At 61.9% G+C, this 41,389-nt stretch carries 45 protein-coding genes and 1 tRNA gene; 11 read left to right on the forward strand and 35 right to left on the reverse strand.

What is annotated here, in order from left to right; genetic code table 11:
* Positions 1-467, forward strand: a 467-nt coding sequence (locus tag WA943_RS03405) for an ATP-binding cassette domain-containing protein (RefSeq protein WP_424468436.1), incomplete at its 5' end; no start/stop codon positions are given.
* 160 nt (positions 468-627) lie between these two features.
* On the opposite strand, the gene WA943_RS03410 is transcribed toward WA943_RS03405, so the two are convergent.
* The 3 genes from WA943_RS03410 to WA943_RS03420 all read right to left on the reverse strand — a co-directional run bounded on the left by WA943_RS03410 (position 628) and on the right by WA943_RS03420 (position 3,280).
* A complete protein-coding gene (locus tag WA943_RS03410) occupies positions 628-1,494 on the reverse strand; it encodes a C40 family peptidase (protein WP_424468437.1) in 867 nt (288 codons plus the stop codon).
* On the reverse strand, positions 1,491-1,841 hold the full coding sequence (locus tag WA943_RS03415) for a MarR family transcriptional regulator (protein ID WP_424468438.1): 351 nt from the start codon (positions 1,839-1,841) through the stop codon (positions 1,491-1,493). The genes WA943_RS03410 and WA943_RS03415 overlap by 4 nt, the downstream gene beginning before the upstream one ends.
* Positions 1,842-1,906: 65 nt before the next feature.
* Positions 1,907-3,280 carry a leucyl aminopeptidase family protein gene (locus WA943_RS03420; RefSeq protein WP_424468439.1) on the reverse strand — a complete coding sequence of 458 codons (1,374 nt, stop codon included), beginning with the start codon at positions 3,278-3,280 and terminating at the stop codon, positions 1,907-1,909.
* A gap of 94 nt (positions 3,281-3,374) precedes the next feature.
* Between WA943_RS03420 and WA943_RS03425 the strand changes: the two genes are divergently transcribed.
* The gene (locus WA943_RS03425) at positions 3,375-4,049 is read left to right on the forward strand and encodes a glutathione S-transferase family protein (protein ID WP_424468440.1); all 675 of its coding nucleotides are present in this window, start codon (positions 3,375-3,377) and stop codon (positions 4,047-4,049) included.
* On the opposite strand, the gene WA943_RS03430 is transcribed toward WA943_RS03425, so the two are convergent.
* Positions 4,046-5,203 carry a TAXI family TRAP transporter solute-binding subunit gene (locus WA943_RS03430; RefSeq protein WP_424468441.1) on the reverse strand — a complete coding sequence of 386 codons (1,158 nt, stop codon included), beginning with the start codon at positions 5,201-5,203 and terminating at the stop codon, positions 4,046-4,048. The genes WA943_RS03425 and WA943_RS03430 overlap by 4 nt on opposite strands.
* 143 nt (positions 5,204-5,346) lie before the next feature.
* Here WA943_RS03430 and WA943_RS03435 point away from each other — a divergent pair, with 143 nt between their 5' ends.
* Positions 5,347-6,264, forward strand: coding sequence for a tetratricopeptide repeat protein (locus tag WA943_RS03435; protein WP_424468442.1), 918 nt, complete (start codon positions 5,347-5,349; stop codon positions 6,262-6,264).
* Positions 6,265-6,346: 82 nt separating this feature from the next.
* Here WA943_RS03435 and WA943_RS03440 read toward each other — a convergent pair whose 3' ends face one another.
* The 9 genes from WA943_RS03440 to WA943_RS03480 all read right to left on the reverse strand — a co-directional run bounded on the left by WA943_RS03440 (position 6,347) and on the right by WA943_RS03480 (position 15,660).
* Positions 6,347-7,315 carry a type II secretion system F family protein gene (locus WA943_RS03440; RefSeq protein WP_424468443.1) on the reverse strand — a complete coding sequence of 323 codons (969 nt, stop codon included), beginning with the start codon at positions 7,313-7,315 and terminating at the stop codon, positions 6,347-6,349.
* A 7-nt stretch (positions 7,316-7,322) separates the two neighbouring features.
* Positions 7,323-8,303 (reverse strand): type II secretion system F family protein, encoded by a 981-nt coding sequence (locus WA943_RS03445; RefSeq protein ID WP_424468444.1) that lies wholly within the window; start codon positions 8,301-8,303, stop codon positions 7,323-7,325.
* A 14-nt stretch (positions 8,304-8,317) separates the two neighbouring features.
* Complete coding sequence (locus WA943_RS03450; RefSeq protein ID WP_424468445.1) at positions 8,318-9,772, reverse strand: CpaF family protein; 1,455 nt, start codon at positions 9,770-9,772, stop codon at positions 8,318-8,320.
* A 17-nt stretch (positions 9,773-9,789) separates the two neighbouring features.
* Positions 9,790-11,067, reverse strand: a complete 1,278-nt coding sequence (locus WA943_RS03455) for an AAA family ATPase (protein ID WP_424468446.1) — start codon at positions 11,065-11,067, stop codon at positions 9,790-9,792.
* On the reverse strand, positions 11,064-11,762 hold the full coding sequence (locus tag WA943_RS03460) for a CpaD family pilus assembly protein (protein ID WP_424468447.1): 699 nt from the start codon (positions 11,760-11,762) through the stop codon (positions 11,064-11,066). Before WA943_RS03460 ends, WA943_RS03455 begins: the two co-directional genes overlap by 4 nt.
* A gap of 17 nt (positions 11,763-11,779) precedes the next feature.
* The gene (locus tag WA943_RS03465) at positions 11,780-13,303 is read right to left on the reverse strand and encodes a type II and III secretion system protein family protein (RefSeq protein ID WP_424468448.1); all 1,524 of its coding nucleotides are present in this window, start codon (positions 13,301-13,303) and stop codon (positions 11,780-11,782) included.
* 16 nt (positions 13,304-13,319) lie between these two features.
* Positions 13,320-14,084 carry a Flp pilus assembly protein CpaB gene (gene cpaB / locus WA943_RS03470; RefSeq protein ID WP_424468449.1) on the reverse strand — a complete coding sequence of 255 codons (765 nt, stop codon included), beginning with the start codon at positions 14,082-14,084 and terminating at the stop codon, positions 13,320-13,322.
* A gap of 53 nt (positions 14,085-14,137) precedes the next feature.
* Positions 14,138-14,653, reverse strand: a complete 516-nt coding sequence (locus WA943_RS03475) for an A24 family peptidase (RefSeq protein WP_424468450.1) — start codon at positions 14,651-14,653, stop codon at positions 14,138-14,140.
* A 263-nt stretch (positions 14,654-14,916) separates the two neighbouring features.
* Complete coding sequence (locus tag WA943_RS03480) at positions 14,917-15,660, reverse strand: Crp/Fnr family transcriptional regulator (RefSeq protein WP_424468451.1); 744 nt, start codon at positions 15,658-15,660, stop codon at positions 14,917-14,919.
* A gap of 169 nt (positions 15,661-15,829) precedes the next feature.
* Here WA943_RS03480 and WA943_RS03485 point away from each other — a divergent pair, with 169 nt between their 5' ends.
* Positions 15,830-16,357 (forward strand): pilus assembly protein N-terminal domain-containing protein, encoded by a 528-nt coding sequence (locus tag WA943_RS03485; protein WP_424468452.1) that lies wholly within the window; start codon positions 15,830-15,832, stop codon positions 16,355-16,357.
* A 54-nt stretch (positions 16,358-16,411) separates the two neighbouring features.
* Here WA943_RS03485 and WA943_RS03490 read toward each other — a convergent pair whose 3' ends face one another.
* The gene (locus tag WA943_RS03490) at positions 16,412-17,686 is read right to left on the reverse strand and encodes a vWA domain-containing protein (RefSeq protein ID WP_424468453.1); all 1,275 of its coding nucleotides are present in this window, start codon (positions 17,684-17,686) and stop codon (positions 16,412-16,414) included.
* 190 nt (positions 17,687-17,876) lie between these two features.
* Here WA943_RS03490 and WA943_RS03495 point away from each other — a divergent pair, with 190 nt between their 5' ends.
* Positions 17,877-18,422, forward strand: coding sequence for a TadE/TadG family type IV pilus assembly protein (locus WA943_RS03495; protein WP_424468454.1), 546 nt, complete (start codon positions 17,877-17,879; stop codon positions 18,420-18,422).
* A gap of 17 nt (positions 18,423-18,439) precedes the next feature.
* Entirely contained in the window at positions 18,440-19,015 is a 576-nt protein-coding gene (locus WA943_RS03500) for a TadE/TadG family type IV pilus assembly protein (RefSeq protein ID WP_424468455.1), read from the forward strand.
* 269 nt (positions 19,016-19,284) lie between these two features.
* Here the strand turns inward: WA943_RS03500 and WA943_RS03505 are convergent.
* Positions 19,285-19,374, reverse strand: a tRNA-Ser gene (locus tag WA943_RS03505).
* Positions 19,375-19,570: 196 nt separating this feature from the next.
* Here WA943_RS03505 and WA943_RS03510 point away from each other — a divergent pair.
* Positions 19,571-19,861, forward strand: a complete 291-nt coding sequence (locus WA943_RS03510) for a hypothetical protein (RefSeq protein WP_424468456.1) — start codon at positions 19,571-19,573, stop codon at positions 19,859-19,861.
* A gap of 100 nt (positions 19,862-19,961) precedes the next feature.
* Here WA943_RS03510 and lepA read toward each other — a convergent pair whose 3' ends face one another.
* From lepA to rpmI, 7 genes are all read right to left on the reverse strand, one after another.
* Entirely contained in the window at positions 19,962-21,764 is a 1,803-nt protein-coding gene (gene lepA, locus WA943_RS03515) for a translation elongation factor 4 (protein WP_424468457.1), read from the reverse strand.
* 64 nt (positions 21,765-21,828) lie between these two features.
* Positions 21,829-22,653 (reverse strand): enoyl-CoA hydratase-related protein, encoded by an 825-nt coding sequence (locus WA943_RS03520; protein WP_424468458.1) that lies wholly within the window; start codon positions 22,651-22,653, stop codon positions 21,829-21,831.
* Between the two features lie 10 nt (positions 22,654-22,663).
* Positions 22,664-23,458, reverse strand: coding sequence for an alpha/beta fold hydrolase (locus WA943_RS03525; RefSeq protein WP_424468459.1), 795 nt, complete (start codon positions 23,456-23,458; stop codon positions 22,664-22,666).
* A 72-nt stretch (positions 23,459-23,530) separates the two neighbouring features.
* Positions 23,531-25,963: a phenylalanine--tRNA ligase subunit beta gene (gene pheT / locus WA943_RS03530; RefSeq protein WP_424468460.1), complete on the reverse strand. Its 2,433-nt coding sequence runs from the start codon at positions 25,961-25,963 to the stop codon at positions 23,531-23,533.
* Positions 25,960-27,051 (reverse strand): phenylalanine--tRNA ligase subunit alpha, encoded by a 1,092-nt coding sequence (pheS, locus tag WA943_RS03535; protein WP_424468461.1) that lies wholly within the window; start codon positions 27,049-27,051, stop codon positions 25,960-25,962. Before pheS ends, pheT begins: the two co-directional genes overlap by 4 nt.
* A gap of 187 nt (positions 27,052-27,238) precedes the next feature.
* Entirely contained in the window at positions 27,239-27,595 is a 357-nt protein-coding gene (gene rplT / locus WA943_RS03540) for a 50S ribosomal protein L20 (RefSeq protein ID WP_424468462.1), read from the reverse strand.
* Between the two features lie 47 nt (positions 27,596-27,642).
* The gene (gene rpmI, locus WA943_RS03545) at positions 27,643-27,843 is read right to left on the reverse strand and encodes a 50S ribosomal protein L35 (RefSeq protein WP_424468463.1); all 201 of its coding nucleotides are present in this window, start codon (positions 27,841-27,843) and stop codon (positions 27,643-27,645) included.
* A gap of 290 nt (positions 27,844-28,133) precedes the next feature.
* Here rpmI and WA943_RS03550 point away from each other — a divergent pair, with 290 nt between their 5' ends.
* Positions 28,134-29,618, forward strand: a complete 1,485-nt coding sequence (locus WA943_RS03550; protein ID WP_424468464.1) for an AMP nucleosidase — start codon at positions 28,134-28,136, stop codon at positions 29,616-29,618.
* A 9-nt stretch (positions 29,619-29,627) separates the two neighbouring features.
* Here the strand turns inward: WA943_RS03550 and WA943_RS03555 are convergent, their stop codons facing one another.
* From WA943_RS03555 to WA943_RS03575, 5 genes are all read right to left on the reverse strand, one after another.
* Complete coding sequence (locus WA943_RS03555) at positions 29,628-29,885, reverse strand: hypothetical protein (RefSeq protein ID WP_424468465.1); 258 nt, start codon at positions 29,883-29,885, stop codon at positions 29,628-29,630.
* An 81-nt stretch (positions 29,886-29,966) separates the two neighbouring features.
* Positions 29,967-30,236 carry a hypothetical protein gene (locus WA943_RS03560; RefSeq protein WP_424468466.1) on the reverse strand — a complete coding sequence of 90 codons (270 nt, stop codon included), beginning with the start codon at positions 30,234-30,236 and terminating at the stop codon, positions 29,967-29,969.
* Positions 30,237-30,393: 157 nt separating this feature from the next.
* Positions 30,394-30,738: an I78 family peptidase inhibitor gene (locus WA943_RS03565; RefSeq protein ID WP_424468467.1), complete on the reverse strand. Its 345-nt coding sequence runs from the start codon at positions 30,736-30,738 to the stop codon at positions 30,394-30,396.
* Positions 30,739-30,887: 149 nt separating this feature from the next.
* Positions 30,888-32,135 carry an LLM class flavin-dependent oxidoreductase gene (locus WA943_RS03570; protein WP_424468468.1) on the reverse strand — a complete coding sequence of 416 codons (1,248 nt, stop codon included), beginning with the start codon at positions 32,133-32,135 and terminating at the stop codon, positions 30,888-30,890.
* A 193-nt stretch (positions 32,136-32,328) separates the two neighbouring features.
* A complete protein-coding gene (locus tag WA943_RS03575) occupies positions 32,329-32,589 on the reverse strand; it encodes a hypothetical protein (RefSeq protein ID WP_424468469.1) in 261 nt (86 codons plus the stop codon).
* A gap of 219 nt (positions 32,590-32,808) precedes the next feature.
* Between WA943_RS03575 and WA943_RS03580 the strand changes: the two genes are divergently transcribed.
* A complete protein-coding gene (locus tag WA943_RS03580) occupies positions 32,809-33,774 on the forward strand; it encodes a glycerophosphodiester phosphodiesterase family protein (protein ID WP_424468470.1) in 966 nt (321 codons plus the stop codon).
* A gap of 84 nt (positions 33,775-33,858) precedes the next feature.
* Here WA943_RS03580 and infC read toward each other — a convergent pair whose 3' ends face one another.
* From infC to WA943_RS03595, 3 genes are all read right to left on the reverse strand, one after another.
* Positions 33,859-34,380 carry a translation initiation factor IF-3 gene (gene infC / locus WA943_RS03585; RefSeq protein ID WP_424468480.1) on the reverse strand — a complete coding sequence of 174 codons (522 nt, stop codon included), beginning with the start codon at positions 34,378-34,380 and terminating at the stop codon, positions 33,859-33,861.
* 177 nt (positions 34,381-34,557) lie between these two features.
* Positions 34,558-34,878: a hypothetical protein gene (locus tag WA943_RS03590; RefSeq protein WP_424468471.1), complete on the reverse strand. Its 321-nt coding sequence runs from the start codon at positions 34,876-34,878 to the stop codon at positions 34,558-34,560.
* The gene (locus WA943_RS03595) at positions 34,871-36,067 is read right to left on the reverse strand and encodes a glycosyltransferase (RefSeq protein WP_424468472.1); all 1,197 of its coding nucleotides are present in this window, start codon (positions 36,065-36,067) and stop codon (positions 34,871-34,873) included. The genes WA943_RS03590 and WA943_RS03595 overlap by 8 nt, the downstream gene beginning before the upstream one ends.
* A 73-nt stretch (positions 36,068-36,140) precedes the next feature.
* Here WA943_RS03595 and WA943_RS03600 point away from each other — a divergent pair, with 73 nt between their 5' ends.
* Positions 36,141-36,917, forward strand: a complete 777-nt coding sequence (locus tag WA943_RS03600) for an alpha/beta hydrolase (RefSeq protein ID WP_424468473.1) — start codon at positions 36,141-36,143, stop codon at positions 36,915-36,917.
* On the opposite strand, the gene WA943_RS03605 is transcribed toward WA943_RS03600, so the two are convergent.
* Together WA943_RS03605 and WA943_RS03610 are read right to left on the reverse strand one after the other, a co-directional pair.
* The gene (locus WA943_RS03605) at positions 36,914-37,309 is read right to left on the reverse strand and encodes a translational machinery protein (RefSeq protein ID WP_424468474.1); all 396 of its coding nucleotides are present in this window, start codon (positions 37,307-37,309) and stop codon (positions 36,914-36,916) included. The two genes, WA943_RS03600 and WA943_RS03605, sit on opposite strands and share 4 nt — an antisense overlap.
* Before the next feature lie 77 nt (positions 37,310-37,386).
* Complete coding sequence (locus WA943_RS03610) at positions 37,387-38,244, reverse strand: SDR family oxidoreductase (protein WP_424468475.1); 858 nt, start codon at positions 38,242-38,244, stop codon at positions 37,387-37,389.
* An 86-nt stretch (positions 38,245-38,330) separates the two neighbouring features.
* Here WA943_RS03610 and WA943_RS03615 point away from each other — a divergent pair, with 86 nt between their 5' ends.
* On the forward strand, positions 38,331-39,104 hold the full coding sequence (locus tag WA943_RS03615) for a tetratricopeptide repeat protein (RefSeq protein WP_424468476.1): 774 nt from the start codon (positions 38,331-38,333) through the stop codon (positions 39,102-39,104).
* A gap of 133 nt (positions 39,105-39,237) precedes the next feature.
* Here WA943_RS03615 and queG read toward each other — a convergent pair whose 3' ends face one another.
* From queG to WA943_RS03630, 3 genes are all read right to left on the reverse strand, one after another.
* On the reverse strand, positions 39,238-40,386 hold the full coding sequence (gene queG, locus WA943_RS03620) for a tRNA epoxyqueuosine(34) reductase QueG (RefSeq protein ID WP_424468477.1): 1,149 nt from the start codon (positions 40,384-40,386) through the stop codon (positions 39,238-39,240).
* A complete protein-coding gene (locus WA943_RS03625; protein WP_424468478.1) occupies positions 40,367-41,047 on the reverse strand; it encodes a glutathione S-transferase family protein in 681 nt (226 codons plus the stop codon). The genes queG and WA943_RS03625 overlap by 20 nt, the downstream gene beginning before the upstream one ends.
* A gap of 40 nt (positions 41,048-41,087) precedes the next feature.
* Positions 41,088-41,389: MerR family DNA-binding protein (locus WA943_RS03630; protein WP_424468479.1), on the reverse strand; the 302-nt coding region annotated here is incomplete at its 5' end.

Raw genomic sequence — 41,389 nt, forward strand, 5'->3', positions numbered from 1 at the left:
GGCTTATCGTTCAGAGGATGGCGCTGAGTGCGGTGGAGCGGCGCGAACTCGTCGCGCATGCGCTGGCCGAAGTCGGCCTAGACCCGGACGCGCAGGACCGCTATCCGCATGAATTTTCCGGCGGTCAGCGCCAGCGCATCGCCATTGCGCGCGCCATGGCGCTGAAGCCGCGCTTCGTGATGCTGGACGAGCCGACATCGGCGCTCGACATGTCGGTGCAGGCGCAGATCGTGGACCTTTTGCGCGATCTGCAACGGCGGCACAATCTCGCCTATCTCTTCATCAGCCATGATCTGCGCGTGGTGCGCGCGCTTGCCGACGACATCATCGTGATGCGCGGTGGCAAGGTGGTGGAAGGCGGCACGGCGGACGAAGTGTTCGATGCGCCGAAGAGCGATTATACGAAGGCGCTGCTTGCGGCGGCGTTTGATCTACGTGCGGCGCCGACCGGTGTGGTGAACGCTTGAGGCCGGCGCGCGGGGCCTCGCCCTTCGAGACGCCGCCTCGCGGCTCCTCAGGGTGAGGAGTAATTCAGAATTCTACCCCAAAATTTAATCTTGATATTTAACCCTCACCCTGAGGAGCGAACCGAAGGTTCGCGTCTCGAAGGGCGAAGCCCCATGCGGATCACCGCTTCGGCAAGCGCTTCACGCTGGTGACGAGGCCGCCTGTGCGGGCGATGCGGGCCATCGCAATGTCGAGGCGTTCCGCTTCGACGCGCATGTGATGGGCGTTGGCGTGGATCAGGTGTTCGCCATCGAGCATGATGCCGACATGGCCCTTCCAGAAGACGAGATCGCCGCGCTTCAGCGTCGTGAAGTCGATGGGTTCGGGCAGGCGCTCGCCCAATGTCGCTTCCTGCATGTCGGTATCGCGCAGCGATGAAATGCCCGCGCGTTCAAGCGCGGCCTGCACGAGGCCCGAGCAATCGAGACCGATGCTGTCGCGCCCGCCCCAGAGATAGGGCGTGCCCCGCAGTTCTTCCGCGACGGAAACGAAGTCGCGCACATGTGCTGCGACGGGCGCGAGATGGCTTGTGAAAACCCAGCCGCCGCGTTCGATCTCGCTGAAGTCGCCACGCGCGCCGATGACGCGCAGTTTCGCGTTCATGCCGAGCGGCGTTGCCGGGCGAGTTTTGAGATCGGGTTGCGGATAGATGAAGGTGCGCAGCGCCGCGACCGTATGCGTCGGCCGGTAAACGCGCGGCGTCAGCGCCTTCTCATCGACATAGCCGACATAATCGTCATAGGCAGACTGGCCCCAGGCCCAGCCGTCTTTCTCATCGTAGACGCGAAAGACTTCGCCGAAGAGAAGCTGCGTTTCCATGGGCGCCTCGGCGGCGGGCCGCCGCAGCAGCGGCGTTGTCGGTATTTTGACCTGACGATCCTCGCCATCGACGAAGCGCGCCGCCTTCACCTCGCCGCGCAGATGGGCGGCGGCGAGATCGTCACGATAAGGATTGAGGCGGCGATCCGGGCCGGACATTTTCGTCATGCATCGAGCCTCCCTGCCGTGTCGGCGACGAGATCGCCGAAGTCGCGCAAGAAGACGGAGCCTTTGACGGTGCGCTGCACGAGCACATTGCGGCGGTCCGCCTCGTCGCGCTTGCGTTTCAGCAGATCGAGCTGACCCAGCGTATCGAGGGCGCGGGTGATGGCGGGCTTCGACACGTTGAGCGAGGCGGCAAGGCCGCGCACGGTATGGGGCGGCGGCGTCAGATAGACGGAAAGAAGAATGGCGAGCTGGCGCGAGGAAAGATCCGGCCCTTCGCGGCGGACCGTTTCAAGCACAACATTCTGCCAAAGCGCCAGCGCCTGTACAGGCTTCAGCTCCAGAGCCATTTCAATCATCCCCCGGGCCAAATCCGTTCCGGCCCCGGATCAGTCTAACCTGCGCTACGGCGCGGTCAACCAAAGCGGCGTTTGAGGAGGTGGTAGAGGGCGCGGATCGCCTGCGCTTCGCCGCCGACCGGGCGACCGGGGCGCGGCTTTGCGGCCCAGCCGTAAATATCGAAATGCACCCAGGCTTTCGACTTGTCGATGAAGCGGCGCAGGAAAAGCGCTGCCGTGATCGATCCGGCAAATGCGCCGTCCGAGACGTGGTTCACATCGGCGATCTTGCTGTCGAGCCATGCGTCGTAAGGCTTCCAGAGCGGCATGCGCCAGAGCGGATCAGAGGCCGCCGTCGCAGAGGCAGCGATGTCAGCGGCGAGCGCGTCGTCGTCGGTATAGAAAGGCGGCAATTCGGGACCTAGCGCGGTTCGCGCAGCGCCTGTGAGCGTCGCCATGTCGATGACGAGATCGGGCGCTTCGCTATCGGCTTCCGTCAGCGCGTCGGCGAGGATCAACCGGCCTTCAGCATCCGTGTTGCCGATTTCGACCGATATACCCTTGCGGCTTTTCAACACGTCGCCGGGGCGGAAAGCATTGCCCGCAACGCTGTTTTCGACAGCCGGGATCAGCACGCGCAGGCGAATGTCGAGCTTTGCGCCCATGATGAGCGCGGCAAGCGCCAGCACATTGGCCGCGCCGCCCATGTCTTTCTTCATCAGCAGCATGGCGCTGGAGGGCTTCAAATCGAGGCCGCCCGTGTCGAAGCAAACGCCCTTGCCGACCAGCGTGACCTTGGGCGCATCTTCGCGGCCCCAGGTGAAGTCGATCAGACGGGGCGCGATTTCCGCCGCGCGCCCGACCGCATGGACCATGGGATAGTTTTCCGTCAGCAGATCGTCGCCGACAATGATCTTCGTGCGCGCGCCATGCGCGTTGGCGACAGTGAGCGCCGCATCGGCAAGGTCCGCCGGGCTCATATCATTGGTCGGCGTGTTGATCAGGTTGCGGACAAGGAAGATTGCCGAGGCGATGCGGCCAATCTCTTCGCCGTCAATGCCATCTGGCAATACGAGGCGCGGATATTCGCGCGGCTTGCCGCTATAGCGCGTGAAACTATAGGTGCCGAGCGCAAAACCGAGCGCGGCGTTTTCCGCCGCCTGGCCGAGATTCCCCGCCAAACGATAGGTGCGCACCGGAAGCGCGCCTACGAGCGCGCCCGTGGCGAAAGGATCGGAGCCGTCGCCGAGGCCGAGCACCGCGCCCGACAGGCCGCCCGAGCCATCGGGGATCAGCAGGACCTTGCCGCTTTCGGCCTTGAAGCCGGATGTTTCAACCCATGCCGCACCCGCGCCTGCATGTTCGGCGCACCAGACTTTGAGGTCTGCGGCACGAACGAGCCAGATCGGCGTTGCGGTAGCATCTTTGGTGGTCAGAAAAATATCGAGCATGGAGGCTCCAGGATTGACGTCGCGCTGACGCCGCGATGACATTATAGAGGGGAAACATGGCCCGCAACGGGTGCAGCGACAGTGGAGACCTTTCATGACAGCGCAGGATTTCGAACTCGTTATCGGCGACAAGAACTGGTCGAGCTGGAGCCTGCGCCCCTGGATTGCGATGAAAGTGGCGGGCATTCCGTTTCGCGAAGCGCATATCCGACTGCGGCAGGACGACACCAAGGCGCAGATATTGAAGCATTCGCCCTCGGGCCAGGTGCCTGCGCTGAAATGGCAGGGCGTGGTCGTCTCGGACTCGCTGGCAATTTGCGAGACGATGGCCGATCTTTTTCCCGAAAAAGGCCTCTGGCCGGATGAACCGCTTGCCCGCGCCATGGCGCGCAGCGCGGCGGCGGAAATGCATTCGGGCTTTGTCGATGTTCGCCGCGACATGCCGATGGACATCATCAACCGCTATCCCGGCGAAGGACATAGCGAGACGGCGCTGATCGCGGCGCGGCGCATCGTCGATTTGTGGCGCGGCGCGCGTGCGCGTTTCGGTGCCAAGGCGGCGCGCGATGACGGTTTTCTCTTCGGCCGCTTCAGCGTTGCCGACGCCATGTATGCCCCGGTCGTAACGCGGTTTCGCACCTATGGCGTCGATCTTTCGGCGCTTGGCGATGACGGGTCGGCGCAAGCCTATATGAAGGCGGTGCTGGCGCTTCCCGCATTTCTCGAATGGGAAGCGGGCGCAAAGGCGGAAATGGCGGAGCGCGCCTAGGGCTTAGCAAATGCTTCCAGCGCGATGTTTTCCTCGCGATAAAAACGCGCTGCGCCGGGATGCAGCGGGATCACCAGATTTTCGGCCGCACCTTCGACGAGCAGCCGACGCCTTGCATCTTCCGTCGCCTTGTCGCGCTTGCCGATGATGGGCGGCAGGTCTTCATTCGCGGGCAGCAGCTCCCTGTTGCCGGGATAGAAAAGCGCGGCGGCAATGTTGTGAACGAGATCCGCATCGGCCGAAGCATTGCATATCCAGACGGTGCTCACCGCCAGCGTGTCGAGCGCGCCGTTGAAGCGATAGATGCCGTCGGGAATATGAAGCGGCATATAGGCGCGACGCGTCGCGAGAAGCTTTTGCGCGGCCTCGCCCGAGATCGGCACGATGTCGATGGTCCCGCGATTTGCGAGATCGGCAAGAAAGGGCGACGGCTCGCCCGCGATGAAGAAGAAGGCGTCGAGCTGACCGCGCAACATGCGCTCGGCAGCGCGCGCGGGCTCTTCATAAGTGATGTCGAGCGTCTTTGGCGACACGCCATAGGCGCGCAGAATTTCCAGCGCCACCGTTTCCGTGCCGGAGCCTTTAACGCCGAAGGAGACGCGCTTGCCTTTCAGGTCGGCGACGCCGGTAACGGCGGCACCGCGGCTTGCGACGAGATGCACAGCCTCGCGATAGATGGAGCCGATGGCGCGGAGGTTAGTGAAGGGCTTTTCGCCGCGAAAGGCGCCGGTGCCGTGAAACGCCTGATCGAGCACAGTCGACTGCACGAGCGCGGATTCAAAACGCTGTGCGCTGACGGCGCGTACATTGGCGATGCTGCCTGCCGATGATTTCACGACGGCAAGCAGGCCATCGACGCCGCATGGGCCGCCGGGCTCGCAGCGCCCCGTATCGGGCGGCCTGCTGACGATGGCGGCAAGGCGGCCACCGATTGCGAAATAGGGGCCGTCGGAGGCGCCAGTGCCGATCTGGAAGAAGGTGATCTTTTCGGCGCCCTCATCGAGGCCTGCAGGCGCGCTTCCATAGGCAAGCAGAAGCAGGCCCGCTACCGCGCCAGCCAGCACGGCACCCACGACCCAGCGCGCGGCAGGATGCGCCGACGCCGCCCGGCCGCGGGATTGAATATCTTCCCAGATGCTTTTCCACCGCTCCATGGGACCATTCTAGGCAGGAGTGCTGCGCTGTCTGGATTAATTTGGCGTGCGCCTTGTCCGATTATAATTAATCTTTTCTTGAAGGGTGGCGGGTCAAAATCAGGCTCAAATTTCGTCCGCGCATTTCGGGGCGCACAGAAGCCATGAACGACACCCATTTTCGCACCTCCACCAGCCATCCCTCGATGACCGTGCGTTCCGCACTTCTCGTTGCGACCGCGCTTGTTTCGGTGCTGGCCTTGTCCGGTTGCGCGAGCACCGGCACAGCGGCGGGCGGCGACAGTTCGGCCTCCAGTGCTTCAGCCAGCGCGCCGAAGGAAAAAAGCGACGGCGCCCTTCGCGAAGCCGCCATCTCTTCCACCAAGACGCAGGATTATGTGTCGGCCGCCGCCTATTGGGGCAGCCTTTATGACCGCAATGCAAACGACACGGAAGCCGCGCTCAACTATTCAAAATCGCTGCGCCAGATCGGCTCGACTGCGCAGTCGCTCACCGTCATGCAGCGCGCCAGGCAGGCGCGGCCCGACGATGCCGCCGTGCTGGCGGAGTTCGGCAAGGCGCTTGCCGCGTCGGGGCGACCCGATCAGGCGCAGGCAAACCTTGCGCGCGCCAATCAACTGAAGCCCGGCGACTGGACCGTCTTGTCGGCTGAAGGCGTCGCGCTCGACCAGCTCGGACGCTATAGCGATGCGCAGGCGAAATATGCCGAAGCCTTGAAGATCGCGCCCGGCAATCCGTCCGTGCTGACAAATCTTGGCCTCTCCTATGCGATCGAAGGTAATCTCGATGCTGCCGAGCAAACGCTGCGCAAGGCGGTTGCCGATCCTCGCGCCAGTGCGAGCGCACGACAAAATCTTGCCGTCGTGCTTGGGTTGAAGGGCAATTTCGAAGAAGCGACGCGCCTTGCGCGCGCCGACCTGCCCGCGAATGTGGCGGACAATAATATCGCCTATCTGCGCGATATGCTGACGCAGCCTGCGCTGTGGAAGCAGATGGAAACGCTGGACAACGAGACCGGCGCGAAGGTTTCCGCTGCGCAGATGGATACAGCGACACCCTGAGACGCATCGACGCTCAAATGAAAAGGCGCCCCGATTCGGGCGCCTTTTTCTTTGGCAAGTCTGCTTCGTCAGCAGGCGGCCTTCACTGCCATTCGAAAACCTTGATCGCCGCCGGGCCGAGAATGACGCAGAAAAGCACCGGCAGAAAGAATGTGATCATCGGCACGGTGAGTTTCGGGGGCAGGCTCGCCGCTTTTTTCTCAGCCTGCGCCATGCGCATGTCGCGATTTTCCTGCGCCATGACACGCAGCGACTGACCAAGCGGCGTACCGTAGCGCTCCGCCTGAATAAGGCTCGTCACCACGGCCTTCACGCCGGGCAGGCCCGTGCGCAGAGCGAGGTTTTCATAGGCCTTGCGGCGCTCCTGAAGATAGGAAAGCTCGGCGGTCGTCACGCTCAGTTCTTCGGCAAGCTCGACGGACTGATCGCCGATTTCGGCAGCCACCTTGGCGAAGGCCGCCTCGATCGACATGCCGGATTCAACGCAGATGAGCAACAGATCGAGCGCGTCGGGAAAGGCTTTCTGAATCGATTCCTGACGACGCGCGATGACGTTCTGCACGAAAAGATTGGGCAGATAGAAACCGGCAAAAGCGCCTGCCGAGGCCACGGCGATGCGCGACATGGTGGCGAGGCCGAGGCTGTTGATGACGTAGAAGTAGAAGAGCAGCACCAGAAACACGATGGGCGGCATCACGAAGCGGAAGAAGATGAAGGTGTAGATCGGCGCCTGTCCGCGAAAGCCTGCCTGACGCAGCTTTTCCTTGATGACCTCGTTTTCGAGCATTCGCCCGCGCGCAAATCTCTCCACGACTTCCTTGATGAAGCCCTTCGGCGTCTGACGCAACCGGCCCTTGTCCGCCGCCATCTGCTCGCGATAACGCTGGCGCAAGGCCTCGCGCTCGGTCGCTACAAACTTCATGCGCGTGCCGAGCTTGTCGCTCTCGAAGAGAGGCAAGGTGACGGTCAGCACGGTTGCAAATGCGGCGATGCCGACCAGCAACATGACTGCACTCTGTACGTTGAAGACGGCCTCTATGAGCGAGTACATCGCTGCCTCAGAAGTTGAAGTTGATCATTTTGCGCATGACGAGAACGCCGATCATCATCCAGACCAAACCGCCGGCGATGATCATGTTGCCCGCCGTCGTGTTGAGAAGCGGCATCAGGTAGCCCGGCGCCGTGAGATAGAGCACGCCCATGACGCCCGGCGGCAGAGCGCCGATGATGGCGGCCGAGGATTTCGCTTCCTGCGAGACGGCTTGAATCTTGGCGCGCATCTTCTTGCGTTCGCGCAGCACCTTGGAAAGATTGCCCAGCGCTTCGGCGAGATTGCCGCCCGACTTCTGCTGAATGGCGAGCACGATCTGGAAGAAGTTCACCTCCGCCAGCGGCATGCGCTCATAGACCTTGCCCAGACCCTGATCGAGAGAGATGCCGACTTTCTGGCCTTCGACAAGATCCCGGAACTCAGTGCGGACAGGCTCGGCGGCTTCTGCGGAAATGATGCGCAGGCAGTCGTTGAGCGGCAGGCCGGATTTGACGCCGCGCACGATAACGTCGATGGCGTTCGCGAACTCTTCGAGAAATGCCTTTTGGCGGCGCGTGATGAGGAAGGAAAGAACCCAGCGCGGCAGGCCCAACGCGCCCACAAAAGCGGCGGCAATGACGACGAAAATGGAAAAGCCTGAAACAAGCGCGAGAAACGCCAGAGCGATGCTGGTGGCCGCGCTGATCAGAAAGAAATTCTTTGGCGTCGTCTCCAGACCGGCGCGCTCCAGGCGCGTGCGCAGGCTGATCTTCTTATGCTCTTTCTGCTTGTCGTCGATGGTCTTCAGGGTTTCCTGAACCTGCTTGCGCCGCTTGTCGCCGTTTTCGGCTTCCGTATCGACACGGTTCCCCTTGTGGCGTTCGGCGCGCGCCACACTCGCCACGCGCTTCGTCGTCTTGTCGTCCCTGCCGATGAAAGCAAAGCCGATACCCGCGATGCAAAGTGCAGCGAGGATCGCGATGCCGAAGATCACGAGAGTTGGGTTCATGGCCGTCCTCCCGATCAGCTCTGCGCGCGATCGAGCGCGGCGGCAAGCGCGTGATGCTGATTGTAATAGCGCGCGCGTTCCCAGAATGCCGGACGCGCAATGCCCGTGCCCTTGTGCTTGCCGATAAGGCGGCCGGTTTCGTCTTCGCCTTCGATGTCGTAGACGAAGAGATCCTGAGTGATGATGACGTCGCCTTCGGTGCCGAGCACTTCGGTGATATGCGTGATGCGGCGCGAGCCATCGCGCAAGCGCGCAGCCTGAATGATGATGTCGATCGAGCCGGTGATCATTTCGCGGATCGTCTTGGACGGCAGCGCATAGCCGCCCATGGTGATCATGCCTTCAAGGCGCGACAATGCTTCACGCGGACTGTTGGCGTGAAGCGTGCCCATCGAGCCGTCATGGCCTGTGTTCATGGCCTGAAGCAGATCGAAAGCCTCAGGTCCGCGCACTTCGCCGACGATGATGCGTTCGGGACGCATACGCAGGCAGTTGCGCACAAGCTCCGTCATGGTGATCTGGCCCTGCCCTTCAAGATTCGGCGGGCGCGTTTCGAGGCGCACGACATGGGGTTGCTGAAGCTGAAGTTCAGCGGCGTCTTCGCAAGTGATGACGCGTTCATCAATGTCGATGAATGCCGTGAGACAATTCAAAAGCGTCGTCTTGCCCGAGCCCGTACCGCCGGAGATCAGCGTGTTGCAGCGGACCTTGCCGATGATCGAGAGGACGTCGGCGCCCTCCTGCGAAATGGAACCCCATTCGACGAGGTTCTTCATCGTCAGTTTTTCGCGGCGGAACTTACGAATGGTGAGCGCGGGACCGTCAATCGCCAGAGGCGGCACGATGACGTTGACACGGCTGCCGTCGGGCAGGCGCGCGTCGCATATCGGGCTTGCTTCATCGACGCGGCGGCCGACCTGGCTCACGATACGCTGACAGATATTCATCAACTGGCTGTTGTCGCGGAAGCGCACGCCGGTCAGCTCGACCTTGCCGCCCACTTCGATGAAGGTGCGGTCGCAGCCATTGACCATGATGTCGGCAATGTCGTCGCGGGCGAGCAGCGGCTCCAGCGGGCCATAGCCCAGCACGTCGTTGCAGATATCCTGCAGCAGGGCTTCCTGCTCGGAGATCGACATGACAACATTCTTGATCGAGAGGATTTCGTTGACGATGTCGCGGATTTCCTCGCGCGCACTTTCCGCGTCGAGCTGGGCAAGCTGCGTCAGATCGATCGTATCGATCAGCGCGTTGAAGATCGTCGTCTTGATCTGATAGTAATTTTCAGACCGCTGATCGGACACTTTGGGCTTGGGCGGCGGCGTCGGTGCGACGGCGCGCGAAGGCGGAAGCTTCGCCGCGGATGCCGCATCGGCCTTGGGCGCAGCGCCGCTTGCAGCGGGCGCAGATGCGGGCACCGCGGCAACCTTGCGCGGAGCAGTCTGAGTATCGTTACGCCGTCCAAACACGCGTTAGACCCTCCGGGTCAACCTTTGCGGGTAAGCCGCTTCAGGAGAGACATTTTTGAATTCGCCTTGGCAGGCATGGGTTCGCGGCCACAAAGCTGCTTGGCGAGGAAACGAAAACCTTCCGTCGCCTTGCCCTTGGGATCGAGCTCTTCGATCATCTGCCCGTTGTTTGCCGCCGCGCCGAAGAGGCCCGGATTGAAAGGCAGGACGAGCGTCGGCTCGATGCCAATGGCTTCAGCAAAATCCTTCACCGGAATTTCCGGACGCTTGGGCACGCCGACCTGATTGATGACGAGATGCGGCAGGCCGTCATTGGAGCGGAGCTGCTTGGCCAGATCCATGATGTTCTTGGCATTGCGCAGGCTCGCCAGATCCGGCGTCGCGGTGATGACGATTTCGTCCGCTGCGAAAAGCAGCTTCTTCGTCCAGGGCGACCAGATATGCGGCAGGTCCACGATGACGCAAGGAACCGTCTCGCGAACGATTTCGAGCACGGATTCAAACGCATCGGCTTCCATGTCGAAGTCGCGGTCGAGAACGGCGGGCGCTGCGAAAAGGCTCAGGTGATCGGAGCATTTCACGAGCAGGCGGTCGAGCAGCACGTCGTCGAGGCGCTCGGGCGCCATCAACGCGTCGGCGATGCCCTGCGCCGGATCGTGATTGAAATCGAGACCGGCCGTTCCGAAGGCGAGATCGAGATCGGTGATGATCACGTCTTCGTTCATGCGCGTGGAAATGCACCAACCGACATTATGCGCGATGGTGCTTGAACCGGTGCCGCCCTTCGCGCCCATGAAGGCGATGGAGCGACCGATCGGCGGCGCGTCCGGATCGACATAGAGACGCGACACGGCTTCGATGACCTGAAGTGGTGAAAGCGGGCTCACGAGATATTCGTTGACGCCCTGGCGGATCATTTCGCGATAGACGGAAACATCGTTCAGATGCCCGATGACGACCACCTTGGTGCCCGCGTCGCACACTTCGGCAAGCGCTGCGAGATGGCCGAAGAGTTCCGAACCGGCCGCCATGGTCTCGACAAGAATGAGGTTCGGCGTTGCCGCCTGCTGATATTGCTCGGCGGCGGCGCGCATGCCGCCCATGTGAACGGTCAGATGCGCCTTTGCCAGGCGACGATCTTCGCCCGCGCGCTGGATGATGCTGCCGGTTTCAGGATTTTCGCAGAATGCATGAATGGTGATGCGTGGCACCGGCTTCATGGTCGGTGCCGGCGCGTCTTCAACCGGCATCGGCGGCGGGTCGATCGGTGTCTGCTTGCGTGCTGCGTTGGTCATTTATTTACCTCACTCACAGCCGCCGAGTCGTGATCGTCACGCTGCGTCGCGGTGATCTCACCCTTGCGGTATTTTCCGAAAACTTCGCCGCGCCGCAGAGCGTCGCTTGGCGTCATATTGCGCGGCGTGACGAGATCAGCCGGGTCCGCGATCATCGCGGCAAGATTGTTCTGCGTCGCGCAGCCGAAATTGGGCGGCGTTCCATTGGACGGGTCATATGCAAGGTTCGACGACCAGTCGCCGCAGGCAGACGCCTTTGCCACATAGCGCTTGTAGGAAAGGATAAGCGGCGCATCTGTATCCGCGCCGGACGCGCGATAGGGCGTGTAATTGATATTGTCGCCAGAGATGCCCTTGTCGGCGAGAAGATCGCGAACTTCGACAAGCACGTTCATGGCCGTGGTCGTATTGGCGGAACCCGATGGCGTCGAGACGTTCAAGGGACCGTGGCCGCGGTCCTTATAGGCCGCCGCAAAAGCGTTGATCGCCTGGCGGTCCTCGCCGGTGAGGCCGGACTTTGCGCGCGAGGCGGCAATGGTCAGCGTCGGCACGTCCTGCTCGACCGCAATCGGATGCGTGTAGCTGGCATCATAGGTTGCTTCCGACGCGCCGTTGAAACCGCCGCAACCGGCAAGCGCGAGGGACGCCGCCAAGGCAAGGAAGCTCAGGCGGGGAGACGAGAAAGACTTTTTCATGATCATGCCGTTTCCCATTAGTCCACCACGAACCCGACAGGGCCCTTAAGTTTCTTGTCCGTCGGCGCCGCGCCATTGGCGCCGTAAGTGGCGTTGAGCTTGCCCATCAGGATCGTGTCCATGTCGCTAGCAGGCGCGTAGCCGTCTGTCGGCAGGGCGATATTTTTCCGGTTGGTCGGATCGACGATGTAGGGCGTCGCGATGACGACCAGCTCGGTTTCGTTCTTCTGATAGTCGCGGCTGCGGAAAAGCTGACCGAGAACGGGGATGTCCTTTGCGCCGGGTACGCCGTCGATATTCTGCTTGGTCGAGTCCGAAAGCAGACCGGCCATGACCAGCGAACCGCCGCTCGGCAATTCAAGCGTCGTCTCGGCGCGGCGCACTTTCAGCGCCGGAATGGTGATGCCTGCGCCGACGATCTGGCCCTGCGTCGTCAGCTCGCTCACCTCGGTCGAAATCTTCAGGCTGATACGACCTTCGCTGAGCACGATGGGCGTGAAAGCGAGACCGACACCGAAGGGCTTGTAGGCGACCGTGATATTGCCCTGCAGATCCTTCGACACCGGGATCGGGAACTCGCCGCCCGCGAGGAACTTCGCGCTTTCGCCGGAGATCGCGGTCAGCGTCGGTTCGGCAAGCGTGCGAACGAGGCCATCTTCTTCGAGCGCCTGGATCGCCGACTGCAGCGAGACATTGCCGTTGGCATATGACGTCGACGTTCCGCTCGGGGTCGGCACCTTGGGTGCGTTCCAGCCGGGATTCGTCATGCTGCCTGCATATGCAGGCCCGCCCGCGGCGCTGGCGAGGCCACCAAGGGCGGCGCCCTGAACGGAGAAGGGGTTCATCGTCGACAGGCGCAGCGCGAAGTTGCCAAAATTGTCGGCGGTGGAAAGATCGACGCCAAGCTGCTTGATGATGTTGCGCTGCATTTCAGCAACGGTTACCTTCAGCATGACCTGCTCTTTGCCCTCGATGGCGAGCATGTTGAGCACCTGCTCGGGCTTGCCGATGAAGCGGGCGACGAGATCGGTCGCCTTGTTCGCTTCGCTCGCATTCGCGACCGACCCGGAAAGAACGACGTGATCGTTCATCGCCTGAACGTCGATGCGCGCATCGGGGAAATACTGATGCAGCGCGCTGCGCAGGCTTGAAAGATCGCGCTCGATGCGGATCTCAAGATTGACGATCTGCTGGCCCTTTTCATTGAAGAAGAAGGCATTGGTCTGGCCGACCTTCAGGCCGATCAGATAGATGCGCTTGGGCGTACGCACGACTGCGTCAACGATCGAGGGATCGGAGACGAGAACGTCGCGCGCCGAGACCGGAAGCTCGACGACGGCGGCCTTGTTCAGCCCGAGTATGACCGTGCGCGAGGTGAGGCCGAGGCCGCCCTGATCGACTTTCACAAGCTGCGCGTCGCCGGCAATCGCATGTGCGGGCGCCGATATGGCGAAGGTGAGCGACGCCGCAAGCACGAGGCGGGCTGCGCCTGTCGCGAGCGCCGGCGGAAGCCAGCGCAGAGATTTCGTAAAGCTCTTCATGCCCAATCCCATAACGCTACCTCACCCGGACCGACTGAGCGGTTCCGTAGCGCACGACGCGAATGACGGACGTCGAGCTTTGTTGCGGCACTTCTTCCACCTGAACATCGGTCTCGCCGAGGCCGCGCAGCGAAAGAATGAGCGTGCCTTCGACCTGCGCCACGGCCACGCGCTCGGCCTGAGCGGGCGTCAGCTCAAGCGTCGCGGTCTTGCCGACAGCCACCTGCTCGCCGCTGTCGTCCTTGAAACGCTGGTCGATGGCGAGCACGCGAATGTTGTGCAGCAGAATCTCGCCGTGCACGACTTCGTGCGGGCCACGCGCGCCGTCTTCCTGAACGCGGCGCGTCTGAATGACGTCGATGCGATCATTGGGCAGAATGAAACCGCCCGCCCCTGTTTCCGGCGACACGGCCACCGCAACGGCGCGCATGCCGGGGCTGACAAGCGCGGACATGAAGCCGCCGCTCTTCACGTCGATGATCTTGCCGTCGGTGATGGGCTCGCCATTGGAGATCGACGCGCGGGCGAGGCTTCCGGTCAAGGTGGCGATGGCGTCAGGCTTTTGCTGACGCGTGACGAAATTCGGGCCGAGAGCGGAGTTGGGCCAGCTCTGCCAGCGCAGATCGCTGCCGGAGAGGCGCGCGCCGCGATCGATCGCCGTCGAAGCGACGAGGACTTCGGTTGTGGGCGCCTCGACGACCTTCTGTTGCTCAGGCGCGTCGCCCGACGACACGAGTCCACGCGCCAGCAGCGCCGCAAGACCTGCGGCGACAACGGCCATAACCAAAACTCCCATGCGTGCGGCGTTCACTTGTTATTCCTTCGTCTCTGGCTTCAACCGACGGCGACTGCTAGGCGAAAAAAATCCGTATCGGGAAAGATGATCAGCGCTGCTGCTGCGAGCGCCATACCGTAAGGGACGCCCTCGCCGCGATCATGCAGCCGCGACAGCCATTGCTGGCGGACGAGCATTGCGGGAAGCGGCAGTTTTCTGAACCCGAGAATGAGCATTGTCAGCGCGCCGCCGAGCAGCGACGCGACGACGAAGTAAGGAAGCGCCTGCGACCAGCCGACCCATAGGGCAGTCGCGGCCATGAGCTTGGCGTCTCCGCCGCCAATCCAGCCCTTGGCAAAGAACGCCATACCGACGAGCAGCACCGCGAAAGCGACGCCCACATGCATTCCGATTTCCGAAAGCGGCATCGCAACCAGCGGCGCGAAAATGCAGAAGGCAAGAACAAGCGCCAATGTCAGCCAGTTCGGAATCGTCATGGTCGTGAGATCCCGCAGACCGGCGAAGATCATCGCAGCCGAGAAAACGGCAATTGGCAGAGTGTTCAAAAGAGACATGCCCAGGCTTTCAAACAGGCCGGTAAAAAGGCCGACCGGAATTGTTCAGCGCTAGGGATAGTGAGAGGAAGACCGTAAATTTGGCGTAAACACGATGCCGAAATGGAGCATCGCCGCGACAAACATCGCAGCCGCCGAGGCTCTCGGGTGCGGCGGCTTTGCAAATGTATTGCTCAATCGCGACGGTGGGTTATCCGCTCCGGAGGCTTGCGGATAAAGCCGACCCAAATATTACCTGGAAATTAATGCGAGGCGCGCAACCGTCAGCGGCGCTCGCAAAGGCTGCGCAGCGCGGTTTCATCGCCGATGAAGAGGCCCGGATATTCGCGCGCCGCAATGCCCAGACGGACAAGCTCGGCAATCGCACCGGCAACCACTTCTTCGGTCGTGGACAGACGATCGGCCAACTCGCGATGGCGCGGCAGGCGCGCAATAAAGAGCCCTGCCCTTACCTCGCCATTGGCGGCACGAGGTTCGCCCAGAGCCAGCAATTCGCTGTAAATGCGCTGGCTGCCGGTGGCACCGGGCACACCTTCGGAAGCGGCAGACGTCGTTGCCTCACGCTGGCGCAACAGCTTTGCATATTGGCAGAGCAGCGCGCGGGACACGGATTCCTCGCGGCTGAGAAGCTCGACAAAGACCTTTTCGGGCATGACCGCAATAACGCAGTCTTCGCGCGCCATGGCGGTCAGATCGCTATCGCTAGCGCCAAAGAGCGACATCTCGCCGAACTGGTCGCCCGCTTCAATATCGCTAAAGGCGATCCTGCCATTCGGACTTGTCGGGCGCGCGAGGCGCACGGAGCCGCGCACGACGAACATGACTTCGCCGCCCGCACCGTCGCGAGCCGCCGACAAGACAATGTCGCCCTTGGAAAACTTGCGCCAGAAACATTCCGAGCCGAGAAGCACCAGCTCCTTCGGCGCGAGATCGGCAAAGATGCGGATGTCGCGAAGGCCACCCGCCGCGTCATATGTGGATTGCTGTTGCCGGTCGCTTCCGAACATGTCGCCTCTCTGACTGCGGGAAGGAGCCTAGGGCGTGCCGCTTAATGAGCGGTAAAAATGTGCTTTTTGCCCACGGTCAACAAATCGTTCACCCATTGCCGATAGGCTTTTGCGGAGGATGCGCTGGCGAAGTGGTCGCCGTCGCACGCCTGAGGGAATGGGCCAAAAGATGAGCGCACGTCACGCCAACGAAATCCGCACCCGCCGCGTCACCAAAGCCTGGGGACGCGCCGCAATTCTTGCCGTGGCAGCCGGGCTCGTCTCTGTGCAGGCGCAGGCCGCGGGCTTCCTCGTCGAGGTCAACCAGTCGCGCGCCCTGCATCTGAGCGCGCCGGCGACCTCAGTCATGGTGGGCAATCCGGCCATCGCGGACGTTACGGTGGTGGGGCCGCAGCTCGTTTACGTGCTTGGCCGCGCTTATGGCAATACGAACATCATCGCGCTCGATGCGAGCGGCAAGCAGATCACCGAGCTTAACGTCAATGTCGCCGCGCCTTCGAATTCAACCGTGACGCTGACGCGCGGCACAGGCCAGCTCACCTATAATTGCACGCCGCGCTGCGAGCGCACGGCAACGCAGGGCGACACCAAGGACGAATTCGACAATGCGGTGAGGCAGGCCACGAGCGCGTCTGCCCTTGCACAAGGCAAGGCCACCAGCACCGATGTGGATTCAAGCGCAGGCGGCGGGCAGTAGTTCCCGGCTTCAGCCTTTTCTACATCGTGAATTGGTCGAGTATTTTCACAACCGTTATTGGCTGATGCGCAGGTTCGACAAGGCCTGAGCGATCGAGTTGAACACGGTCGTCAACTGGCTTGCAGCCGTCACGCTGAAATACATCGACGGGTCGGTCGCACAGTTTCTCAGCAATGTAGCATTACCGTCCATGACGCGGATCGTATAGACGATCACGCCTGCCGACTTGATCGCAGCGCAGATGTTCTGTGTGCGCATGTCGATGCTGCTCTGCGAAGTCGTGAAACGATTTTCGGTGTTGTCGCCATCGGTGAGGAAAATGATGACCTTGTCGAGATTGCTGGCGGGCGCCGCGGCGAGTGAAAGCGCTGAGCCTGGCGTCAGCATGTTCCAGCCCCATGCCAAGCCGATGGTCGTGTTGGTGTTGCCGGAGGCCTTGAGGTCATTGATCTTGGAGTTGAGCGCGGTCCAGTCGGTCGAAAGCGGCATCAACGTCACCGGCGCGCAATCATCATTGTCCGCCGGATAAAGCGTCGCGCTGTTCGTCGTCACAGGCGGGGCGCTGCTGATGTCGTAATTCTGATCCCGATCGATGACGCAGCCTTTCCACGAGCCAGCCGTGATATTGTAAGCCTTGTCGGTGCATGTCTGATTTCGACCGCTACCGCTACAGGTCTGGGTTTTCGGCGTCGTCCATTGCCATTTAATCCCGCTCGTGTAACTGGTGCCGACATTGACGTCGACCGCGAAGGGCACGATGGCAATCTTGACGTCACCGGGGTTCACCGCCGCTGCCGACACGGTCGATATCAAATTCTTCGCCGCCGTTTTCAATGTCGAGAGCTTGTTGTTCTGCGCCATCGAGCCCGTTGTGTCGAGAACCAGCACGACTTCGAGCTTCTTGCCCATGCGTGTGATCTGCGACGAGGCGCTGACCTTGAGCGAGTTGACCCCGATAATTCCCATGATGGATGTCGGCATGCTGGCTGCGACATTGAGATTAACGAGGTTGCCGCTTGTCGTGACCGTCAGCGTGCCGGGCACACCAACCTTCGTGGCCGGATAGTTGGCGTTGAAAAAATTCTGTGCCGTCGTCTGAATCTGCGCTGTCGTCTGACCGGACATGCCGCCGACCGCGAGGCCCGCTGCGTCGAGCGCGCGTGCGAGGCGCTGCTTGACGATATAGGCCTGCGACATATCAACGGCGGCGCCGATCGCAATCAGAATGGGGATCAGGGCCAGCGCGAAAATCACCGCGTAGCTGCCGCGGCGATCGCTTGTCCAGCGACGCGCAAAACCAGACAACCGTGCCTTCGTTTCGTTAACCATGCCCAACATGAAACGCCCTCGAAGCCGCACGGAACCTTTCGGTTCCTATCATCACGATGACCGATCCGGATAATGCCGCTCCCGAAGTTAACGAGCCGTCAATGGACGCCATGCAAACTTGAAGTCCGAAGGCGCTTGTCCGGAGCCGCCTCCAAGAGCCGCTATCGATGTTCGAGTGAGTATCGCAACGATGAAGTCTCGCTTTGTAGCCACAGCATTCCGCATCAAGAAGCGCATCGTCCATGACGAGGACGGCAGCGTCGCCATCGAATTTGCGCTGACGGCCATTCCCTTCTTCACGCTGCTGTTTGCGATTTTCGAAGCGGGGATGGTTTTCTTTGCCTCTGCCACGCTCGACCAATCGCTGAACGATGCGGCGCGATACATTCGCACTGGCCAGGCGCAAACGGCGAGCACGACAGTCACGCAGCTCACCAAGTCGATTTGCGACAAGGTCGCCCTGCTGACGAACTGCACGAACAATCTGAAACTCGATGTTCGCATCTATAGCAGCTTTGCGGGCGTGACATCTCCGCCGGTCACCAATTCCAGTGGCGCCATCAACACCGCGAATCTGACATTCAATATCGGCGGCGCCGGCGACATAGTGATGATCCGCGCCTTCTATGTCTGGAACATCATGAGCCCGTTCACGACCGGCCTCTCCAACAATACGAGCGGTACGCGGTTGCTCCAGTCGAGCGTCGCATTCCGCAACGAACCTTTCACCTCATAGGCATTGTCATCAAGGCCATGACCGCAACAACAAGCATTCTCGATCTGATCAGGAGGACGGCGCGGCACGCCGCACGCCTTGCGCCAGATGCGCGCGGCGTGGTGGCGATCGAATTCGCACTCATCATTCCACTGATGATCATGATTTATTTCGGCACGGTCGAGACAACCAATGCGATGACTGCGGCGCGGCGCGTGACGAATGTCGCGCAAACGGCGGCCGATCTCACCGCGCAGGCGACGACGCTCGCAACTGCGGACGTCAACGATATATTCGCGGCCAGTACAGCCATCCTGACGCCCTTCCCGACCAGTGTGAAAATCACCATCACGAGCGTCGTGGCAAATGTCTCCAATGCGTCGCTGACAACTGTCGGCTGGAGCAAGGCCTATGGCGGTGCCACGCCGCGTTCGACGAATTCGTCGGTGACATTGCCGACCGGCCTGACGACGCCGGGCTCGAGCGTGATCATGGTCGAGGTGGTCTATATTTACACCTCGCCTATCGGCAGCTTCATCACCGGGCCGATCACCATGAAGGAAGTGGCCTATCTGAAGCCGCGCCGCTCCGTGACGGTCGCCTTCACCTCTTAAGCCCCACCCGACGCATTGCGGGCATCGCCCGTCCGATCCGATGACGGGCCGATGCCTGTCGCGGGCCGGCAGGATTCGGATTAACTACGATTCAGGTCCGGACTGTAGCAAATCTGCCGCAGCCTGTTTGCGAGGGGCGGAAGGTGCATATCACGCCCCGCTCGCCTCCGATCCCATGCACGCGGCGATCAGGCAAGACGAGGTGTGCGCCCGGTCTGCCGAAGCAGGGGCATTTTTCCCATAACGTATTGAAATACATGGATTTCGCGTGGCGGAGGGAGTGGGATTCGAACCCACGTTACGGTTTCCCGTAAACACGCTTTCCAAGCGTGCGCCTTCAGCCACTCGGCCACCCCTCCTGAATCAACCGCTTTGGGCGGTCGACTGCGGCGGCACTATACAAGACCAAGTCACTGAATCAATTGGCAAGAGAGGAGGATTTCGAACGCTTTTGCCAAAGCCGGTCAAATGAGTGTGCTTGTTTGGGACAATCGTTGGCGCTACGGTTTCCGGCGTTTTGATTTATCGTTCCGCGTAGGGCTGGGGGGCTCTTTCATGTTCTTGTTCCGACTGATTGGACTGCTGCTGATCACACTCGCCTTGATGGCGCTGGGCGCCGATGCGCTTCAGTCGCTGGAAGCGGGGGCGATCAAGATCAGGTCGCTCGCCGAAATCTGGGGCCTCGTCCACCAGCACTCGCTCGACGCGTTCACCGGCTGGGTGGCGGCGACCGTGCCTGCGGCCAGCGGGCCGCTGACCACGGTCATCGGTTATCCGGCCTGGGCCGTGCTCGGCGTGATCGGCATTGTGCTGGCGGCGCTTATCCGCCTCACGCGCCGCGGCTGAAACATTTCAAACGGCGAAGGGTGCCCCTGAACTCAGGGGCACCCTTCGCCGGAAATGTTTCTGGTTCGCGCTTGTCTTCAAGACAGCCTCGGATGCGAGGCTAGTTCGCGTCCATCTTCAAGGCAGCGATGAAGGCGTCCTGAGGGATGTCGACGCGACCGAACTGCCGCATCTTCTTCTTGCCCTCTTTCTGCTTGTCCAGCAGCTTGCGCTTGCGCGAGACGTCGCCGCCATAACATTTGGCCGTCACGTCCTTGCGCATGGCCGCAATGGTTTCGCGCGCCACGATGCGCCCGCCAATGGCAGCCTGAATCGGAATCTTGAAGAGATGCTTGGGGATCAGTTCCTTCAGCTTCTCGCACATGGCGCGGCCACGCTGTTCGGCGCGGCTTCTGTGCACGATGGTCGAAAGCGCATCGACCAGCTCGTCATTGACGAGGATCGTCATCTTGACGAGTTCGCCCGTCTCATAGCCCTCGATGTGATAGTCGAAGCTCGCATAGCCGCGCGTCACCGACTTCAGGCGATCGTAGAAATCGAGCACGACTTCGTTGAGCGGCAGGCGATAGGTGAGCATCGCGCGCGAACCGGCATAAGTCAGGTCGATCTGCGAGCCGCGACGATCTTCGCAAAGCTTCAGCACGGCGCCCAGATATTCGTCGGGCACAAGGATCGTCGCCTTGATCCACGGCTCTTCGATATGGTCGATCTTCATGACATCGGGCATGTCGGCGGGATTGTGCATTTCCTCGATCGAGCCGTCCGTCATGTGCAGGTGATAGATCACCGACGGCGCCGTGGTGATGAGGTCGATGTTGAATTCGCGCTCGATCCGCTCACGGATGATTTCGAGATGCAGCAGGCCGAGAAAGCCGCAGCGGAAGCCAAAGCCGAGCGCGGCCGATGTTTCCATCTCGAACTGGAAGCTCGCATCGTTCAGGCGCAGCTTGCCCATCGCCTCGCGCAGGTCTTCAAACTCGGAGGCATCGACCGGAAACAATCCGCAGAAGACCACCGGCTGCGCAGGCTTGAAGCCCGGCAGCGCCTTTGCGCAAGGACGGCGCTCTTCGGTGATCGTGTCGCCGACGCGCGTATCGGCCACTTCCTTGATGGAGGCCGTGAAAAAGCCGATCTCGCCGGGCGTCAGGCTCGCCACATTTTCGCGCTTGGGGCGGAAGATGCCGACCTGCTCCAGCGTATAGGTGCCGCCCGTGCCCATCATCAGCACGCGCTGGCCCTTCTTCATCTCGCCGTCGATGATGCGCACCAGCACGACAACGCCGAGATAGGTGTCGTACCAGCTATCGACCAGCATGGCCTTCAGGGGCGCATTGAAGTCGCCCTTGGGCGGCGGCAAGCGCTTCACGATGGCTTCGAGCACGTCGGGAATGCCGATGCCGCTTTTGGCGGAAATCTCGACCGCGTCGGAGGCGTCGAGGCCGATCACATCCTCGATCTGCTGACGGGTTTTTTCCGGGTCGGCTGCCGGCAGGTCGATCTTGTTGAGGACCGGCACGACCTCGTGATTGACCTCAAGCGCCTGATAGACGTTGGCGAGCGTCTGGGCCTCGACGCCCTGGCTCGCATCGACGACAAGGAGCGAGCCTTCGCAGGCGGCCAGCGAGCGGTTCACTTCATAGGCGAAGTCCACGTGGCCGGGCGTATCGATGAGGTTCAGCTCATACAACTGCCCGTCCTGCGCCTTGTATTCGAGGCGGACGGTCTGAGCCTTGATGGTAATGCCGCGTTCGCGCTCGATATCCATGGAATCGAGCACCTGCTCCTTCATTTCGCGGGCCTGAAGGCCGCCGCAAAGCTGAATGAGCCGATCGGCAAGCGTCGACTTGCCGTGATCGATATGGGCGATAATGGAGAAGTTACGGATATGGGCGAGATCGGTCATATCGCGCCATATATCACTGGCCGAGGCTTTAGCCAATTGGGGGACGCAGACTTTCGACGCGCCCTCAGCCCTGCCATTGGGCCTTGCGCTTCTCCATCCAGGCTTTGACCCCTTCCTTGTAGTCGGGGTGCTTCACCATCTCGTTCAGGAGGCGTTCGGCCTCGGTGACGGCGGTGGCGGCGTCCCGGTGCAGGTCCTGGTAAATCTGCCGTTTTGTCTCCCGCAGCGAACCGGGCGAAACGCCATCCGCCATGGCGCGGGCATAGGCCGTTACATGGGGCATGAGGTCGGCGGGCGCGAGCAGCTTGTTGAGGAAACCCATGCCCATCGCCTCATCCGAGGTGAAAACCCGGCTCGAAAGCAGGATATCGTTTGCATGGGTCACGCCGACGAGGCGCGGCAGGATCCATGACAGGCCGAATTCGGCGGGAAAATTGAAGCGGCCATGCGCGGCGGTGAATTTCGCACCCGGGACGGCAAAGCGCAGATCGGCATAGGCGGCAAGCACAAGGCCGACGCCAGCCGCCGGGCCGTTGATCGCGGCGATGACAGGCTTCGTCAGGCCGAAGTGATAGGCAAAGGTCGCATCGAATTCAGGCGCGACGCCGAAACCGGGCCTTGCGATGTCTTCCGTAATGCCGGGATCGTAGCGGCCTTTTTCAGAATGGCCTTCCAGCGCGCCGAGGTCGGCGCCAGCGCAAAAGGCACCGCCTTCGGGATCGCCCGTCACGATGATGACGCGGACGGCGGGATCGCGGTCGGCTTCCTGAAGCGCCCAGCGATATTCGGTGTGCATGCGCCCCGTCCAGGCGTTGCGGCGCTTGGGGCGCGAGAGTGTGATGGTAGCGATGCCGTCCACGATCTCGTAGCGAATGGTTTTCAGTTCCATGTCTCGTTCCTTATTGGCCGAGATAGTTGCGGATCGCAGATACAATGGCGACTGGCTGTTCAGGCAGCATGGCATGGCCCGCATGTGAAAGCTCAATGAGCGTGACGCGTTCGCCGAGCCGCGCTTTCAGATCGTGGGCGTTTGCGGGGAGGGCGATGGCGTCTTCGGTCGCCTGCACGACGAGCATGGGCTGGCCGCCCGCCTCCCACCAATCCTCGACCGGTGTGCGCCGCACGGCGGAAGATTGCATCAGCATGACGTCGGGGTACCAGCCCTCGCGCCACACAGCCGGATCGTTGCCTTCGGCAAAGAAGGCATAGCGGACATTTTCGAGATGTTCATCGGGCGCAAGCGTTTTGTTGAAGCAATTGACGAGAGCATTACGTGCCTCTTCTGGCATCTCGATCCGACCGCCGCAGGCAAGCAGGATGATGCGGGAGACGAGAGATGGATGGTCCTTCGCCGTCATGCGCGTCAGGCGATTGCCGAAGGCGTGACCGAGAAGCGTCACGGGCGCGCGCGACTGCGTTTCGATGATCGTCGCCACGTCGGCGGCGAGATCGTGGAGCGTCAGACCTTCCATCGGACCGGTGCTGCCGCCCAGCCCGCGCGGTTCGGGCAGTGTGACGCGATATCCGGCCTCGGCGAGATGCAATGCGACCTCGTCGAAATCGGAGCCGGGACGGCCGAGCGAGGCCAGCATGACAATGGGATGCCCGGCAACGGGGCCGACACTGCGGCCATGGAGAACGATCTCCCGGCCTTGCTCATCCTGCCTTCGATGCGTGTAAGCCTCGAAGATCATATTTGTCCTCCCACCTCGCCCTTCGAGACGTCCGCTTCGCGGCCTCCTCAAGATGACGAGAAAAGCAGAAGCTTACCCTCGCAGCGTTCCGCCCGTCGCCTTCTCAACCGCCGCGACGATCTTTTTCGAGACCGCCTCGATCTCCTCGTCGGTGAGCGTTTTCTCGACCGGCTGCAGCGTCACTTCGATGGCGAGCGACTTCTTGCCCTCGCCCAGCGAACCACCCTCGAAAACGTCGAAGAGCGAGACGTCGGCAATGAGCTTCTTGTCGACATTGCGCGCCGCGCGCAGAAGCTGATCGGCGGAGACGGAGGCATCGACGACGAAAGCAAAGTCGCGGCGAAGCGGCTGCAGGTCCGAAAGGTCCAGCGGGGGTTTGGCGCGTGTCGCTTTTTTCTTCGGCTCGGGGATCGCGCCGGGGAAAATTTCGAAGGCGACGATCGGCCCGGCGACATCCATCTCGGCCAGAATGCGCGGATGGATTTCACCGAAATAGCCGATCACGACTTTCGGCCCGAGGCGGAAGCTGCCCGAGCGGCCCGGATGGTACCAGGCGGGCGCATCGGCGCTGACCTGAAGGGTCGGCGCACCAAGCGCGCTGAGCAGCGCCTGCGCATCGGCTTTCGCGTCCAGCGCCTCGACGGGGCCAGCCTTGCCCTGCCAGTGGCGGCCGCTGCCATTGGGGCGCGCGGTTCCGCGACGCAGGCCGGTGGCGGCGAAGGTCTGCCCCTCCGGCGTTTCGTCGCCGAATTGCTGACCCGCTTCGAAGAGCGCGAGATCCGCAAAGCCGCGCGCGATGTTGCGGCCCGCCGCAGCGATGAGACCTGCAAGCAGGCTCGGGCGCATATGGCTCATATCGGCGGAAATCGGATTGGCGAGTTTCAGCGCGGGCGTTGCATTGCCGCCGCCGAAGAGATTTGCCTGATGTTCGGAAATGAAAGACCAGTTGACCGTTTCGACAAGGCCGCGCGCGGCAAGCGCCCGGCGCGCAATGCGCTCGCGGCGCTGGCTTGTCGACAGCACGGGCTTTGCAACCGCATGGGCGCGGGGAAGCGCGACCGACTTCACATTGTTGAGGCCGTGAACGCGGACGATTTCCTCGACAAGATCGGCCTGACCGTCAATGTCGGGGCGCCATGAGGGCACGCTGACGTCAAGCAACCCGCCCGACTTTTCAGAGACGCCGAAGCCGAGCGCTTTCAGAATGCTTTCGCCTTGCGCGCGCGCCAGCGTGAGGCCGGTGAGCTTTTCGACGCGCATGGGGTCGAAGGAAATGACCTTGTGCGTATCGGGCACCTTGCCTGCGACAACGAGATTGGATGGCGTGCCGCCGCAAAGTTCCAGCACCATTTTCGTCGCGAGTTCGAGGCCGGGCACCGTGAAGGCCGGATCGACGCCGCGTTCGAAGCGATAGCGCGCATCGGAAATGATGCCGGTGGCGCGGCCCGTTTTCGCGGTGCGCACGGGATCGAAATAGGCGCTTTCGATGAAAACATCGACCGTCTCTTCAGACGAGCCGGAGCCCTCGCCGCCCATGACGCCTGCAAAGCCGAGTACGGTCGCATCATCAGCGATGACGCAATATTCGGGCGCGACGTCATAGGTCTTGCCGTCGAGTGCGACGAGCTTTTCGCCCTTGCGGCCGAGGCGCGCGTGAATATTTCCGCTGATCTTTGCCGCGTCATAAACGTGAAGCGGGCGGGCGCGGTCGAGCGAAATGAAATTGGTGATATCGACCAGCGCATTGATCGGGCGCAGACCGACTGCCTGCAGCCATTTCTGCAACCATTCCGGGCTCGGACCGTTCTTCACGCCGCGAATGAGGCGTCCGGCGAAAATCGGGCAGGCATTTTCAGTGCCGGGCGCGAAGTCGAGCTTGATGCCGATGGGGCTGTCGAATTTGCCCTCGACCGGCGGGAAGGAGCCTTCGCGCAGGCGGCCAAGGCCGGATGCGGCGAGGTCGCGGGCAACGCCATAGACGCCGAGGCAATCGGGCCGGTTCGGCGTGATGGCGATTTCGATAACGGGATCGTTTGCGCCCAACGCTTGCGATGCCGGCGTGCCGACGGCCCATGTGTCGGGCAGTTCGATGATGCCTTCATGCTCGTTTGAGAGCTCAAGCTCGCGCTCCGAGCACATCATGCCGTTCGATTCGACGCCGCGAATTTTCGTCGGCTTCAGCACCATGCCGTTGGCGGGGATCGTCGCACCCGACGGCGCGAAAATGCCGGTGAGGCCCGCACGCGCATTGGGCGCGCCGCAAACGACCTGCAGCACCTGCTTCTTGCCCTCGACAACCGCTTCGACCTTGCAGACGCGCAGCTTGTCGGCGTCGGGATGCTGGACCGCCTCGATGATCCTTGCGACCGAGAAGGCTTCGAGTTTCTTTGCCGGATCGTCGATGCCTTCGACTTCGAGGCCGAGCATGGTCAGGCGCTCGGAGATCTCGTCAAGCGTCGCATCGGTTTCCAGCGGCTGCTTCAGCCAGGAGAGAGTGAACTTCACGACGAGAGCCCTCCTGCGAGCGACGGCACATCGAGCACCGAGAAACCGTAATGGCGCAGCCAGCGCAGATCGCTTTCAAAGAAGGCGCGCAGATCGGGGATGCCGTATTTCAGCATGGCGATGCGATCGAGGCCCATGCCGAAGGCGAAGCCCTGATATTTTTCCGGATCGAGCCCGGCGGATTTCAGCACATTGGGATGGACCATGCCGCAGCCGAGAATCTCGAGCCAGTCGTCGCCCTCGCCGATTCGGATTTCATTACCGAGACGCGCGCAGCGCACATCGACTTCCATCGAAGGTTCGGTGAAGGGGAAGAAGCTCGGGCGCATGCGCAGCTCGACGCCCTCGACCTCGAAAAAGGCGCGCAGGAATTCTTCCAGCACCCATTTCAGATGGCCCATATGCGTCGTCTCGTCGATGACGAGGCCTTCGATCTGGTGGAATTGCGGCGTATGCGTCTGGTCGCTGTCGCTGCGATAGGTGCGGCCGGGGCAGACGAAGCGGAAGGGCGGCTTGCCGCGTTCCATCGTGCGCACCTGCACGGGGCTTGTATGCGTGCGCAGCAGGAGGCGCGAACCATCGGCGCGAGGCTCGAAATAGAAGGTGTCGTGCATCTCGCGCGCCGGATGGCTCTCGGGGAAGTTCAGCGAGGTGAAATTGTAGTGGTCGCTTTCAATGTCCGGGCCCTGCTCAACCGCAAATCCCATATCGGCGAAGATCGCCACGACTTCGTCCATGACCTGGCTGAGCGGATGGATACGGCCCGCTTCGGCAGGGCTTTCGCGCACGGGCAGCGTGACGTCGATTTTTTCTTCGGCGAGGCGGGCTTCAAGCTTCGCCTCCGAAAGCGCCGCCTTGCGGGTCGCCAATGCGTCGGTCAGCCGATCTTTCAGACCGTTCAGCGCCGGGCCTGCGGTCTTGCGCTCTTCGGCGCTCATACCGCCGAGGCTTTTCATCAGTTCGGAAACGCGGCCCTTCTTGCCAAGCGCTGCAACGCGCACGGCTTCAAGCGTCGCCTCGTCCATCGCATCGGCGATGGCGGTTGCGAATTCCGCTTCGAGCTTTTCGAGATCCTGGATGTCCGTCATGGGCCTTCTCAAACTTCAATGTGCCACGTCGCGAGCGCCGGGAGAGCCTGCGGGCGAGGGAACGCGAATGAGAAAGGGTGGTCCGCCCTACCCGGTCAGGCCTGCGCGCGGACGCGCAGGCCCCGACGGATGTACCGGCCCTGAAGGGTCAGGTAAAGGCGGCACCTTGAAGCGGCGCCGTCTTCAATCAAGCAAGAGCTGCTTGAGCCTTGTCTACCAGGGCCTTGAAGGCCTCAGGCTCGTGGATCGCGATGTCGGAGAGGACCTTGCGGTCGACTTCGATGCTCGCCTTGCGCAGACCGTCGATAAACCGGCCATAGGTCAGGCCGTACTCGCGGGTTGCGGCGTTGATGCGCTGAATCCAGAGAGCGCGGAAATTGCGCTTCTTGGTGCGCCGGTCGCGATAGGCGTATTGACCGGCCTTCTCCACTGCCTGATTGGCAATGCGGAAGGTATTCTTGCGACGGCCGTAATAGCCCTTCGCTGCCTTGATAACTTTGCGGTGGCGGGCGTGCGCAGCAACGCCCCGTTTTACGCGCGACATGAGCTCAACTCCTGTTCAGGGAACGGTTCCGGATGAAAGTTGGCGCTTCAGCCGTAAGGCATGAAGTTCTTCACGACGCGGGCGGCATCGACGTCCGCCATAATCGTGGTGCCGCGCTTATTCCGGATCTGCTTATTGGTCCGCTTGATCATGCCGTGCTGTTTGCCGGCCTGACCGCGTTTGACCTTGCCTGAGGCGGTGAGCGAAAAGCGCTTCTTCACACCACTCTTGGTCTTCAACTTGGGCATTTTGCACTCCTTTAGGGTCAGCTCCGTTCGCTGAAGACCTTGATTCATCAAGGAAAAACGGAGCCAGTCTTGGCATTTCGGACCGCCACGGCATGCCCTTCATGGCCGGGCCGTCCAGAAGTTGCGGATTTATAAGGGAAAAGCCGGGCAGGTCAAGGGTAGAGGGGAGGATTCGAACCTCCGATGCAGCAAACTCGCCTTGGCGAAAGGCGCTCCCTCCCTCACCATCAGCCTTACGTGACAATCGTGCCGATGCGGCCACAGCCGATTCGCCATGAGACAGGGATCCGATGCCAAAACCCACAGCCGCCTCGCCGCACCCCGCGCATGACCTGCGCTCCTTCACGGATGCCGACGCGGCAGTAAAACGCATAAGAGAAATTTATGACGGCTCCGCGGCTCAGGTGCGCGAGCGGTTTGCGGCCTTTACCGCGGGCAAGCGCTCGGGCAATCCGACGGTGGAGGCGTGCTACCCCTATCTGGGGCTCAATGTGGGGTCGGAACACCTCGTTTATGACAGCCGGCCGTCCTGGGGGACGCTCGCCTATCCCGGCGCTTACGGAACGACGCTGACGCGGCCCGATCTTTTTGCCGAATACTACAAGGCGCAGATCGCGCGGCTGATCGACTATCACCGGATTCCGGTCGAGGTGGGCACAAGCCTGCGCCCCATCCCGCTCCCCTTCATCGTCGAGGAAGCGACGAGCGATATCGGCCCTGAAGATGTGCGCGCGCTCGGCGCGGTCTTCACGCTTCCCGATCTCTCGGCCGTGAACGATGCGGTTGCCAATGGCACCTTCCGGCCCGCGCCGGGCGAGACGCTGCCGCTCTCTCTCTTCTCAGCCGAGCGTGTCGATCTCGCATTGCAGCGGCTCTATCACTACACGGCGACCAATCCGAAACATTTTCAGCGTTTCGTGCTGTTCACGAATTATCAGCGCTATGTCGATGAGTTCGTGGCACTGGGGCGCCGCCTTGTCGCGGAAGGCGGCGGCGAGGAAGGCTATATGCGCTTCGTCGAGCCGGGCGATTTCACGCAGGAGCGCGGGAAGGCGCCGCCCGCCGAGGCGCTTGTCGCCACCTCGCTCCCGCAAATGCCCGCCTATCATCTGGTGCGCGAAGACAAGCTCGGTGTGACGCTGGTAAATATCGGCGTCGGCCCGTCAAATGCGAAAACCATCACCGATCATCTTGCGGTGCTGCGTCCCCATTGCTGGCTGATGATCGGCCATTGCGGCGGGCTGCGCCGTTCGCAGCTACTGGGCGACTATGTGCTCGCGCATGCCTATGTGCGCGACGATCACGTTCTCGATCAGGATTTGCCGCCCTTCGTGCCCGTGCCGCCGATTGCGGAAATTCAGGTCGCGCTGCAACAGGCGGTCGAGCGCGTGACGGGGCTTGCGCCCGGCGATCTCAAGACGCGCATGCGCACGGGCACCGTCGTCTCGACCGACAACCGGAACTGGGAACTGCGCTACGAGGATTTGTATACGCGCTTCAACCAGTCGCGCGCCGTCGCCATCGATATGGAAAGCGCGACGGTCGCAGCAAATGGTTTCCGCTTGCGCGTGCCTTACGGCACGCTGCTCTGCGTGTCCGACAAGCCGATGCATGGCGAGATCAAATTGCGCGGCATGGCGAATACATTTTATCGCCAGCGCGTCAGCCAGCATCTGTCGATCGGGCTCGAAGCGCTTCGGATCATCCGCTCGCGCGGCGTCGAGGAATTGCACTCGCGCAAGCTGCGCAGCTTCGACGAGCCGTCATTCAGGTAAGACGCAGCCTCAATATTTGTGCTGGTTGGGGCCGCGCTCGTAGTGATGCGGATCGTCATAGATGCTGCCACCCTGGCTATTGGGCTGGCCGCGATAGGCGTCGTCGCTATAGACCGTTGTCGTCGTGGTCGTCGTCACCGACGCCTGATCCGGGTTCGGCGCATAGGCGTCGCTCGGCGTGCGCGCCGGAGAGACACATCCGCCAAGAGCCGACAGGCCCAGAGCGACAACCGCTGCGGCCATAGCAAGTCTCATATTTCCACGCATGAACGAACTCCTTTTGACCGGCCCGTTGATATAACGAGCCGGCCTTCAGAAAGTTTCGTCCACGCTCGACGCGTAAACCCGTCAGCGCCAGTGGCGACCGCGATAATGATAGGGGCCGCTGCGATAGCGCGGGCCGGGGACGAAATGCCGTCCGCCGTAATGTCCTCCGCCGCCATAGAAGAAGACGGACCCGGCAACATATGGCGGGCCGTATGGGCCATAGGGCGCGTAGTAAGGGCCGGGCGGCGGACCATAGGCATATGTGTCAGGGCCGACCGGATAGGCGACGCAGCCCGCAAGGCCGAGGCCGACAATCGCGCCGAGGGATGCAAGTCTGAGAGTTTTGCGCATGACATGAACTCCTTCAAATGGAGAACGAATGTCCCCCTTCCAAGGTTCATTCCGGTGCGCAGGCCGTACCCACAAACTGGGCGAGCCGGAATGCGTCCGCTTTCACGGACGCATCATCAATATAGGGATGGGGAAATGGCAAAAGAATGGCGGATCGTCAGCCGCAATAAATCTTCCGCACTGTATCTTTTTCGTCGAGATCGACGTTAAGCCGGTCGATGCGGTAATCCCGCGTCACCATGGTCCCCGGACGGATCACGCGAATGGTTGCAACGGGGCCGCTCGGCGTCAGCACCGATTGCGCCTCCTCATAGGGGTGGTCAATCCAGACGCCGAGAGCCTGGGCCGCTGCCGCGCAATCCTTGAGCTTGCCGTCAAAGGCTTCGGCGAGCTTGTCCTTGCCCACGTCGCTATTGGCCTCATTTGTCTTCTGGTCGCAACCTGCCACCGCAAACAGTCCGGCCATCAACAGGACCAGAGAAAGCCGCTTCGTTTCCTTCATCGTCCAGCGCTCCTTTTTGCAGATTTCCCAGAGCTTGCGGTTTCTCGCTTGCGAGAGCAACACCCGCAAGAGAGCGGGCACAAGCGATGCGTCCCGGGAACATAGCCCGGGACGCATCTTCAGCATTCTGGCGCGGCTCCGATTTCCACTTACTCCGCCGCGTTCGTCTCGTTCACCTTCGCCTTGGCGACGGAGGCGCGGACGACGGGGATTTCGTCGTCGGCGAGCGGCTTCATCCAGTTCTTGCGGGCAAGGGCCGCCTCGATGAAGGGCGCAAGTTCGCGCGCCTTGCGCTCTTCGCGCTCGGCAACTTCCGCCTTGAACTCCGGCATGACTTCGGCGGCGAAAAGCTCAAGCGACTGGCAGATGTGATCGTGACGATTGCGGCCTGCCTGCTGCATGAAGATCACCTGATCGACGCCCGCCGCCTGGAAGGCGCGCAGATGCGTGCGCATATCGTCCGGCGTGCCGATGCCCGAGGCATAGTTTTCGGCAAGCGCCGCAGCGGCAACCATTTCTTCCGTGCGGTCGCCGCGTTTGGCGAGATAGTCGCCCCACATATTGGTGCGACCGGGCACCGTGTCATGAGCGACGAGCGCGTTCAGCGCATAGCTGAAAAACTCGAAGCCTTCATGGCCGCGACGGATCGCTTCGGCGCGGTCGTGATGCACGGAGAAGTTCGACACCATGGCGATATTAGCGTTCACCGTATGGCCGATAGGCTTGCACTGATCGGACTTGATGATGCCGTAGTAAATCTCCGACCAAGCATGGGCTTCTTCGGGATTGAGGAAGGAGAAGGCCAGCGCGCCGACGCCCAGTTGCGCGGCGACCTTGATCGTGTCGCGATTGGTGCAGGCCATCCACATCGGCGGATGCGGCTTCTGCACGGGCTTGGGCAATACGTTGCGGCAAGGCATCGAAAAATATTTGCCTTCAAAGCCCGGATAGGGATCGAGCACCATCATATTGGCGATCTGCTCGCCTGCCTCGATCGCCATGGCGCGCTTTTCCTTGGCGGGAATATGAAAGCCGCCAAGCTCAAGCCGCGTCGCACCTTCGCCGATGCCGAAATCGACGCGGCCGCGCGAGATGATGTCGAGCGTCGCAAGACCTTCAGCCGTGCGCGCGGGATGATTGTAATTCGGGATGACCTGACGAATGCCGTGGCCGATGCGGATGCGGCTGGTGCGCGCGGCGGCGGCGGAAAGAAATACTTCGGGTGCGGAGGAGTGCGAATATTCATCGAGGAAATGATGCTCGACTTCCCATGCATGGTCATAGCCGAGCTTGTCGGCAAGGACGACCTGATCGAGCGCCTCATGAAAAAGTTTTTCCTCGTCGCCCGGCAACCATGGCTTAGGCAATTGCAGCTCGTAGAACACACCGAATTTCATTTTGAAGCTCCCTACCCGATTTTTGTTTTGCCGCGATTATGACCCGCGGGCTGAATTATCGATGGCGTTTTTTCTATCATGGCATCTTTTTTATGCGCAGAGCCATGATGGCTCGACGCCATCATCGCAGCGAGACGAAGGTCCTCGCGCGATCAGCGGACGGATGTCATGGAAGGGAGGGGAAGTCTGCGGTTCAGGGCGAGATCACGCGCGAGGCAGGAAGAACGGCGAGCCTTCGTTCGCGAAGGCGGGTTTCCAACTCGTGATGGGCGGCTTCGCCGCGCAGCGTGCGCGGTTCCTTCTCGACGATTTTCTTCAGGGCTTCATCGCTCATCAGAAGGATATCGGTCGGCCCCGGCCTCTCTATGGCCCTGCGCATCTGATGCTGCGTTTCGTAAAAGGAAACGCGCCGCCTGCGTTTCGTCAGATGTTTCCAGAATGCAGATAACAACATGTGTCAGTCCTTGCCTCACACCAGCGCGTTGCCCGCCGCGAAGACGTCTGAAACCAGACGTTGGGCTATATATCATAAGGTCTATTTACCCTTAAGCCCGGCTTCATCCAATGCGGCGACATTTCCGTGAAATCCGCCAAGCTCGATGGACCTTGACCGCCCGCCTCAAGTAGCTTGGCGCGCTGCAAGTCGGGGACGAGACAATTGGAGAAGACGGGGATGGCGGGACCACTTCAGATTGCGCATCGCGGCGGCGCAGGGCTTTGGCCGGAAAACACGCTCGAAGCCTTCTTGCATGCGATCGATGCAGGCGCGGACGGGATCGAGCTCGATGTGCATTTGAGCCGCGACGGCGTGCTGGTGGTTCATCACGACGAAAGCCTGAAGCCCGCCATTGCGCGCGGGCCGGACGGCAAATGGGTCGAGCGCCCGACGCCGCTCATCAAGGATTTCACCTATGCCGAATTGCGCCGCTACGAGATCGGCAAGTTGCGGCCGGGCTCGACTTACGGCGCGCATTATCCCGATCAGACGCCGATTGGCGGCGCGCACATGCCAAGGCTTGAAGACGCGCTCGCCATCGCAAAGAGCCATGCGCGCCCGAATTTTCATGTCTATGTGGAACTGAAGACGGCGCTGCTCAACCTCACGCAATCGGCAACGCCCGAGGCGCTCGCAGAAGCCGCCGTCATACTCATCCGTCAGATGGGTATGGGACATCGCGTGACCTTCGTGTCCTTCGACTGGCGCGCGCTGGCGCATGCAAAAAAGATCGCGCCGGAAATTGCCAATGCCTTCACGACGCTGCCCTTCTTCCAGATCGACCCGGAAGACGCTTCGGCAGCCCGTGACAAACCCGGCTCCGACGATGCCGCTATCCGCAAGGCGTCCGCCGAAGGTGCGCCATGGGCCGCGGGTTATGACTGGCGCGACCAGACCGGTGCGACTTTTGCCGAACGGATGCTGAAGGCCATGGCTGCCGGACATGCCGGTGGCTGGTTTGCCTGGCACGGCGACGTGACCGCAGAGACGGTGCCGCTTGCCAAAAAGCTCGGCCTCAAGGTTTCCTGCTGGACGGTCGACGAGCCCGCCGAGATGCAGCGCCTCGCCGCCCTTGGCGTCGACGCCATTCTCACCGACCGGCCAGACCGGATCGTGGCGACGCTTGGCAAAAGCAAGGCGTGACGACGCCCGCCAAAAACGGAGCGTGACAAGCAAAAGGCCCGGCGATGAAGCGCCGGGCCTTTTTCTGTCTGAAGATGCGGCGGCCTATTTCGGCGCCAGCACCATGACCATCTGACGGCCTTCGAGGCGCGGATAGGATTCGATCTTGGCAATTGCCTCGACCTCATCTCTCACCTTGTTCAGAAGCGCCATGCCGAGTTCCTGATGCGCCATTTCGCGGCCACGGAAACGCAAGGTCACCTTCACCTTGTCGCCTTCATCGAAGAAACGCAGCATGCTCTTCATCTTCACCTCATAGTCATGGGTGTCGATGTTCGGACGCATCTTGATTTCTTTGACCTCGACGGTCTTCTGCTTCTTGCGGGCCTCGTTGGCCTTCTTCTGCGCCTGGAATTTGAATTTCCCGAAGTCCAGAAGCTTGCAAACGGGGGGCTTGGAATTGGGCGACACTTCGACGAGGTCGAGCCCGGCTTCCTCAGCCATACGCATTGCTTCAACGGTGGGAATTACGCCACGCTTTTCGCCTTCGGCGTCGATGAAGAGCACTGTCGGCTCATCAATCATTTCATTGATGCGCGGGCCCTCGCGGGTGGGCGGCGCCTGAATCGGTCTGCGAGCTATGTACGCTTCTCCTTTTATCTCGTCCGGCGGCTGCCTCGGTTCGAGCGGTTCGAAACCTCATTGGCGCGGCGAAGCCCGAAATCAGGCTTCTCGGCGGACATCCAGTGCGAAAGCTATAGATTTGATGGGGCTTGGCCGCAAGTCCCCAAAAGGCCGCAAAGCCTACCTCGATAGTCCTTCGCGGTGCCAATGTGGCCTGGGCCACACAAAAAAGCGCATAAGGCGTGTGAACCGGCTTCGTTCAAGGTCGTGGACATGGGCAAAACTCATCCAGGCAATGCGGCGCAAAAGCGCCAGCAGCAGCCCCGGTCCTCTCGCCCCGCCTTCGCTCCAGACCTCATCGGCCAGAGGCGCGAGGCGCGAAGCCGCCTCCGGCGTCGTCAGCAGAATGAGATTTGCGCCCGGATAGCGCTCGCGAAGGGCACGCAGCGAAGCTTCACCTCGCGGGTCCGGCGTCATCAGGATGGCGAGAATGTCAGCCATGCGAGGGGCTGATCAGGCGCGCATAGATGGCAAGTGTCGCCGATGCCATCGCCCGAACCGAATAATGCGCCAGCACATTGGCCCGCCCCCGCGCACCCATCGCATGGCACGCCTCTGCACCCAGATCGAGCAGCCGGGCCATGGCGGCGGCAAGCGCAGCAGCATCGCCTGCCGGAACGCCAAGCCCCGTCGCATGGCCGAGCCCGCCCACATTTTCGGGCGTCAGCACCGTTTCGCGCTGGCCGCCGCTATCGCTCGCAATGATCGGACGCTCCATCGCCTGCGCCTCGACCGCCGTTCGCCCGAAGGGTTCGGGATCGATAGAGGGCGAAAGCACGACGGCGGAGAGCGCATAGGCGGCTGGCATATCGTTGCAGGGGCCGGTCAGGCGAACGAGATGCCCGACGCCGCTCTTGCGAATGCCCGCTTCGAGTTCATGCGTGTAGTTGTCGCGGCCCTGCGCATCGCCGACGAGCAGAAGCTGGAAGTCGTTTCGCCCTGCCGCATGAAGCACGGCGGCGGCTTCGATGGCGACCGCCTGTCCCTTCCAGCGCGTCAGGCGCGCGGGCAGGATGAAGATCGGCCTGTCATCCTCGACACCCCAGCTTGCGCGCAAGGCGGCAAGGCGCGTGGGCGCGACGGTCGCGGGATCGAAATAATCCGTGTCGATACCGCGCGGCACGGTGAAGACGCGGGCGGCATCGGGCGCATGAACCTTGCGGATGCGCGCTGCCGTGTAAGCGGAATTGGCGATCACCGCATCGCCGCGCGCCATGACCGAATTATAAAAGACCTTGAGGCGCGGGCTTTCATGGACCTTCGAATGATAGGTCGTGACGAAGGGGCGGCTCGTGCGCCGCGCGGCGGCCAGCGCGCTCCAGGCAGGCGCGCGCGAGCGGGCATGAACGAGATCGACCTTCTCGCGCAGGATCAACCGCGTCAGATGTTCGACATTGAGCGCCATGACGATCGGATTTTTCGACTGCGCCGCCATGTCGAAATGTTCAGCACCCGCTGCCCGCAACTCCTCGACCAGCCGCCCGCCGGAACTTGCGACAAGGGCGCGGCCTCCCGCCTTGACCACGGCGCGGGCGATATCCACGGTTGTGCGCTCCGCGCCGCCAATATCGAGCGACGGCACGATCTGCAAAATCGTCGGACGGGCAAGCCCTTCAAAAGGAGTGGGCACTCTTTGATCCTTGATCGAGGCGAATGTCGGCTATGTATTGAATGACGACCGACACGAACAGACAACGGCCAACATGACTGACAGCAAACGCTCCGGCAAGATCACGCGCCCCGATGGCGAAAGCCTCGCCTATATGCTCGAAACACCGGCAAGCCTCGCGGGGCCGACCGGGCTTGTCTGGCTTGGCGGCTTCAAATCCGACATGACGGGCACCAAGGCCTGCGCGCTGGCCGACTGGGCCGCCGCCAATGGCCGCCATCTTCTGCGTTTCGACTATTTCGCGCATGGCCAGTCGAGCGGCGATTTCACGCAAGCAACCGTCGGACGCTGGCTCGACGACGCGCTGGCGGCTTTCGACGAATTGACCACCGGCCCGCAAATCCTTGTCGGCTCCAGCATGGGCGGCTGGATCGCGCTTCTGCTGGCGCTGAGGCGGCCCGAGCGCGTCAAAGCATTGACGCTGATCGCGCCCGCGCCGGACTTCACCGAAGAGCTGATGTGGAAGAACTTCTCCGACGAAGTGCGCAATGTGCTGCTGGCCGAAGGCGTCTATCGCCGCCCGTCAGAATATGACGACGAGCCTTACGAGATCACGATGAAGCTGATCGAGGAAGGCCGCCGGCATCTGTTGCTCGGGCAAGAAATTCCGCTGACGCTGCCTGTGCGCATCCTGCAAGGCATGGCCGACCCCGACGTGCCGTGGGGCCACGCGATGCGGCTTGTCGAGGCGCTCGCCTCCAGCGACGTCACGATCCGTCTGTCGAAGACCGGCGATCACCGGCTTTCGACGCCGGACGATATTGCGCGCCTCACGCAGACAATCGAGACGCTGCTTGCCGCCATCGACTAGCTGATCTGCGGCAGCATGCGGTCCTTCTTGTGGAAATAGGCGGCGGCGTAATTTGCAAGTTCGCCATTGGTCGGATGATCGACCGTTTCGATGCCGACGACCTTTGCGGCAAGGTCGGCATGCTTTGCCTGAAGATGTTTCAGGAATTCGAGTTTCGCATTGGCCGGACCGACAATCAGGATTTCACCGACGCCCGCCAGCGCCTTGACCACATCTTCGTAATAGGCGGGATCTTCCGGCGCGCGCCAGCTTCGCGATTTGCCCGCACTGTGCTGCGTATGCTTGATCGCATGCTTGTGAAGCACCGTCGCCGCCGAATGCTCGTCGAGATTAATTTCGACGATATGAGCCTCGTGGTGATCGATCCAGACGACCGCGTGATAATGCGTCATTCAAACTCCTCCTGTTTCGCGCTTCCTGTTTTGCACTGACCTTGCAACTCGAAACAATAAGGGGATATGCGGATGTCTCAGCCCGCCTCCCCTGCGAGAAGCGCTTTCAAACCCTCGCGATAGGTCGGATAGCGAAGCATTACGCCAAGTTCCTCGCGAATGCGGCGGTTCGAGACGCGCTTTGATTCCGCATAGAAACTGCGCGCCATGGGCGAAAGCTCGGCGTCGTCAAAGGCGATTTCAGGCGGCGGCGTCCGCCCGAGGAGTTCGGCGGCAAAACCCACGACCTCTTGCGGCGGCGCAGGCTCATTGTCGCAGACATTATAGGCCGCGCCGGGGTTCGGCTTCTCGATGGAAGCGACAAGCACGGCGGCGATATCCTCGACATGGATGCGCGAGAAAACCTGACCCGGCTTGACGACGCGCCTGGCCGTCCCCTCCAGCACGGAGCGAAGCTGATTGCGGCCCGGCCCGTAAATACCCGCAAGGCGGAAAATGTGGAGCGGCAGGCCGAGGCTTGCCCATGCTTCTTCGGCGGCAAGGCGGCGTTCGCCGCGCTTCGTCGTCGGCGTCAGCGGCGCGTCCTCATCCACCCAGTCTCCGGCGCGGTCGCCATAGACGCCCGTGGTCGAGAGATAGCCCGCCCAGACGAGATCGCCTTTCAGCTTCGCAATGTCGCCCGCATGGGCGCGAAAGACGGGATCGCCCTTTTCATCGGGCGGCACGGACAACAGGAGATGCGTGGTGCCTTTCAGTACCGCGGGATCGAGCGGCGTGTCGGCGTTGAAGACATGCGCTTCGATGCCCTCGGCGCGCAGTTCCGCCACCTTGGCCTCAGAGCGAGATGTGCCTGCAATGGCAAAGCCTTGCGCCGCCAGCCGATGGGCCGTCGCCTTCCCGCTGAAGCCGAGGCCGAAACAAAAAAGCCTCTGCATGCCGCTCTTGCCCAAACCCGCCTCTTTCAGATTTTCCGTTGCGCGGGCCCTTGCAAAGCGCCCCTTCCTGTCGGAGCTTAGCCGCCATGTTCACATTCCGACAGACGCTCATCGCCGCATGCCTCGCCACATTGCCCTTCGCGTCCGCAAGTCTTGCGGCGCAGAAGGCGGCGACGCAGGATTATGACACTTGCCTTGCGCTCGCACATAAGGACCCCGAAAAGGCGCTGGCCTATGCGCGCGCCTGGCGGCCCGATGCAGGCGCAGATGGCCCCGCCTCGCTCCATTGCGAAGCACTGGCGCTTTCAGCCCTTGGCCGCAATGCGGAAGCGGCGAGCACCTTCAGTCAGGTCGCGCTCAATATGGCCGATGCGCCCGTCGAAGCGCGCGCCGAAGCCTATGCGCAAGCCGCCGACGCCTGGGTGATCGCGGAAGATCTGGGGCGCGCCCGCATTGCCATCGATCAGGCGCTGGCGCTTCAGGCCAATGCGACCTATCTGCTCGCCCGCGCCAATATCCGCGCATTGGCGAAAGACTGGGACGGCGCACGCGTCGATGCAGGCGAAGTGCTTGCCGAGTTGCCGACATCGGTGGAAGCGCTGACATTGCGCGCCGCCGCCTTTCGCAATCTCGGCTATCCAAAACCCGCGCTCGCAGACGCCGAACGCGCCGTCGGCATCGCGCCACACAATCTTGCCGCGCTTCTCGAACGCGGCCGCATGAGAGCGGCCAATGGCAATGTCGCAGGCGCGCGGACGGACTGGGAAGATGTGATCCGTTTTGCAAAAGCGACGGGACGCAGCGACGATGCGTCGGCGGTGGCCGCGCGGGAATATTTGAAGGCGGGCGCGGGGAAATAATTCCTGCGTCACCAGGAAAAATATGTCGTCCCGGGATTTATTCCCGGGACCCACCTTCGAGACAAGTCGCAGCGCCCATGGGTCCCGGCAACAAGTGCCGGGACGACGCTGAATTGGTGGAGAGTGCGGCGTATTACTCCACCGCCCTCCACTCTCCAATCACAGCCTCATCCTCTTCGCGCGCCAATGCCGCGCTTGCGAGCCCTCGCGCCTCATCGCGCGCCAGTTCACCCAGCGCCCAGACGGCCATGGCGCGCACCAGCGGCGATGCGTCGGCCAGATGCTCGCGCACAATGCCGACAAGCGTCGCATCGCCCGAATTGCCGATGGCGATCAACACGTTTCGGGTAAAGCGATCGCGCCCGATGCGCTTCACGGGCGAGCCTGAGAAATAGGCGCGGAACGCCGCATCGTCGAAGCTCGCAAGCTCGGCAAGCGTCGGCGCGCGCAGATCGTCGCGCGGTTGCAGCGCGATCTCGCGGGCGGTTTGCGCGAACTTGTTCCACGGGCAAACGGCAAGGCAATCGTCGCAGCCATAGATGCGGTTGCCGATGGGTTTGCGAAATTCGCGCGGGATGTGATCCTTGTTCTCGATGGTGAGATAGGAAATGCAGCGCCGCGCATCGAGTTCATAAGGCGCAGGGAAAGCCTTTGTCGGGCAGATGTCGAGGCAGCGATGGCAATCGCCGCAGCGGTCGTCATGCGGCTCATCGGCGTCGAGTTCGAGCGTGGTGAAGATCGACCCCAGAAAAAGCCATGAACCGAAATCGCGCGAGACGAGATTTGTGTGCTTGCCCTGCCAGCCGATGCCTGCGGCTTGCGCCAGCGGCTTTTCCATCACGGGCGCGGTATCGACAAAGACCTTCACCTGCTCGCCTGTCGTTTCGGCGAGCCAGCGCGCGACCTGCTTCAGCCGCGATTTGACGAGATCGTGATAGTCGCGATTTTTCGCATAGACGGAGATCGCGGCGCGGTCGCGCGCTTCAAGCAGCGCCAGCGGATTTTCGTCCGGCCCGTAATTCATCGCCAGCATGATGACGCTTCGCGCATCGGGCCAGAGCGCATCGGGACTTGAGCGGCGCTCCGCCGTTTCCGCCATCCAGGCCATTTCTCCATGGCGATCCTTCGACAGCCAGTCGGCGAGACGCGGCTGCGCCTGCGGCACGGCATCGGGCTTCGTGATGCGCACGGCATCGAAGCCCGCTTCTTTCGCGCGTTCGAGCAGCCGCAGCTTCAGCGGCCGGTCGTCCTTTTTTCCGCGTTTAGAAGTCGAGGTTTGCATAGAGTTTCGGCGGTGGCATGCCCGGCACATGATCGGCAAGGATCTGACGGAAGCCGGGACGCGATTTTATACGGACATACCAGTCCTTGGCGCCCGGATACTGGCCCCAAGGCACGTCGCCCACATAATCGAGGCAGGAGAGATGGGCTGCGGCGGTAAGATCGGCGAGTGTCATTTCCTCGCCCGCAAGCCAGCGGCGCTCTTCCATGAGGTAGCAGATGTAATCGAGGTGGTAGCGCAGATTGTGAAGCGCCGCGCGCACCACGGTCATGTCCGGCGCGCCGCCGCCTTCCGATGCGTTGAGAAAACGGCGGGCGACTTTTTCAAAGAGCAACCCGTCCGACACTTCAGCCGCGAACTTGCGATCGAACCAGTCGATCACGCGGCGCGCTTCGGCGCGTTCAAGCGGATTTTCGGGAAGCAGGCGGAGGAAGGATTGCGTCTCTTCGAGAAATTCAGATATGGCCGTTGCGCCTGCGATAACGGAGCCATCTTCTTCGATCAGCACCGGCACTTCACCGGCGGGGTTCAGCGCGAGAAACTCATCGCGGCGTTCCCACTCGCGCTCCTCCACCAGTTCAAAGGCCAGATTTTTTTCGGCCAGCACGAGGCGCACCTTCCGGCAGGCAGGCGAAATCGGGAGATGGTAAAGCTGACGCATGTGCTCGCAATCTTACTGCAACGGTTGGGCTTGGACGGGCTCAGGAATGGCGATGCGTGCCGCCCCGCGGTGCCTGCTGGCTCAATTCATCAATGATCGGACAGTCCGGCCGCTCGTCGCCGTGGCAGCGCCGCGCCAGATGCGTCAGCGTCTTGCGCATCGCGCCAAGCTCTTCGATCTTGCGGTCGATCTCGCCGATATGCACCTGCGCCAGGCGCTTCACATCGGCGCTGGCACGGCCCTTGTCGCGGTAAAGCGCCAGCAGGGTTCGGCATTGCTCGACGGTGAAGCCGAGATCGCGGGCGCTGGCGACGAAGCGCAAGGTGTGGACCGCCTCATCCG

The organism is Parvibaculum sp. (assembly GCF_049651025.1).
GTDB lineage: Bacteria > Pseudomonadota > Alphaproteobacteria > Parvibaculales > Parvibaculaceae > Parvibaculum.

What these genes read in the sequence shown, in the direction of transcription:
- WA943_RS03465 (WP_424468448.1), bottom strand. Translation starts at nt 13,303, where the DNA reads ATGAAGAGCTTTACGAAATCTCTGCGCTGGCTTCCGCCGGCGCTCGCG.
- WA943_RS03410 (WP_424468437.1), bottom strand. Translation starts at nt 1,494, where the DNA reads ATGACGAAAATGTCCGGCCCGGATCGCCGCCTCAATCCTTATCGTGAC.
- rpmI (WP_424468463.1), bottom strand. Translation starts at nt 27,843, where the DNA reads ATGCCCAAGTTGAAGACCAAGAGTGGTGTGAAGAAGCGCTTTTCGCTC.
- WA943_RS03520 (WP_424468458.1), bottom strand. Translation starts at nt 22,653, where the DNA reads ATGGAACTGAAAACCATTCGCTACGAGATCGTGGACGGCATCGCTACC.
- WA943_RS03610 (WP_424468475.1), bottom strand. Translation starts at nt 38,244, where the DNA reads ATGCAGAGGCTTTTTTGTTTCGGCCTCGGCTTCAGCGGGAAGGCGACG.
- WA943_RS03435 (WP_424468442.1), top strand. Translation starts at nt 5,347, where the DNA reads ATGAACGACACCCATTTTCGCACCTCCACCAGCCATCCCTCGATGACC.
- WA943_RS03575 (WP_424468469.1), bottom strand. Translation starts at nt 32,589, where the DNA reads ATGTTGTTATCTGCATTCTGGAAACATCTGACGAAACGCAGGCGGCGC.
- rplT (WP_424468462.1), bottom strand. Translation starts at nt 27,595, where the DNA reads ATGTCGCGCGTAAAACGGGGCGTTGCTGCGCACGCCCGCCACCGCAAA.
- WA943_RS03445 (WP_424468444.1), bottom strand. Translation starts at nt 8,303, where the DNA reads ATGAACCCAACTCTCGTGATCTTCGGCATCGCGATCCTCGCTGCACTT.
- queG (WP_424468477.1), bottom strand. Translation starts at nt 40,386, where the DNA reads ATGCAAACCTCGACTTCTAAACGCGGAAAAAAGGACGACCGGCCGCTG.
- WA943_RS03420 (WP_424468439.1), bottom strand. Translation starts at nt 3,280, where the DNA reads ATGCTCGATATTTTTCTGACCACCAAAGATGCTACCGCAACGCCGATC.
- WA943_RS03430 (WP_424468441.1), bottom strand. Translation starts at nt 5,203, where the DNA reads ATGGAGCGGTGGAAAAGCATCTGGGAAGATATTCAATCCCGCGGCCGG.
- WA943_RS03485 (WP_424468452.1), top strand. Translation starts at nt 15,830, where the DNA reads ATGAGCGCACGTCACGCCAACGAAATCCGCACCCGCCGCGTCACCAAA.
- WA943_RS03490 (WP_424468453.1), bottom strand. Translation starts at nt 17,686, where the DNA reads ATGGTTAACGAAACGAAGGCACGGTTGTCTGGTTTTGCGCGTCGCTGG.
- pheS (WP_424468461.1), bottom strand. Translation starts at nt 27,051, where the DNA reads ATGACGGACATCCAGGATCTCGAAAAGCTCGAAGCGGAATTCGCAACC.
- WA943_RS03600 (WP_424468473.1), top strand. Translation starts at nt 36,141, where the DNA reads ATGACTGACAGCAAACGCTCCGGCAAGATCACGCGCCCCGATGGCGAA.
- WA943_RS03460 (WP_424468447.1), bottom strand. Translation starts at nt 11,762, where the DNA reads ATGAAAAAGTCTTTCTCGTCTCCCCGCCTGAGCTTCCTTGCCTTGGCG.
- cpaB (WP_424468449.1), bottom strand. Translation starts at nt 14,084, where the DNA reads ATGGCCGTTGTCGCCGCAGGTCTTGCGGCGCTGCTGGCGCGTGGACTC.
- WA943_RS03440 (WP_424468443.1), bottom strand. Translation starts at nt 7,315, where the DNA reads ATGTACTCGCTCATAGAGGCCGTCTTCAACGTACAGAGTGCAGTCATG.
- WA943_RS03605 (WP_424468474.1), bottom strand. Translation starts at nt 37,309, where the DNA reads ATGACGCATTATCACGCGGTCGTCTGGATCGATCACCACGAGGCTCAT.
- WA943_RS03560 (WP_424468466.1), bottom strand. Translation starts at nt 30,236, where the DNA reads ATGCGCAAAACTCTCAGACTTGCATCCCTCGGCGCGATTGTCGGCCTC.
- WA943_RS03415 (WP_424468438.1), bottom strand. Translation starts at nt 1,841, where the DNA reads ATGGCTCTGGAGCTGAAGCCTGTACAGGCGCTGGCGCTTTGGCAGAAT.
- WA943_RS03510 (WP_424468456.1), top strand. Translation starts at nt 19,571, where the DNA reads ATGTTCTTGTTCCGACTGATTGGACTGCTGCTGATCACACTCGCCTTG.
- WA943_RS03480 (WP_424468451.1), bottom strand. Translation starts at nt 15,660, where the DNA reads ATGTTCGGAAGCGACCGGCAACAGCAATCCACATATGACGCGGCGGGT.
- lepA (WP_424468457.1), bottom strand. Translation starts at nt 21,764, where the DNA reads ATGACCGATCTCGCCCATATCCGTAACTTCTCCATTATCGCCCATATC.
- WA943_RS03555 (WP_424468465.1), bottom strand. Translation starts at nt 29,885, where the DNA reads ATGCGTGGAAATATGAGACTTGCTATGGCCGCAGCGGTTGTCGCTCTG.
- WA943_RS03475 (WP_424468450.1), bottom strand. Translation starts at nt 14,653, where the DNA reads ATGTCTCTTTTGAACACTCTGCCAATTGCCGTTTTCTCGGCTGCGATG.
- WA943_RS03525 (WP_424468459.1), bottom strand. Translation starts at nt 23,458, where the DNA reads ATGATCTTCGAGGCTTACACGCATCGAAGGCAGGATGAGCAAGGCCGG.
- WA943_RS03625 (WP_424468478.1), bottom strand. Translation starts at nt 41,047, where the DNA reads ATGCGTCAGCTTTACCATCTCCCGATTTCGCCTGCCTGCCGGAAGGTG.
- WA943_RS03590 (WP_424468471.1), bottom strand. Translation starts at nt 34,878, where the DNA reads ATGGCTGACATTCTCGCCATCCTGATGACGCCGGACCCGCGAGGTGAA.
- WA943_RS03565 (WP_424468467.1), bottom strand. Translation starts at nt 30,738, where the DNA reads ATGAAGGAAACGAAGCGGCTTTCTCTGGTCCTGTTGATGGCCGGACTG.
- WA943_RS03580 (WP_424468470.1), top strand. Translation starts at nt 32,809, where the DNA reads ATGGCGGGACCACTTCAGATTGCGCATCGCGGCGGCGCAGGGCTTTGG.
- WA943_RS03570 (WP_424468468.1), bottom strand. Translation starts at nt 32,135, where the DNA reads ATGAAATTCGGTGTGTTCTACGAGCTGCAATTGCCTAAGCCATGGTTG.
- WA943_RS03500 (WP_424468455.1), top strand. Translation starts at nt 18,440, where the DNA reads ATGACCGCAACAACAAGCATTCTCGATCTGATCAGGAGGACGGCGCGG.
- WA943_RS03495 (WP_424468454.1), top strand. Translation starts at nt 17,877, where the DNA reads ATGAAGTCTCGCTTTGTAGCCACAGCATTCCGCATCAAGAAGCGCATC.
- WA943_RS03425 (WP_424468440.1), top strand. Translation starts at nt 3,375, where the DNA reads ATGACAGCGCAGGATTTCGAACTCGTTATCGGCGACAAGAACTGGTCG.
- WA943_RS03550 (WP_424468464.1), top strand. Translation starts at nt 28,134, where the DNA reads ATGCCAAAACCCACAGCCGCCTCGCCGCACCCCGCGCATGACCTGCGC.
- WA943_RS03615 (WP_424468476.1), top strand. Translation starts at nt 38,331, where the DNA reads ATGTTCACATTCCGACAGACGCTCATCGCCGCATGCCTCGCCACATTG.
- WA943_RS03455 (WP_424468446.1), bottom strand. Translation starts at nt 11,067, where the DNA reads ATGACCAACGCAGCACGCAAGCAGACACCGATCGACCCGCCGCCGATG.